Raw genomic sequence first — 57,671 nt, 5'->3', positions numbered from 1 at the left:
CCGGCGGCCGCTCGCGGCCCGACCGGGTCTCGCCGGCGCGTCTGGTCGCGTATGACGTCCTCGCGGCGGTCCGCGACTCCGACGCGTACGCGAACCTGCTGCTGCCGACCCGCATCGACCGGGCGAGGCTGAGCCAGGCGGATGCCGCGCTCGCGACCGAGCTGACCTACGGCACGCTGCGGCTCCTGGGCCGGTACGACGCGATCATCGGCCTCGCTGCGGCCCGCGACGTCGCGGCGATCGATCCGCCCGTGCTCGATGTCCTCCGGCTCGGCGCCCACCAGCTGCTCGCCACGCGCGTGCCCACCCACGCGGCCGTGAACGAGTCGGTGGCGCTCGCGCGTCGGGTCGCACCGCCCGCGGCGGGCTTCGTCAACGCCGTGCTGCGCACGGTCTCACGGCGCGAGCTCGACGACTGGCTCGCACTCGTCGCCGAGGAGGCCGGTCAGGGGGATGCCGCCCTGGCCGCCGTGCACTCGCATCCCGTGTGGGTGATCCGCGCGCTCCGGGGTGCGCTCGACCGCGAGGGTCGCGGCGACGAGCTCGTCGCGGCGCTCGAGGCCGACAACGCCTCGCCGCGCGTGAACCTGGCCGCCCTCCCGGGGCTCGCGGCGCACCCGGACGACCTCGGCGAGCCCGACCGGTACTCGCCCACGGGCCTCACCGCCGAGGCGCCGTTCGACCTCGTCGCGGCGAACGACGGGTTCGTGCGCGTCCAGGACGAGGGCTCGCAGCTCGCCGCGCTGGCGCTCAGCCGTGTCGCCCCGGTGCGGCCCGCCGAGCGCTGGCTCGACCTGTGCGCGGGTCCCGGCGGCAAGACGGCGCTGCTCGCCGCCGAGGCGCTCGCGGGCGGCGCCGCCCTGGTCGCCAACGAGGTCATCCCGGCGCGCGCCGAGCTCGTGCGGAAGGCCGTCGCACCGGTGCCGCTCGACGTCCCGGTCCACGTCGGCGACGGTCGCGAGCTCGACCCGGGCGCGCTCGGCGCGGAGGGCGGGTTCGACCGCATCCTGCTGGACGCGCCGTGCACCGGGCTCGGCGCACTACGACGACGTCCCGAGGCGCGCTGGCGCAAATCCCCGACGGATGTCGCCGAGCTCACCGAGCTGCAGGGCGAGCTGGCGGACGCCGCGTTCGCCGCACTCGCCCCCGGCGGCGTGCTCGCGTACGTCACCTGCTCGCCGCACACCGCGGAGACGCACGGCAGCCTCGGACGCGCGCTCGCGCGCTGGGGCGACGCCGCCGAGCCGATCGACACGGCCGCCGTCGTCCAAGCCGTGTCGCGGCATCCGCTCGACCTCGCCGGCGACGGCCGCACGGTGCAGCTGTGGCCGCACCGGCACGGCACCGACGCGATGTTCATCGCGCTCGTGCGCAAGCGCTGAACCGCTCGTCCCCGCCGATAGGGTTGCGGTCATGGCGACGCGCATCAACCCGAGCATCCTCGCTGCCGACTTCGCGAACCTCGAGCGCGAGCTCGGCCGGATCAGCACCGCCGACCTCGTGCACGTGGACATCATGGACAACCACTTCGTGCCGAACCTCACGTTCGGCCTGCCCATGGTGCAGCGGCTGCAGCAGGTCAGCCCGATCCCGCTCGACGTGCACCTCATGATCGACGACCCCGACCGGTGGGCGGCAGGCTACGCGGAGGCGGGTGCCGCGTCCGTCACGTTCCACGCCGAGGCGGTGAACGAGCCGGTCGCGCTCGCCCGCCACCTCCGGCAGATCGGCGCGCGTGCCGGCATCGCCCTGAAGCCCGGCACGGATGCCGCGCCCTACCTCGACCTCCTGCCCGAGTTCGACCAGGTCCTCGTCATGACCGTCGAGCCCGGCTTCGGCGGGCAGTCGTTCATCACCGAGACGATGCCGAAGCTCCGCCGCGTCGCGGACGCGGTGGCGGCGGCCGGCCTCGACGTGTGGCTGCAGGTCGACGGCGGCATCACGGTCGACACGATCGGCATCGCGGCCGAGTCGGGCGCCGACACGTTCGTCGCGGGGTCGGCGGTGTTCCGCGGTGTGCCCGAGGAGCGGATCGCCGACCTGCGCGCCGCGGTCTCGTCACACCGCCACGAGCGTGCCGGGGACCCCGCTAGTCTGGACGGGTGAAGACCTTCGACGACCTCTTCGTCGAGCTCCAGGACACCGCCCGCACCCGCCCCGAGGGCAGCGGCACCGTTCGTCAGCTCGACGCCGGCGTGCACGCCATCGGCAAGAAGATCGTCGAGGAGGCGGCCGAGGTCTGGATGGCCGCCGAATACCAGAGCGACGACGAGACCGCCGAGGAGATCTCGCAGCTGCTGTACCACCTGCAGGTGCTGATGCTCGCCAAGGGCCTCGAGCCCGCCGACGTGTACCGACATCTCTGATCGCGCCATGACCGCCGATCAGTTCCGTCGACACGAAAGCCAGGGAATGCTCCGAATCGCCGTGCCCAACAAGGGCTCGCTCTCCGAGACCGCCGCGCAGATGCTCTTCGAGGCCGGATACACCGGCCGGAGGGACTCGCGTGAACTCGTGGTCGCCGACCCCCGCAACGGGGTCGAGTTCTTCTACCTCCGACCGCGCGACATCGCGACCTACGTCGGGTCGGGTGCGCTCGACGTCGGCATCACCGGTCGCGACCTCCTGCTCGACTCGGGCAGCGAGGCGACCGAGATCGCGCCGCTCGGCTTCGGCGACTCGACGTTCCGGTTCGCCGGTCCGCCCGGCGAGCACGCCGACCTGGCCGACCTCGAGGGCGTCCGCGTCGCGACGAGCTACCCGGGCCTCGTGGGCGACTTCCTGGCCCGTCGCGGCGTGACGGCGAAGCTCGTCAAGCTCGACGGGGCGGTCGAGTCCGCCGTGCGACTCGGCGTGGCCGACGCCGTGGCCGACGTCGTGTCGACCGGCTCGACGCTCCGGACGGCGGGCCTCGAGATCTTCGGCCCGGTGATCCTCGAATCCGAGGCCGTGCTCATCGGCTCGGGTGTCGAGAAGCCGGGCACGCAGACCCTGGTGCGGCGCCTGCAGGGCGTGCTCGTCGCCCGCCAGTACGTGCTCGTCGACTACGACGTGCCCGTCGCGCAACTCGAGGCGGCCACCGCCGCCGCACCCGGGTTCGAGTCGCCCACGGTCTCCCCGCTGCACGATCCCGAGTGGGTCGCGGTGCGCGTCATGATCCCGCGCGTCGAGACGAACCACGTCATGGACGCCCTGTACGAGCTGGGCGCGCGCGCGATCCTCGTGAGCGCGATCCACGCCGCGCGGTTGTAGGGGTCGGCGCATGTCCCTCGCCGTCCGAGTGATCCCGTGCCTCGACGTGGCTGCCGGCCGCGTCGTGAAGGGGGTCAACTTCCTGAACCTGCGCGACGCCGGCGACCCCGTGGAGCTGGCCGCTCGCTACGCCGAGCAGGGCGCCGACGAGCTGACCTTCCTCGACGTCACCGCGACGGTCGACGACCGCTCGACGACGTTCGACATGGTCCGCCGGGTCGCCGAGCAGGTCTTCATCCCGCTCACCGTCGGCGGGGGTGTGCGCTCGACCGAGGACGTCGCGCGCCTGCTCGGGCACGGCGCCGACAAGATCGGCGTCAACAGCGCGGCCATCGCGCGGCCCGAGCTGATCTCCGAGATCGCGGACCGCTTCGGCGCGCAGGTCTGCGTGCTCTCGCTCGACGTCAAGCGCTCCGACCGCACCGAGTCCGGGTTCGTCGTCACCACGCACGGCGGGCGGACCGAGACCGACCTCGACGCGCTCGAGTGGGCGCGGCGGGCGATCGAGCTCGGCGCGGGCGAGCTCCTGGTCAACTCCATCGACGCGGACGGGACCAAGCAGGGCTTCGACCTCGACCTGGTGCGCCGCATGCACGAGCTCTCGAGCGTGCCCGTCATCGCGTCGGGCGGCGCCGGCGCGCTCGGGCACTTCGCCCCGGCGATCGCGGCGGGCGCCGACGCCGTGCTCGCGGCATCCGTCTTCCACAACGGCGAGCTCACCATCGGCGAGGTCAAGCAGGCCCTCGCCGCCGACGGAAGGGTCGTGCGATGACGTACCGCGAGGACGAGGAGCTCGAGCGCGACGCCGAGGGCTGGACGCCCCACGCCACCGCCGTCGATCGCGCCGCGTTCGGTGCCGACGGGCTCCTGCCGGCCGTCATCCAGCAGTGGGACACGGGTGAGGTGCTCATGCTCGGCTGGATGGACCGCGAGGCCATGCGCCGCACCCTCACCGAGGGCCGGGTCACGTTCTGGTCCCGCTCGCGTCAGGAGTACTGGCGCAAGGGCGACACATCGGGCCACGTGCAGTACGTCCGCTCCGCCGCGCTCGACTGCGATGCCGACGCACTGCTCGTGAAGGTCGAGCAGGTGGGCGTCGCCTGCCACACCGGTACCCGCTCGTGCTGGGACGGCGACCCGCTCCCGGTCGTGGTCGGCGCTCCTGGCGCCGCCGCCGAGACCAGCGCCGAGACCACCGCCGAACACCCGGGAGGAGAGCCACGATGACGGCCGCCCGCACTGCCACGACCCGCTTCGACGACTTCACCGCGTTGCTGCCGGGTCGCCGCGTCGTGCCCGTCGTCCGCGAGCTCTTCGCCGACGGCGAGACGCCGGTCGGCATCTACCGCAAGCTCGCCGGCGGCCGCCCCGGAACCTTCCTGCTCGAATCGGCCGAGCAGGGCGGGATCTGGTCGCGCTACTCCTTCGTGGGCGCGGCGTCGCACGGCGTGCTGACCGACCGCGACGGCCGGGTCGAGTGGCTCGACTACGGCATGTCCCGCGAACGCGCGCTCGGCGAGGCGTCCGGCGACCTCGCCCCGCTCGCCGCGCTCGAGGCCCTCTACCTGAGGTGGCAGACCGAGGACGTGCCGGGCGCGCCGCCCCTCACCGGCGGCCTCGTCGGCTTCATCGGCTGGGAGGCGATCCGCCAGATCGAGCACCTGCCGAACCGGCCGCCGGCCGACTTCGAGGTGCCGGGGCAGGCGTTCGCGTTCGTCTCCGAGCTCGTGGTGATGGACCATCGGACGGGAACCGTCCAGCTGGTGGCATCCGTCCTGAACGACCGCGACGAGGCCGCGGAGTCGCTGTGGGCCGACGCGCAGGCGCGACTGGACCGCCTGCAGGCCGCGCTCGCCCTGCCCGCCGAGGCGCACCTCGCCGAGATCGACCTGTCGCGCGCGCCCGAGCCGAGGTACCGCACCGAGAAGGCCGACTTCCTCGCTGCGGTGGAGCGGTCGAAGGAGTACATCCGCGAGGGCGACGTCTTCCAGGTCGTGATCTCGCAGCGGTTCGAGCAGGATGCCACGGCGCACCCGATCGACGTCTACCGCGTGCTGCGCAGCCTCAACCCGAGCCCGTACATGTACCTGCTGCACCTCGAGGATGCCGCCGGCGAGCCGATCTGGATCGTGGGCTCCTCGCCCGAGGCGCTCGTCAAGGTCGAGGACGGTCGCGTCTATACGCACCCCATCGCCGGGTCGAAGCCGCGCGGCGCGACCCCGGAGGACGACGCCGACCTCGAGGCCGAGCTCGTCGCCGACCCGAAGGAGCAGGCCGAGCACCTCATGCTCGTCGACCTGGCCCGGAACGACCTCGCGAAGGTCTGCACGGCCGGCACGGTCGAGGTCACGGAGTTCATGCGCGTCGAGCGGTTCAGCCATATCATGCACCTCGTCTCGTCGGTCGAGGGCGACCTCGCGCCCGACGCGAACGCCGTCGACGTCTTCCGTGCGACCTTCCCCGCCGGCACGCTCTCGGGCGCGCCGAAGCCGCGCGCGCTCGAGATCATCGACGAGCTCGAGCCCGCGCAGCGCGGCGTCTACGGGGGAGTCGTCGGCTACTTCGGGTTCGGCGGCGACGCCGACCTCGCGATCGCCATCCGCACGGCGACGATCGTCGGCGGCGTGGCGCGAGTGCAGGCAGGCGGTGGCCTGGTGGCCGACTCGAACCCCGAGTCGGAGTACCAGGAGTCGGTGAACAAGGCGGCCGCACCGCTGCGCGCGGTCGCGGTCGCGAACGCCATGCGGCGCGTCGAGACGGCGTGAGCGTGCGCGGCCGACGGATGAAGCTGTCCGCGATCCTCGGCATCCTCGCCGGGTCGGGACTCGCGCTCCTGTCGTGGAGCCAGACCTGGTATTCGGCGACGCTGGTGGACGGCGCCGCGTCGGGTGCGGCGGCGACCCTCGAGGTCGCGGGGCAGGCCGCGTCGCCCGCGCTCTCCGCGCTCGCGCTGGCCGGGCTGGCCCTCGCCGGGGCGCTGACGATCGCTGGTCCCGTGATCCGGATCGTGCTCGGCCTGCTGGCGGCGCTGCTGGGCGGATGCATCGTGCTCGCCGCCTCGCTCGCGATCTCCGATCCCGTCGCCGCAGTCTCCTCCGCCGTGGCCGAGGCCACCGGCGTCGCCGGCGCCGAGTCGACCGCCGAGCTCGTCGACGAGGTCGTCGCATCGCCGTGGCCCGTCGTCGCGGTCGTCGGCGGCCTCCTCGTGCTGGCCGCCGGCCTCGCCGTGGTGCTCACGGCCCGGGCCTGGCCGACCTCGCGCCGGTACGGCGGCGGCGTGCGCGTCGCCTCCGACGACGGGGCGCCCGTCCCGGCATCGGACCGCGCCGTCGACGCGTGGGACGAGCTCAGCCGCGGTGACGACCCGACCGACAGCACGGACCTCGCGGACGCCGAGGGCCCTGCCGACGGCGACGACCCACCCGAAGCCACCCGCTAGACTCTTCCCCGACCCCGCACAGAAGGAGCACCATGAGCACTGAGCACGTTGACCCCGGCCACGGACACTCGCCCGCGGCCTGGACCGCCGTGGTGATCATGCTCGTCGCCTTCGCCATCGGCACCGTCGCCTTCTTCTTCGACGTGCAGTGGCTCGTGTGGGCGGCCGCCGTGCTGCTCGTCGTCGGCCTCGTCGTCGGGTGGGCGCTCGCCCGCGCCGGCTACGGCGTCGACGGCGACAAGGTCGCGCCCAAGGCGCACTGACGCGTGCTCGCCGAGCTCACCGCGAACGCCGTCGCCGACGCCGAGGCGCGCCGCGCCGACCGCCCCATGGCCGAGGTCGAGGCCGCGGCCCTCGCGCGCCCGGACGCGCTCGACGCGCTCGTCGCGCTGGCGCCCGCCGCGCACGTCAAGGTCATCGCCGAGATCAAGCGCTCGAGCCCCTCGCGTGGTTCGCTCGCGGCCATCGACGACCCGGCCGCGCTCGCCCGCACCTACGAACTCGGCGGCGCGAGCGCGATCAGCGTGCTCACCGAGGGCCGCCGCTTCGGCGGGTCGCTGGCCGACCTCGAGTCGGTGCGCGCGGCGGTCTCGCTGCCGGTGCTCCGCAAGGACTTCATCGCGACGGCCTACCAGGTGTTCGAGGCCCGCGCCGCGGGCGCCGACCTCGTGCTCCTCATCGTCGCCGCGCTCGACGACGCGACCCTCGCCGAACTGCACGGGCTCATCACCGAGCTCGGCATGACGGCGCTCGTCGAGACCCATTCCGCCGACGAGCTCGACCGTGCCGCACAGCTCGGCGCGAAGCTCATCGGCGTGAACGCCCGAGACCTCACGACCTTCGAGCTCGACCGCGACCTGTTCGGCCGCATCGCCGACGGCTTCCCCGCGGGGGCGATCAAGGTGGCCGAGTCGGCGGTCCTGTCGCCGGCGGATGTCGCGCACTACCGTGCGGCCGGAGCCGACGCGGTCCTCGTGGGCGAGGCACTCGTCACGGGCGACCCCATCTCGAACCTCTCTGCATTCCTGGCGGTGTGACATGGCCCTTCGTGCCCAGACCGGTCCCTACTTCGGCGAGTTCGGCGGGCGGTTCGTGCCCGAATCGCTCATCGCGGCGCTCGACGAGCTCTCCGAGGCCTACACGCTCGCGAAGCTCGACCCGGCGTTCGGCGAGGAGCTCACCGAACTCGGCCGCAGCTACACCGGGCGTCCCTCGATCATCACGGAGGTGCCCCGCTTCGCCGAGCACGCCGGCGGAGCCCGCGTCATCCTCAAGCGGGAAGACCTCAACCACACGGGTTCGCACAAGATCAACAACGTGCTCGGGCAGGCGCTGCTCACCAGGCGCATCGGCAAGCGGCGCGTCATCGCCGAGACCGGCGCCGGCCAGCACGGGGTCGCGACCGCGACGGCGGCGGCCCTCTTCGGCCTCGACTGCACGATCTACATGGGCGAGGTCGACACCGAGCGGCAGGCGCTGAACGTCGCTCGGATGCGCCTGCTCGGCGCCGAGGTCGTCGCCGTCAAGACCGGCTCGCGCACCCTCAAGGACGCGATCAACGACGCGATGCGCGACTGGGTCACGAACGTCGAGACGACGAACTACATCTTCGGCACGGTCGCCGGACCCCACCCGTTCCCCGAGATGGTCCGCGACTTCCAGAAGATCATCGGCGAGGAGGCGCGCCGGCAGGTCCTCGACCTGACCGGATCGCTCCCGACCGCCGTCGCCGCATGCGTCGGCGGCGGATCGAACGCGATCGGCATCTTCCACGCGTTCCTCGACGACACCGACGTCGCCCTCTACGGCTTCGAGGCGGGCGGCGAGGGCGTCGAGACGCCGCGTCACGCCGCGACCATCTCGAAGGGCCGACCCGGTGTCCTGCACGGCGCGCGCAGCTTCCTCCTGCAGGACGAAGACGGCCAGACCATCGAGTCGCACTCGATCTCGGCCGGCCTCGACTACCCGGGCGTCGGGCCCGAGCATTCGTGGCTCGCAGCGCTCGGCCGCGCCACCTACCGCGCGGTGACGGACGACGCTGCCATGCAGGCCCTCCGTCTGCTCACGCGCACCGAGGGCATCATCCCGGCGATCGAGTCCGCCCACGCCCTCGCGGGTGCGCTCGAGCTCGGCACCGAGCTCGGACGCGACGCGACGATCCTCGTGAACCTCTCCGGCCGCGGCGACAAGGACATGGACACCGCCGCCCGCTACTTCGGCCTGTACGAAGGAGGCGACGAGTGAGGAACGCGGGGCCGGTCATCGCTCGGCGCAACGAGGAGGCGGCCGGCGCACTCATCGGCTACCTTCCCGTCGGCTTCCCGACGCTCGACGAGAGCGTCGAGGCGGCCGTGGCGCTCGTGGAGAACGGCGTCGACGTGCTCGAGCTCGGCCTGCCGTACTCCGATCCGGTCATGGACGGCACCGTCATCCAGGCGGCGACGCAGCAGGCCCTCGCGAACGGCTTCCGGCTCGCGCACGGATTCGAGTCGGTGCGCCGCGTCACCGAGCGCGTCGACGCCCCGGTCCTGCTCATGACGTACTGGAACCCCGTCGTGCAGTACGGCGTCGACCGCTTCGCCGACGACCTGGCGGCGGCCGGGGGAGCGGGCCTCATCACGCCCGACCTGATCCCCGACGAGGCCGCCGACTGGATCGCGGCATCCGACCGCACCGGGCTCGACCGCGTCTTCCTCGCCGCGCCGACCTCGACCGACGCCCGGCTCCGCTCCACGATCGACGCGAGTCGCGGGTTCGTCTACGCGGTCTCCACCATGGGCATCACCGGCGCACGCAGCGACGTGGACCGTGCGGCCCGCGGGCTGGTCGAACGGCTCGGCGCCGCGGGTTCGCCCGCCAGCTGCGTGGGCGTCGGCATCTCCACCGCGGCACAGGTGGCGGAGGTCCTCGAGTACGCAGATGGCGCCATCGTCGGATCCGCGCTCGTGAAGGCCTTGGCAGACGGCGGCGTCGACGCCGTCGGCGCGCTCGCGGCGGAACTCGCGCGCGGCACCGTCCGACAGTGAAGTAGTCTCGACGAGGCCGCCCCGACGGCGCGCCCCGCAGCAACGACGAAAGGCAGAGCCCGGCGTGATCGCACCGCTCAGCATCCCGAGCCCCGACCCCGAGTGGCGCACGCTCGAGATCCCCGTCTTCGGGCTGACGCTCAACATCCAGATGTACGCCCTCTGCATCCTCGCGGGCATCGTCCTGGCCACGATCATCACCTCGCGCCGCCTCACCAAGCGCGGCGCCGAGCCCGGGATCGTGCTCGACGTCGTGCTCTGGGCCGTTCCGCTCGGCATCATCGGCGCGCGGCTCTATCACGTGCTCACCCACCCCGACGACTACTTCGCCGGCCAGGAGTGGTGGACGGTCTTCGCGATCTGGGAGGGCGGCAACGCCATCTACGGCTCGCTCATCGGCGGCGCGGTCGGCGTCATCATCGCCTGCCGCCTCACCGGCCTGCGATTCTGGTCGTTCGCCGACGCCCTCGCGCCGGGCCTCCTCGTCGCGCAGGCCGTCGGGCGCCTCGGCAACTGGTTCAACGCCGAGCTCTTCGGCTGGCCCACCGACCTGCCCTGGGGGCTCGAGATCGCGTCCGACAATCCCGCCTTCCCGGCGGGCCTGGCGGAGGGCACGCTCTTCCACCCCACCTTCCTCTACGAGATCGTCTGGAACCTCCTCGGCGTCGCCGTGCTGCTCGGACTCGAGCGCGCGTTCCGCCTCCGCTGGGGCACGATGTTCGGCGCCTACCTCATCTGGTACGGCGCGGGCCGTGCGGTGTTCGAGACGATCCGAGTCGACCCGAGCGAGATGTTCCTCGGCATCCGGTCGAACGTCTGGGCCTCCTTCGCGGCGATCGTCATCGGCATCGTGATCATCGCCGTGCAGAGCCGCCGTCACACCGGCGTGGAGCCGAGCGTCTACCGCCCCGGGCGTGAATGGGTGCCCGCCGACGCTGAGGTAGACTCGGACGACACCGAGTCCGACTCCGACTCTCTCGACGATGGCGTCGAGGGCGAGAACGCACACGGCGAGCCGGCTGCCACAAGCTCGAGCCGCTCGGCCACCGAATAGGGGCCACGCCGAAAATCGCGTTCAGCACCGCTGCGCCGCACCTCGCGCCGCGAATCCTCCATCGTGGGCCGACGTCGTCCCTGTTGCCACCGAGATACCGAGGACGGTCCAACGTGTCGCTTCCCCTTCCCCACTCGAGGTTCGGTCTGACCCCGCCCGCCCAGGGCATGTACGACCCCGCCGCAGAGAAGGACGCCTGCGGTCTGGCCATGGTCGCGACCCTGCGCGGCACCGCCGGGCACGACATCATCACCGCGGCGCTCGACGCGCTGCGGAACCTCGAGCACCGCGGCGCGGTCGGGTCCGACGCGGGCACCGGCGACGGCGCGGGCATCATCACGCAGGTGCCCGACGCGTTCCTCCGCGAGGTCGTCGACTTCCCGCTGCCCGAGGCGGGGGCGTACGCGGTCGGCAACGCCTTCCTGCCCGTCGACCCCACCGCGCGGAGCCAGGTCAAGCAGCAGCTGCGCCGCATCGCGTCGGCCGAGGGCCTCGAGGTCATCGGATGGCGCGAGGTGCCCGTCCGTCCGGAGGAGCTCGGCACGCTCGCACGCGCCGCCATGCCCGTCGTGCAGCAGCTGTACGTGGCGAGCTCGGCGACCACTTCCGAGGGCGCGCACGTCACCGGGATCGCACTCGACCGCCTGACCTTCCGCCTCCGCAAGCGCGCGGAGCGCGAGCTCGAACTGTACTTCGCATCGCTCTCCAGCCGCACGCTCGTCTACAAGGGCATGGTCACGACCCTGCAGCTCGAGCCCTTCTACCCCGACCTCTCCGACGAGCGGTTCGCCTCGAAGCTCGCGCTCGTGCACTCGCGCTACTCGACCAACACGTTCCCGTCGTGGCCGCTCGCGCAGCCGTTCCGCATGATCGCTCACAACGGCGAGATCAACACGATCCAGGGCAATCGCAACTGGATGCGCGCACGCCAGTCGCAGCTCGAGTCCGAGGTGCTCGGCGACCTCGGCCCGGTGATGCCGATCGTCACGCCCGGCGCGAGCGACTCCGCCTCGTTCGACGAGGTCGTGGAGCTGCTCACCCTCGCCGGCCGCAGCCTCCCGCACGCGGTCATGATGATGGTCCCGGAGGCGTGGGAGAAGCAGGCCGAGATCGATCCCGAGCGGCGCGCGTTCTACGACTACCACTCGATGCTCATGGAGCCGTGGGACGGCCCGGCGGCGATCGTGTTCACCGACGGCACGCTCGTCGGCGCGACCCTCGACCGGAACGGGCTGCGCCCCGGTCGGTACCTCGTGACCGACGACGGCCTCGTGGTCCTCGCGAGCGAGATCGGGGTCATCGACCTGCCGCAGCGCCGCGTCGTCCGGAAGGGCCGGCTGCAGCCGGGCCGCATGTTCCTCGTCGACACGGAGGCCGGCCGCCTGATCGAGGACGACGAGATCAAGGCCGAGCTCTCGGCATCCGCCCCCTGGCAGGAGTGGCTCGACGAGGGCCGCATCCGCCTCGCGGACCTGCCCGAGCGCGAGCACATCGTCCACCCGCCGGCGTCGGTGAGCCGCCGCCAGCGCACCTTCGGCTACACCGAGGAGGAGGTCAGGATCCTCCTCGCGCCCATGGCGAAGGCCGGTCAGGAACCGCTCGGCGCGATGGGGTCCGACACGCCGATCGCGGTGCTGTCCGAGCGACCGAGGCTGCTCTTCGACTACTTCACGCAGCAGTTCGCGCAGGTCACCAACCCGCCGCTCGACTCGATCCGCGAGCAGGTCGTCACCTCGCTCTCGACCTCGCTCGGACCGGAGCGCAACCTGCTGACCGCCGGGCCGGAGCACGCCAGGCAGGTCTCGCTCGACTTCCCGGTCATCGACAACGACCAGCTTGCGAAGATCGTGCACATGACCGCGCCGTCGGGCGCCCGCGCGTCGCGCACCCTGCGCGGGCTGTACCGCGTCGACGAGGGCGACGCGGGCCTGCGGGCGCGACTCGACGAGCTCTGCCGCGAGGCCGACGAGGCGATCGAGGAGGGCGCGTCGTTCATCGTGCTGAGCGACCGCGACACGACGCAGGACCTCGCGCCCATCCCGTCGCTGCTCATGCTGTCGGCGGTGCACCACCACCTGATCCGCTCCGAGACCCGCATGAAGGTCGGTCTCGTCGTCGAGGCGGGAGACGTCCGCGAGGTGCACCACGTCGCGCTCCTCGTCGGCTACGGCGCGTCCGCGGTGAACCCCTACCTCGCGATGGAGACGTGCGAGGAGCTCGTGCGCTCGGGCGTCCTCACCGGCGTCACGCCCGAGCAGGCCGTCAGGAACGTCATCACCGCGCTCGGCAAGGGCGTGCTGAAGATCATGTCGAAGATGGGCATCTCGACCATCTCGTCGTACGCCGGCGCCCAGGCCTTCGAGGCCGTCGGGCTCTCGCAGGAGTTCATCGACGAGTACTTCACCGGCACGACCTCGAAGCTCGGCGGCGTCGGCATCGACGTCATCGCGGCCGAGAACCGGTCCCGCCACGCCGTGGCCTATCCGGCGGATGTCGCGGTGCGGGCGCACGAGCGCCTCCAGACCGGCGGCGAGTACCAGTGGCGCCGCGACGGCTCGCCGCACCTCTTCAACCCCGAGACGGTCTTCCGCCTGCAGCACTCGACGCGGAACCGCCGGTACGACGTGTTCCGCGAGTACACCGGCATGGTCGATTCGCAGGCCGAGCAGCTGATGACGCTGCGCGGCATGTTCGCGCTCCGCACCGGCGTCCGCGCGGCCGTGCCGATCGACGAGGTCGAGCCGATCGAGTCGATCGTCAAGCGCTTCTCGACCGGCGCGATGAGCTACGGCTCGATCTCGAAGGAGGCGCACGAGACCCTCGCCATCGCCATGAACCGTCTCGGCGCGAAGTCGAACACGGGCGAGGGCGGGGAGGACCTCGACCGCCTGCTCGACCCCGAGCGGCGGAGTGCGATCAAGCAGGTCGCGTCCGGCCGGTTCGGCGTCACGAGCATGTACCTGACGCACGCCGACGACATCCAGATCAAGCTCGCCCAGGGCGCGAAGCCCGGCGAGGGCGGGCAGCTGCCGCCGACGAAGGTCTACCCGTGGGTCGCCCGCACACGTCACGCGACCGCGGGCGTCGGGCTCATCTCGCCCCCTCCGCACCACGACATCTACTCGATCGAGGACCTCAAGCAGCTGATCTTCGACCTCAAGCGCGCCAACCCGGGCGCTCGGGTCCACGTCAAGCTCGTGAGCCAGTCGGGCATCGGCGCGGTCGCCGCGGGCACGGCGAAGGCCCTCGCCGACGTCATCCTCGTCTCTGGGCACGACGGCGGCACGGGCGCGAGCCCGCTCAACTCGCTGAAGCACGCGGGCACGCCGTGGGAGCTCGGTCTCGCAGAGACCCAGCAGACGCTCATGCTGAACGGCATGCGCGACCGCGTCGTGGTCCAGGTCGACGGCCAGCTGAAGACCGGCCGCGACGTCGTGATCGGCGCGCTGCTCGGCGCCGAGGAGTTCGGCTTCGCGACGGCACCGCTCGTCGTCGAGGGCTGCGTCATGATGCGCGTCTGCCACCTCGACACGTGCCCGGTCGGAGTGGCCACGCAGAACCCCGAGCTCCGCAAGCGCTTCACCGGCAAGCCCGAGTTCGTCGTGAACTTCTTCGAGTTCATCGCGCAGGAGGTGCGCGAGTACCTCGCCGAGCTCGGCTACCGCTCGCTCGACGAGATCATCGGCCGCCGCGAGCTCCTCGACGTCGAGCGGGCGGTCAGCCACTGGAAGGCCTCCGGTCTCGACCTCACCCCCGTGCTCGTCGGTCCGGACTTCTCCGGCTCCGAGCCCCGGCGCAACGGCCGGCCGCAGGACCACGAGCTCGACGAGCACTTCGACAACGAGCTCATCCGGCGCAGCGCCCTGGTCCTCGAGCAGGGCGGCCGCGTCGAGATCGACCTGCCGATCCGCAACACCGAGCGCGCCGTCGGCACGATGCTCGGCCACGAGGTCACCGTGCGCCACGGCGCCCAGGGCCTCCCGGAGGGCTCGATCGACGTGACGCTGACCGGCAGCGCCGGCCAGTCGTTCGGCGCGTTCCTCCCGGGCGGCATCCGGCTGCGGCTCGAGGGCGACTCGAACGACTACGTCGGCAAGGGCCTGTCCGGCGGCCAGATCATCGTGCGTCCCTCGCGCGAGGCCGGGTTCGTGGCCGAGCGCAACGTGATCGCCGGCAACGTGATCGGCTACGGCGCGACCCAGGGCAGCATGTTCATCCGCGGCATCGTGGGGGAACGGTTCCTGGTCCGGAACTCCGGGGCGACGGCCGTGGTCGAGGGCGTGGGCGACCACGCGCTCGAGTACATGACCGGCGGCCTCGCGGTCATCCTCGGCCCCACCGGACGGAACCTCGGCGCCGGCATGTCGGGCGGCACGGCCTACGTGCTCGACCTGCCCGAGGCGAAGGTCAACCGCGAGTCGCTCTCGAGCGGCGAGCTCGAGCTGCACGAGCTCGGCAGCGCCGATCGCGAGATCGTCCGCGACCTGCTCGAGCAGCACCTCGAGCACACGGACTCGGCGGTCGCCGCGACCCTCCTCGCCGAGGGGGATGCCGCGCTGGACCGCTTCACGAAGGTGCTGCCGCGCGACTACGCGGCGGTCCTCCGCACCCGGCAGAGCGCTGTCGACGAGGGACTCGACCCCGACGGCGACGTGGTGTGGAGCCGCATCCTGGAGGTGACCGGTGGCTGAGCGCGACACGCACGAGCGAACGGTTCCGATCGACTGCACGGAGGTGACGGGTGGCTGACCCGAAGGGCTTTCTGAAGGTCACCGAGCGGGAGCTTCCCAAGCGTCGCCCCGTACCGGTGCGCATCATGGACTGGAAGGAGGTCTACGAGCCGGGCGACTCCGCCCAGCTCCGCCGCCAGGCCGGTCGGTGCATGGACTGCGGCATCCCGTTCTGCCATCAGGGGTGCCCGCTCGGCAACCTGATCCCGGAGTGGAACGACCTGATGTGGCGCGGCGAGGGTCGCGCGGCGATCGAGCGCCTGCACGCGACGAACAACTTCCCGGAGTTCACCGGTCGCCTCTGCCCGGCGCCGTGCGAGTCCGCGTGCGTGCTCGGCATCAACCAACCGGCGGTCACGATCAAGCAGGTCGAGGTCTCGATCATCGACCAGGCGTTCGGCAGCGGCTGGGTGCAGCCGCAGCCCCCCGGCCGGCTCACCGGCAAGACCGTCGCGGTGGTCGGCTCCGGACCCGCAGGTCTCGCGGCCGCGCAGCAGCTCACCCGCGCCGGGCACACCGTCGCGGTGTACGAGCGCGACGACCGCATCGGCGGGCTCCTGCGCTACGGCATCCCCGACTTCAAGATGGAGAAGAAGCACATCGACGCGCGGCTCGCGCAGATGACGGCCGAGGGGACCCGCTTCCGCGCGGGCGTCGAGATCGGGGTCGACCTGGCGTGGGACGAGCTCCGCCGCCGGTACGACGCCGTCGTGGTCGCGACGGGCGCGCTCGTGCCGCGCGACCTGCCGATCCCGGGCCGCGACCTGCCGGGCGTCCACTTCGCCATGGAGTACCTCGCGCAGTCCAACCGCGTGATCGCGGGCGATGACGTCTTCGACCAGATCAGCGCAGAGGGCAAGCACGTCGTGGTCCTCGGCGGTGGTGACACCGGCGCCGACTGCATCGGCACCGCGCACCGCCAGGGCGCGCTGTCGGTCACGAACCTCGCCATCGGCAAGCAGCCGAGTGCGACCCGGAGCGCCGACCAGCCGTGGCCCATGCACCCGAACCTCTTCGAGGTGCAGAGCGCGCACGAGGAGGGCGGCCAGCGGCAGTACCTCGCCTCGACCGTCGAGTTCCTCGCGAACGACGCCGGCGAGGTCCGTGCCATCCGCGTCGCGGAGACGGAGTACCTCGACGGCCGCCGCGTCCCCAAGGCGGGAACCGAGCGGGAGATCCCCGCAGACCTCGTCCTGCTCGCACTCGGCTTCACCGGCCCCGAGACCGAGGCGGCGGGCGACCAGCTCGGCCTCCGCCCGACGGAACGCGGCAACTTCGCCCGCGAGGCGGACTACGCGACCGACGAACCCGGTGTGTTCGTCGCCGGCGACGCCGGTCGCGGGCAGTCGCTCATCGTCTGGGCCATCGCCGAGGGGCGGGCTGCGGCGGCATCCGTCGACCGGTACCTTGAAGGTGAGACGCAGCTGCCGAGCCCCATCCCCGCGACGGCGCGAGCCTTCGCCGTGTGACCGGCGCCGTCGGCGCCTGCAGACCCCGTATCCAGCGCTTCGGCGCGCAACCCCTGGAGCACACACCACATGAGAAGAGCGAAGATGGTCGCCACCCTCGGGCCGGCGACATCGAGCTACGAACAGATCCGCGCGATCATCGATGCCGGAGTCGACGTGGCCCGCATGAACCTCAGCCACGGCAGCTACGACGTGCACGAGGGCGTCTACCAGAACGTCCGGAAGGCGTCGAACGACTCGGGCCGCGCGGTGGCCGTGCTCGTGGACCTCCAGGGGCCGAAGATCCGCCTCGGCAAGTTCGCCGACGGCCCGCACGAACTCGCCGAGGGCGACGTCTTCAAGATCACCACCGAGGACATCCTCGGCACGAAGGAGATCGTCGGAACCACGTTCAAGGGCCTGCCCCACGACGTCGAGACCGGCGACCACCTCCTGATCGACGACGGCAAGGTCCGCGTCGAGGTCCTCGACACCGACGGCACCGTGGTGACGACGAAGGTCGTCGTCGCGGGCCCGGTCTCCAACAACAAGGGCATCAACCTTCCCGGCGTCGCGGTGAACGTCCCGGCACTGTCGGAGAAGGACGAGGCCGACCTCCGGTGGGCGCTGAAGCTCGGCGCCGACATCATCGCGCTCTCGTTCGTCCGGAACGCGGCCGACATCGACCGCGTGCACCAGATCATGGCCGAGGAGGGCCGCCGGCTCCCGGTGATCGCCAAGATCGAGAAGCCGCAGGCCGTGGAGGCGCTCGAGGAGATCATCGAGGCCTTCGACGCCATCATGGTCGCGCGCGGCGATCTCGGCGTCGAACTGCCGCTCGAGGCGGTGCCGATCGTGCAGAAGCGCGCGATCGAGATCGCGCGCCGGCTCGCCAAGCCGGTCATCGTCGCGACCCAGATGCTCGAGTCGATGACGCACTCACCGGTGCCGACCCGCGCCGAGACCTCCGATGTCGCGAACGCGATCCTCGACGGTGCCGATGCGGTCATGCTCTCCGGCGAGACCAGCGTGGGCGAGTACCCGGTGCAGACCGTCAAGACCATGGCCCGGATCATCGAGTCGACCGAGAAGCACGGCCTCGACCGGATCCCGCCGCTCGGCACGAAGCCGCGCACGCAGGCCGGCGCGATCACGCTCGCGGCGGTCGAGGTCGCGGACTTCGTCGAGGCCAAGTTCCTCTGCGTGTTCACCGAGACGGGCGAGTCGGTCCGCCGGATGAGCCGCATCCGCTCGGTGATCCCGATCCTCGCCTTCACGCCCGACCCGGCGATCCGTCGCCGCATGGCCCTGAACTGGGGCGTCGAGTCGTTCGTGGTGGACCGCGTGACGCACACCGACCAGATGGTCGGACAGGTCGACGAGGTGCTCGCCAAGACCGGCAAGGCAGCCATCGGCGAGAAGGTCGTCATCATCTCGGGTTCGCCTCCCGGCATCCCAGGGACCACCAACGACGTGCGCGTGCACATCGTCGGCGAGGTGCTCTAGCACCTGCCGGATGGGCCCGGTCGTCCGACCCGGACGGCCGGGCCTTCGGCGTGCGCGGACGGCGACGAGCGCAGCGTCCGATCGAAGTGGTGCCGGTGGTGGGGGTCGAACCCACACGCCCTCTCGGGCAAAGCATTTTGAGTGCTCCGCGTCTGCCATTCCGCCACACCGGCCTCAGGGCCCCGGCCAGAATACCGTAGGCTTTTCAGCGTGACAGACACCGAAGACACCCAGCCTGCCCCGCGTCGCGTCGTCGTCGCGGAGGACGAGTCGCTCATCCGCCTCGACATCGTCGAGATCCTGCGCGACAACGGCTACGAGGTGGTCGGCGAGGCCGGCGACGGCGAGACCGCCGTCCAGCTCGCGACCGAGCTGCGACCCGACCTGGTCATCATGGACGTGAAGATGCCCCAGCTGGACGGCATCTCGGCGGCGGAGCGACTCTCGAAGGGCCACATCGCCCCGGTCGTGCTCCTCACCGCGTTCAGCCAGCGGGAGCTCGTCGAGCGTGCGAGCGAGGCGGGCGCCCTGGCGTACGTCGTCAAGCCGTTCACCCCCAACGACCTGCTGCCCGCGATCGAGATCGCCTTGGCGCGGCACGCGCAGATCATCGCGCTCGAGGCCGAGGTCGGCGACCTCGTCGAGCGGTTCGAGACGCGCAAGCTGGTAGACCGCGCGAAGGGCCTGCTGAACGAGAAGATGGGCCTCACCGAGCCCGAGGCGTTCCGCTGGATCCAGAAGGCCTCGATGGACCGCCGCCTGACGATGAAGGACGTCTCGCAGGCCATCATCGAGCAGCTCGCCCCCAAGAAGTAGGTCCTCCGGCCCTAGGCGGGTGCCGTCACGCGGGGGAGTGTGTGGTGTATCCCGGGCCATGACGGCCCGGTTCCATTCGGAACAATGGGGTGCCCGCATGCTGCACGACGTCACGTCCAAGCTGGTCAGCCGGTTCGAGGAGGTCCGCCTCGGCGATGCCCCGACCGTGGGCGGCAAGGGGGCGAACCTCGGGGAGATGACCTCCGCGGGCCTGCCCATCCCGCGCGGGTTCGTGGTGACCGCCGAGTCCTATCTCCGGGCGGTCGCCGAAGCCGGCGTCCGCCAGGACCTGCTCGAGCGGTTCCGCGCGGCCGCACGCGAGGTGGACGACCCCGACACCCTCGCGTCGGCGGCGGCGTCCCTGCGGGAGACCGTGGCCGCCATACCCGTACCGGGAGACGTGCGCGAGGCGATCCTCGAGGAGTACCACCGGCTGGGCGAGGGGCTGCCCGTGGCGGTTCGCTCGTCCGCCACGTCGGAGGATGCCGAAGGCACCTCGTTCGCCGGGATGCACGACACGTACAACAATGTCGTCGGCGACGACGACGTGATCCGTCGGGTCCGCGACTGCTGGGCCTCGCTGTACGGCGACCGCGTCATCTCGTACCGGGCGAGCCAGCGGATGGACGAGGAACCGGAGCTCGCCGTCGTCGTCCAGACCCAGGTCGCGTCCGATCGATCCGGCGTGATGTTCACCGTCGATCCGTCGACCGGCGCGCGCGACCGGTTGGTCATCGAGGCCGCGCTCGGACTCGGGGAGGTCGTCGTGTCCGGTGCGGTCGAGCCCGACACGTACATTGTCGCGAAGGACGGACCCCGTCTCGTCTCGGTGAGGGTCGGGCGCCAGACGCACCGACTGGTGCCAGGCGCGGGCGGCACGGTGGAGCGCGAGGGGCTCGAGCCCGGAGAAGCGGACGCGCGCGTGCTCACCGACGACGAGGTGCTCGAGGTCGCCGAGCTCGGCCTCCGCGTCGAGGCGCACTACGGCGAGCCGCAGGACACGGAGTGGGCCTACTCGGGCGGGCGCCTCTGGATGCTGCAGTCGCGACCGGTCACGACCCTCGGTGGCGGCCCCGCGCCGGCGACGACCGGAGCGGGTGCGCCGCCCGACGGCATCGCGGCCCCGGGAACCGTGCTGCTCCGCGGCCTCGCGGCAGCTCCGGGGAGGGTCTCCGGACGTGTCCGGATCCTCCAGGGGCCGGAGGAGGGCGGCCAGTTGCAGGCCGCGGAGATCCTCGTCGCGCCGATGACCAATCCCGACTGGGTGCCGACGATGCGGCGGGCCGCCGCCGTCGTCACCGACGGCGGCGGCATGACCTGCCATGCGGCGATCGTGGCGCGAGAGCTCGGCGTGCCCGCCGTGGTCGGCGCGCGATCGGCGACGACGGTGCTGCGCGACGGCGAGCTCGTGACCGTCGACGGCGCGAAGGGCGAGATCATCGAGGGGGCGGATGCCGCACCGTCCGCCGCACCCACGGCCGCCGCCGTCGTCGACGCGTCCGGTCCGTCGGCGGCACCCCCGTCGCCGCTCGCGACGAAGCTCTACGTGAACCTCGCGATCGCCGAACGGGCGACGGAGGTCGCGGCGCTCGACGTCGACGGCGTCGGCCTGCTTCGCGCGGAGTTCATGATCACGGATGCGCTCGGCGGACTGCACCCGCGCGAGATGCTCGCGAGGGGCCTGCGAGAGGAGTTCCTCCGGCGCATGGCCGGGTCGCTCCTGCAGGTCACGCGCGCGTTCGGCGGCCGGCCCGTCGTCTACCGCACGATCGACTTCCGCAGCAACGAGTTCCGCGGGCTCGAGGGCGGCGACCGGTTCGAGCCCCAGGAGAACAACCCGATGATCGGGTATCGCGGCGCGTACCGCTACGTCAGGGAGCCGGAACTGTTCCAGCTCGAGCTGGAGCTGCTCGCCCGCGTCCGCGAGGAGACGCCGAACCTGCACGTCATGCTGCCGTTCGTCCGGACCCGGTGGGAGCTGGAGGCGTGCCTCGAGCTCATCGATGCGAGTCCGCTCGGCCGACAGCGCGGGCTCCGGCGCTGGGTGATGGCCGAGGTGCCGTCGATCGTGTACCGGATCCCCGAGTACGCCGCGATGGGCATCGACGGGGTCTCGATCGGGTCGAACGACCTCACGCAGCTGATGCTCGGCGTCGATCGCGACTCGGAGATCTGCGCCGAGCTGTTCGACGAGTCCGACGCGGCCGTGCTCGACGCCATCGAGCGCATCGTGGGCGCGTGCCGGGCTGCGGGCATCACCTCGTCGCTCTGCGGTCAGGCGCCATCGAACGATCCGGCCTTCGCGGAGCACCTGGTGCGCTTCGGCATCGATTCGATCTCGGTGAACCCGGATGCCGCGGAGCGCACGCGTCGCGTCGTCGCGGCCGCCGAGCGGCGCATCCTGGTGGAGTCGGCGAGACGCTCGATGCAGCACTGACCGTCGCCGCCCGCGGTCGCGGGACCGATCCGGTGTCCGGGGCCGCTTGTAGTCTTGACGGGTGCCCGACCCCACCCCCGTGAAGCCCACCCTGCTCGTCGTCGACGGCCACTCGCTGGCCTACCGCGCGTTCTACGCCCTGCCCGTCGACAGCTTCAGCACCCGCGACGGCCAGCACACGAACGCCATCCACGGCTTCCTGTCGATGCTGCTCATGCTCCTGCGCAACGAGAAGCCGACCCACCTGGCGGTCGCCTTCGACACCTCCCGGCAGTCCTTCCGGACGCGCGAGTACACCGAGTACAAGGCGAATCGCAGCGAGACGCCGTCGGAGTTCAAGGGTCAGATCGGCCTGCTGAAGGATGCGCTGCGGGCCATGCGGATCACGGTGCTGGAGAAGGAGGACTACGAGGCCGACGACATCCTCGCGACGCTCGCGACGCGCGGTGCGGCCGAGGGCTACGACGTGCTCGTCGTCTCCGGCGACCGCGACACGATCCAGCTCGTCGACGACGACATCACGCTGCTCTACCCGAACGTGCAGGGCGTGTCGCAGCTCAAGCGCTACGACGCCGACGCGGTGCTCGAGCGCTACGGCGTGCGACCCGAGCAGTACCCCGAGGTGGCCGCGCTCGTCGGCGAGACGAGCGACAACCTCCCCGGCATCACGAAGGTCGGCGAGAAGACCGCGGTGAAGTGGCTCGGGCTCTACGGCAGCCTCGACGGCATCCTCGAGCACATCGACGAGATCAAGGGCGTCGTCGGGGACAACCTGCGCCGCGAGCGCGAGAACGCGATCCGCAACCGTCGCCTCAACCGGCTCGTGCGCGACCTCGAGCTCGAGGTCGAGCTCGGCGACCTCGCCGCGCAGCCCATGGATGAGGCGGCGGTGCGCGAGCTGTTCGACCGTCTCGAGTTCAAGACGCTGCTCGAGCGAGTCACCAAGATGGCGGCCGAGTCGAACGGACTGACGGCCGACGGCACCGCAGCGCTCTCCGCCGAGGCCGAGCCCGCGGCCACCGCGCCGGTCGCCCGGTCGCTCCGCGGCGAGGAGCTCGCCGGCTGGCTCGCGCGCGTCGCGGCAGCCGAGCCCGCGGGGCTCGGGCTCAGCCTCGAGATCCTGGACGGCCGCGTGATCGGCGCCGGCGTGGCGGGCACGACCGAGAGCGTCCGCGTCGACTGGGTCGCGGGGTCACCCGATCTCGCACCGTTCGAGTCGTGGCTCGCGAGCGACGCGCCCAAGGTCATGACCGACGCCAAGCCTCAGCTCAAGGCGCTGCGCCGATCGGGCCTCGCCTTCGACGGGCTCGTCGTCGACACGCTCATCGCCGGCTGGCTCATCCGCCCGAGCCTCGCCGAGAAGGACCTGGTCGACCTCGTCTCCCGGTACCTCGGCGAGACCATCCCCATGGCCGACCCGTCGCAACTCGTGCCCGACGCCGACAGCACCGCCGGTGCACCCGAGTTCGCGTGGTACACGCTGCGCGTCGCACCCCACGTGCTGGCGGCCCTCTCCGAGGGATCGCGGCGCGTGCTCGCCGACATCGAGATCCCGATCGTCGGGGTCCTCGCCGAGATGGAGCTCCGCGGCGTGACCGTCGAGCACGCGCGTCTCACCGAGATCTCTGCGCTGCTCGGCGAACGCGCGGCATCCCTCGCCGAAGCGGCCTACGCCGAGATCGGCCGGGAGGTCAACCTGGGGTCGCCGAAGCAGCTCCAAGAGGTGCTGTTCGACCAGCTCGGCATGCCGAAGACGCGCGCGACCAAGACCGGCTACTCGACCGACGCGGGCGCCCTCGCCGACCTGCAGGAGACGAATCCGCACCCCTTCCTCGGGCTTCTGCTCGAGCACCGCGACGCCACCAAGCTCCGCCAGATCGTCGAGACGCTCGACAAGTCCATCCAGTCCGACGGTCGCGTGCACACGAGCTACGTGCAGGTCGGCACCACGACCGGTCGCATCTCGTCGACCGATCCGAACCTGCAGAACATCCCCGTCCGCACCGAGGAGGGGCGCCGCATCCGCGCCGCATTCACGTACGGCGCCGAGTACGCCGAACTGCTCACCGCCGACTACTCGCAGATCGAGATGCGCATCATGGCGCACCTCTCGGAGGACCCGGGCCTGATCGAGGCGTTCCACTCCGGCGAGGACCTCCACCGCTTCGTCGGAGCCCGGATCTTCGACGTGGACCCTGCCGACGTCACGCCGCTCATGCGCACGAAGGTCAAGGCCATGTCCTACGGCCTGGCATACGGCCTCAGCGCGTTCGGCCTCTCCAAGCAGCTGCGCATCGACCGCGCCGAGGCGACGCAGCTCATGAAGGACTATTTCGAGCGCTTCGGCGCCGTGCGCGACTACCTCCGCGGCGTCGTGGCGCAGGCGAAGCTCGACGGCTACACCGAGACGATCTTCGGCCGGCGCCGTCCCTTCCCCGACCTCAACAGCCCGAACCGGGTGCTCCGCGAGAACGCCGAACGTGCCGCGTTGAACGCCCCGATCCAGGGGTCGGCGGCCGACATCATGAAGTTCGCGATGATCGGGGTCGAGCGCGAGCTCCAGGCGCGTGAGCTGCGCTCGCGGATGCTCATGCAGGTGCATGACGAGCTCATCTTCGAGGTCGCCGAGGGCGAGGGCGACGAGCTCGAGGCGCTCGTCCACGACCGGATGTCGAATGCCGCCGACCTGCTCGTGCCGCTCGACGTCCAGGTGGGGCGCGGGCGCGACTGGGAGGACGCCGCGCACTGAACCGCCGCGGTCGTCCGTCCCGCGGTGGGCGCCGCCCGGCAGCGCCCACCGCGCGCGGCGCCGTGCACGATCCGGCCCGTCGCCCGCGGAAGCGAGGGCGACTCGCGGCTTCGCGGACGCGGCATCCGCTCGTCTAGGCTCGCGGTCATGGCCATCGCAGACCGCACTCCCACCGACGTCGACCGCATCGCCGAGGAGTGGGTCGACACGATCGTCGAGCTGAACCCGACGGTCGGCACGTATCTCGGCCGTACCGACCAGGACCACCGGCTGCCCGACTTCTCGCCCGACGGGCACGAGGCGCGCATCGAGGCGGCGCGGGCTGCGCGCGCCGCGCTCGGTGCGGCCAGCGCCACCGACGACGTCGACCGGATCACGGTGGCCGACCTCGACGGCGAGCTGGGCCTCGATCTCGAGGCGGATGCCGCCGGCCTGCAGCTGCGCGACCTGAACGTGATCGCGAGCCCGGCCCAGGAGGTCCGCGAGGTGTTCGACCTCATGCCGACGGCCGACGAGGAGGACTGGGCGCGCATCGCGAGCCGGCTGGCTGCGGTCCCCGCCGCGATCGACGGGTACGTGGCGAGCCTCCGACTGGGGATCGAGCGCGGCATCGTCCCGGCGGTGCGCCAGGTGCACGAGGTCGCCGTCCAGGCGCGTCGGCACGCTCGTCCCGACGGGTTCTTCGCCTCGTTCGTCGGGGGTGCCGGCGAGGTCGCAGGCGAGGCGCTGCGGCACGATCTCGACGCGGGCGCCGCGGCCGCGGCATCCGCCTACGGGCGCCTCGCCGAGTTCCTCGACGGCGAGCTCGCGCCGCGCGCGGGCGAGCGGGACGCGGTCGGCAGGGAGATCTACGCGCTCCGTTCACGGCACTTCCTCGGTGCGGTCGTCGACCTCGACGAGACCTACGAGTGGGGCGTCGAGGAACTCGCGCGGATGGTGGCGGAGCAGGAGGCGGTCGCGAACGAGGTCCTGCCCGGCGCGAGCGTCGAGGAGGCCGTGGCGCACCTCGAGGCCGACCCGGCGCGCAAGCTCGTCGGCACGGACGCGCTGCAGCGGTGGATGCAGGAGACGAGCGACCGCGCCGTCGCCGAACTCGGGGCGACCCAGTTCGACATCCCGGAGGAGATCCGCACGCTCGAGTGCCGCATCGCGCCCACGCAGGAGGGCGGGATCTACTACACCGGGCCGAGCGACGACTTCACCCGTCCGGGCCGGATGTGGTGGTCGGTGCCGGAGGGCGTGACCGAGTTCGACGCCTGGCGCGAGAAGACGACGGTGTACCACGAGGGCGTCCCGGGCCATCACCTGCAGATCGGCCAGGCCGTCGCCAATCGCCGGCAGCTCAACACGTGGCGTCGGCAGCTCGCCGGCACGTCCGGTCACGCGGAGGGCTGGGCGCTGTACGCCGAGCGCCTCATGCAGGAGCTCGGCTATCTCGACGATCCGGCCGACCGGCTCGGGATGCTCGACGGGCAGCGGATGCGTGCCGCGCGGGTCGTGCTCGACATCGGCGTCCACCTCGGCAAGCCGCGCCCGGACGGCGATGGCACGTGGACGGGGGAGTACGCGTTCGACTTCATGGGTCGGAACGTCAACATGCCGGCGGAGTTCGTACGCTTCGAGGTGCACCGCTACCTCGGCTGGCCCGGCCAGGCGCCGTCCTACAAGGTCGGCCAGCGGATCTGGGAGCAGCTGCGAGCGGACGTGCAGCGTCGCGAGGGGGCCGGGTTCGACGTCCGCTCGTTCCACCGTCGGGCGCTGTCGCTCGGCGGAGTCGGCCTGGACACGCTCCGTGGAGCGATGGCGGCGTGACCCGCGGCGTGCGCGACACGCCCGGGTTGCTGATCGCGACGGCGAGCCGCTAGGATGGAGCGTCACTCGTGTGACGATCCTGTCCGCCTGCCCGTCGCGGACCAACCAAAGACACCGTTCTTCCCGCGTCGGGCCCGATACTGTCCATTCGGAGCATCCACTACATGACAACCGCAACGACCAAGGCGCCCAAGCAGGTCGCGATCAACGACATCGGATCTGCTGACGATTTCCTCGCCGCGGTCGAGAAGACGCTCAAGTTCTTCAACGACGGCGACCTGATCGAGGGCACCGTCGTGAAGATCGACCGCGACGAGGTCCTCCTCGACGTCGGCTACAAGACCGAGGGTGTCATCCCCTCCCGCGAACTTTCCATCAAGCACGACGTCGACCCCAGCGAGGTCGTCGAGGTCGGCGACTCCGTCGAGGCCCTCGTTCTCCAGAAGGAGGACAAGGAAGGCCGCCTGATCCTGTCGAAGAAGCGCGCGCAGTACGAGCGCGCGTGGGGCGACGTGGAGAAGATCAAGGAGAACGACGGCGTCGTCACCGGCTCGGTCATCGAGGTCGTCAAGGGCGGCCTCATCGTCGACATCGGCCTCCGCGGCTTCCTGCCCGCGTCGCTCATCGAGCTGCGTCGGGTCCGCGACCTCACGCCGTACCTCGGCCAGGAGATCGAGGCGAAGATCCTCGAGCTCGACAAGAACCGAAACAACGTGGTCCTGTCGCGTCGCGCGCTCCTCGAGCAGACCCAGTCGGAGTCGCGCTCGACCTTCCTGCAGAACCTGCACCCGGGCCAGATCCGCAAGGGCGTCATCTCGTCGATCGTCAACTTCGGTGCGTTCGTCGACCTCGGTGGCGTCGACGGTCTCGTCCACGTCTCGGAGCTCTCGTGGAAGCACATCGAGCACGCGTCCGAGGTCGTCGAGGTCGGCCAGGAGGTCACCGTCGAGGTGCTCTCCGTCGAGCTCGACCGCGAGCGCGTCTCGCTGTCGCTCAAGGCCACCCAGGAGGACCCGTGGCAGGTCTTCGCGCGCACGCACGCGATCGGCCAGGTCACCCCGGGCAAGGTCACGAAGCTCGTCCCGTTCGGCGCGTTCGTCCGCGTCGCGGACGGCATCGAGGGCCTCGTGCACATCTCGGAGCTGTCGGGCCGTCACGTCGAGCTCGCCGAGCAGGTCGTGTCGGTCGGCGAGGAGGTCTTCGTCAAGGTCATCGACATCGACCTCGAGCGTCGCCGCATCTCGCTCTCGCTCAAGCAGGCGAACGACGGCGTCGACCCCGAGGGCACCGAGTTCGACCCGGCGCTCTACGGCATGCTCACCGAGTACGACGAGCAGGGCAACTACAAGTACCCGGAGGGCTTCGACCCCGAGACCAACGAGTGGCGCGAGGGCTTCGAGGCCCAGCGCGAGAAGTGGGAGCAGGAGTACGCTGCGGCCCAGGCTCGCTGGGAGGCGCACAAGAAGCAGGTCGCCGCGTCGCTCGCGGCCCAGGCTTCGGACGACTCGTTCTCGTCGGGCGCGTCGTCGTTCTCGAGCGAGTCGGCCGGCGCGGGCACCCTCGCCGACGACGCCTCGCTGGCGGCGCTGCGCGAGAAGCTCTCGAGCAACTAGTCACGACGTGCAGCCCTCGCGCTGCACGAACGGCACGCGGAAGGCCGGTCCCCTCGGGGGGCCGGCCTTCCGGCGTTCGGGTGGAGCGTTCCGCACCCGTAGAGTGGACATCGTGTATCTGATCGGCCTCACCGGCGGCATCGCGTCGGGCAAGTCCACCGTCGCGCGCCGCCTCGTCGAGCACGGCGCCATCCACCTCGACGCCGACCAGCTCGCCCGTCGCGTGGTCGAGCCGGGCTCGGCGTGCCTGGCGGCCATCGTCGACGCCTTCGGCGACGACGTGCTGCGGTCCGACGGCACACTCGACCGGCAGCGACTCGGCGGACTCGTATTCCATGACGACCAGGCGCGCGCGCGGCTGAACGCGATCGTCCACCCCGCGGTGCGCGAGCTGTCGGGCCGACTCATCGCGAAGGCCGAGCAGGAGAATCCGGATGCGGTCGTCGTGTACGACGTGCCCCTCCTCGTCGAGGCCCAGGTCGACCACCCGTTCGACCTCGTCGTCGTGACGAGCGCGCCGAAGCGCACCCAGGTCAAGCGACTCGTCGAGGAGCGGGGCGTCGATCCCATCCAGGCCGAGGCCCGCGTCGACGCGCAGGCGAGCGACGAGGAGCGTCGCGCCGTGGCCGACGTCGTCATCGATACGGGCGGCACCCTCGCGCACACCATGAGCCAGGCCGATGCGCTCTGGGTCGACATCGAGCGCGCGCGGAAGGCGAAGCGCGCCTGACCGGACGGCGCGCGGCCGCACGGCCTCCCGGCTCCGACGGATGGCGCGAGTACGCCCTCGGCGTACCCGGCGGGCGTGTCGGTGGGCCGACCTAGACTCGAATCCATGCAGTCGACCCGTTCCGTGCGCCCATTCGAGGTCGTCAGCGAGTACGCCCCGAGCGGCGACCAGCCGCAGGCGATCGCCGATCTGGCGGCCCGCATCAACGCCGGCGAGACCGACGTGGTGCTGCTCGGCGCGACCGGCACCGGCAAGTCCGCGACGACGGCCTGGCTCATCGAACAGGTCCAGCGGCCCACGCTCGTCCTCGCGCACAACAAGACCCTCGCCGCCCAGCTCGCGAACGAGTTCCGCGAGCTCATGCCGAACAACGCGGTCGAGTACTTCGTGTCGTACTACGACTACTACCAGCCCGAGGCGTACGTCCCGCAGACCGACACCTTCATCGAGAAGGACTCCTCGATCAACGCCGAGGTCGAGCGGTTGCGGCACTCGACGACCAACTCGCTGCTCAGCCGGCGCGACGTCGTCGTGGTCTCCACGGTCTCGTGCATCTACGGCCTGGGCACGCCCGAGGAGTACCTCAGCGCGATGATGCCGCTCCAGGTCGGCCAGCGCGTCGACCGCGACTGGCTGATCCGCAAGTTCGTGTCGATGCAGTACCAGCGCAACGACGTCGACTTCTCGCGGGGCACCTTCCGGGTGCGGGGCGACACGATCGAGATCATCCCGGTCTACGAGGAGCACGCGATCCGGATCGAGATGTTCGGCGACGAGATCGAGGCGCTGCACAGCCTGCACCCGCTGACCGGCACGGTCGTGGCCAAGCTCGATGTTGTGCCCGTGTTCCCGGCCTCGCACTACGTCGCGAGCGTCGACGTGATGCAACGCGCGATCGGCACGATCCGCGACGAGCTCGACGAGCGGCTGCGGGAGCTCGAGCGAGAGGGCAAGCTGCTCGAGGCCCAGCGGCTGCGCATGCGCACGACCTTCGACCTCGAGATGATGGAGCAGATCGGCTTCTGCTCGGGCATCGAGAACTACTCGCGCCACATCGACGGTCGCGCGCCGGGCGAGGCGCCGCACTGCCTCCTCGACTACTTCCCCGACGACTACCTCGTCGTGATCGACGAGTCGCACGTCACGGTTCCGCAGATCGGCGCGATGTACGAGGGCGACGCCTCCCGCAAGCGCACGCTCGTCGAGCACGGCTTCCGCCTGCCGAGCGCGCTCGACAACCGGCCGCTCAAGTGGGACGAGTTCAAGGACCGCGTCGGACAGACGGTGTACCTCTCCGCGACGCCGGGCAGGTACGAGATGGGCATCGCCGACGGCGTGGTCGAGCAGATCATCCGCCCGACCGGTCTCGTCGATCCCGAGATCGTCGTGAAGCCCACGAAGGGCCAGATCGACGACCTCCTCGAGGAGATCCGCGCGCGCGCCGAGCGCGACGAGCGCGTGCTCGTCACGACCCTCACGAAGCGGATGGCGGAGGAGCTCACCGATTTCCTCACCGAGGCCGGCGTGCGGGTGCGGTACCTGCACTCCGACGTCGACACGCTGCGGCGCGTCGAACTCCTGACGGAGCTCAGAGCCGGCGTCTACGACGTCCTCGTCGGCATCAACCTGCTGCGCGAGGGCCTCGACCTGCCCGAGGTGTCGCTCGTGGCGATCCTCGACGCCGACAAGGAGGGGTTCCTGCGCTCCTCGACGTCGCTGATCCAGACCATCGGTCGCGCCGCCCGCAACGTCTCCGGGCAGGTCCACATGTACGCCGACGTGATGACCGACTCCATGCAGCTCGCGATCGAGGAGACGAACCGGCGTCGCGACAGGCAGCTCGAGTACAACCGGGTGAACGGCATCGATCCCACGCCGCTCCGGAAGCGGATCGCCGACATCACCGACGTGCTGGCTCGCGAGGAGGCCGACACGGCGCGGCTCCTCGCCGGCCGCGAGGGCCGGAAGACCTCGCCGGTCCCGATGAAGCGCGACGGCATCGCGGCGGCCGGCGCGAACGACCTCGAGGAACTGATCCGCGACCTCAACGACCAGATGCTCGAGGCCGCGGGCGAACTGAAGTTCGAGCTCGCCGCGCGCCTGCGCGACGAGGTGTCCGAGCTCAAGCGCGAGCTGCGGCAGATGGAGAAGGCGGGCCACCTGGGCTGACGACGACGCGAGCCGCGAGGCATCCGACTGGGAATCGAACGTGTGTTCGCTCTCGGCAGGTGCGATCGCGGGAGGAGTGTCGGAGGCCGTTCGTAGACTCGTAGGGTGCCAGTTTCACGCCTCGATGCCCATTCGCGCCTGAGTGTCCGCGGGGCACGCGTCCACAACCTGCGCGACGTCGATGTCGAGATCCCGCGCGATGCGATGGTGGTCTTCACGGGCCTCTCCGGCTCGGGCAAGTCCTCGCTCGCGTTCGACACGATCTTCGCCGAGGGGCAGCGCCGCTACGTCGAGTCCCTCTCGGCGTACGCCCGGCAGTTCCTCGGGCAGGTCGACCGACCCGACGTCGACTTCATCGAGGGGCTGAGCCCCGCGGTCTCGATCGACCAGAAGTCGACGAACCGCAATCCGCGCTCGACCGTCGGCACGATCACCGAGATCTACGACTACATGCGCCTCCTCTGGGCGCGCATCGGCGTGCCGCACTGCCCGGTGTGCGGCGAGCGGATCCAGCGGCAGACGGTCCAGCAGATCGCCGACCGACTGATGGAACTGGAGGCGGGCACGCGGTTCCAGGTGCTCAGCCCCGTCGTCTCGCAGAAGAAGGGCGAGTTCGTCGACCTGTTCCGCGAGCTCTCCGGGCAGGGCTACTCGCGTGCCGTGGTCGACGGCGAGCTCATCCGCCTCGATGACGCGCCCAAGCTGAAGAAGCAGGTCAAGCACGACATCTCGGTCGTGATCGACCGGCTCGTGGCATCCGACGACATCCTCGGCCGGCTGACCGACTCGCTCGAGACCGCCCTCCGCCTGACCGACGGCGTCGTGCAGGTCAACTACGTCGACCGCGAGGGGGATGCCGCATGGCAGACCTTCTCCGAGAAGCTGAGCTGCCCGAACCAGCACCCGATCGCGCTCACCGAGATCGAGCCGCGGACCTTCTCGTTCAACGCGCCGTTCGGCGCGTGCCCCGAGTGCTCGGGGCTCGGCACGCGCATGTCGGTCGATGAGGAGCTGCTGCTCGGCGACCCGGCGATGAGCATCGCCGAGGGCGTCATCCTGCCCTGGACCTCGCAGGGCAAGAGCCTCTACAACTACTACGAGAAGCTCCTCGACGGGCTCGCGCGCGACCTCGGGTTCTCGCTCGACACCCCGTGGGAGGAGCTCGACGTCGACGCCCGCCATGCGGTGCTGCGCGGCGACAACTTCGAGGTGCGCGTCCGGTGGCGCAACCGCTACGGGCGCGAGATGAGCTACACCTCCGGCTTCGAGGGCGTCGTGCCCTACATCGAGCGGCAGTACCTCCAGGCCGAGACCGACGTGCAGCGCGCGCGATGGGCCGAGTACCTCCGCGAGATCCCGTGCCCGGTCTGCAGCGGCGACCGGCTGAAGCCCGAGGTGCTCGCCGTCCTCATCCACGACGCGTCGATCGCCGACGTCTGCCGGCTGAGCCTCACCGACGCGCGCTCCTTCATGGACCGGCTCGAGCTCACCGATCGCGAGCAGGCCATCGCCGCGCAGGTGCTGCGCGAGATCAAGCTCCGGCTCGACTTCCTCATCCGCGTCGGGCTCAGCTACCTGGACCTCGCGCGCGCGGCGGGCACGCTCTCGGGCGGCGAGGCGCAGCGCATCCGCCTCGCGACGCAGATCGGGTCGGGCCTGACCGGCGTGCTCTACGTGCTCGACGAGCCGAGCATCGGCCTGCACCAGCGCGACAACCGCCGGCTCATCGACACGCTCGTCGCGCTCCGCGACCTCGGCAACACGCTCATCGTCGTCGAGCACGACGAGGACACGATCCGGACGGCGGACTGGATCGTCGACATCGGGCCGGGCGCCGGCGTGCACGGCGGCACGGTCGTGCACAGCGGCAGCTACGCCGACCTGATGAAGAACACCGAGTCGCTGACGGGCGACTACCTCGCCGGTCGGCGCGAGATCGCGATCCCGGCCACCAGGCGGCCGGTCGACGCCGAGCGGGTGATCCGCGTCGAGGGCGCCCAGGCGAACAACCTGCGCGGGGTCGACGTCGAGTTCCCGCTCGGCACGTTCACCGCCGTCACCGGCGTGAGCGGGTCGGGCAAGTCCTCGCTCGTGAACGACATCCTGTACCGGGTGCTCGCCAACCGGCTGAACGGGGCGCGCAAGGTGCCGGGCAAGCACCGCCGCGTGGCGGGGCTCGACCACCTCGACAAGGTGGTCCACGTCGACCAGGCGCCGATCGGGCGCACGCCACGGTCCAACCCGGCGACGTACACCGGCGTGTTCGACCGCATCCGCACGCTCTTCTCCGAGACGGCGGAGGCGAAGGCCCGCGGGTACCTGCCGGGCCGGTTCAGCTTCAACGTCAAGGGCGGTCGCTGCGAGGCGTGCTCCGGCGACGGCACGATCAAGATCGAGATGAACTTCCTGCCCGACGTCTACGTGGCGTGCGAGGTGTGCGGCGGGCAGCGCTACAACCGCGAGACGCTGCAGGTGCACTACAAGGGCAAGAACATCGCCGAGGTGCTCGAGATGCCCATCAGCGAGGCGGCGGAGTTCTTCGAGCCGATCTCCGCGATCCACCGCTACCTCAAGACCCTCGTCGACGTCGGCCTCGGGTACGTCCAGCTCGGCCAGAGTGCGACCACCCTCTCCGGCGGCGAGGCGCAGCGCGTGAAGCTCGCGACCGAACTGCAGCGGCGCTCGAACGGGAGGAGCGTGTACGTGCTCGACGAGCCGACGACCGGCCTGCACTTCGAGGACGTGCGGAAGCTGCTGAAGGTGCTCGGCAAGCTCGTCGACAAGGGCAACACCGTGATCGTGATCGAACACAGCCTCGACGTCATCAAGTCGGCGGACTGGATCATCGACCTGGGTCCCGAGGGCGGTTCGGGCGGCGGCCAGGTCGTCGCCACAGGCACCCCCGAGCAGGTCGCCGAGGTGCACGAGAGCCACACGGGGTACTTCCTGCGCGAGATCTTCGAGGCCGCCGCCGGCCCGGCGGTCGCCGCCAGCTGAGCATGGCGAACACCGTCCCGTACCGTCCGCGGCCGGGGGAGATCCCGACCGATCCTGGCGTCTACCGGTTCCGCGACGCCGACCGGCGCGTGCTCTACGTCGGCAAGGCGATGAATCTCCGTGCGCGGCTGTCGAACTACTTCGCCCCGCTGCACACGCTGCACGAGCGCACGCGCCGGATGGTCACGACTGCCGCCTCCGTCGAGTGGACGGTCGTCGCCAACGACATCGAGGCGCTGCAGCTCGAGTACACGTGGATCAAGGAGTTCGATCCGCCCTTCAACGTGAAGTACCGCGACGACAAGTCGTACCCGTACCTCGCGGTCACGTTGGCCGACGAGGCGCCGCGCGCCATCGTGACGCGCCGGCGCGGCATCCCCGGCGCGAAGTACTTCGGCCCGTACCCGAAGGTGTGGGCGGTGAACGAGACGCTCGACCTGCTCTTGAAGCTCTTCCCGATCCGCACCTGCAAGGACTCCGACTACAAGCGGGCGATCCAGACCGGCAAGCCCTGCTTCGCCGGCCAGATCGGGCGATGCTTCGGGCCGTGCTCGGGCCGGGTCACGATGGCCGAGCACCGGGCGAACGTCGACCGGTTCGTCGCGTTCATGCAGAACCAGGACCGCCGCATCATCACCGACCTCACGCAGCAGATGCGCGCGGCCGCGGCGGTGCAGGACTACGAGACCGCCGCGCGCCGGCGCGATGAACTCCAGGCCGCCGAGTCGTTCTTCGAGAAGAGCGCGGTGGTGCTCCGCGACCACGTGGACGTGGACGTCTTCGGCGTCGACCACGACGAGCTGGCGGCGGCCGTGCACCTCTTCATCGTGCGCGGCGGCCGGATCCGCGGGGTTCGATCGTGGACCGTCGACACCGAGCTCGACATGTCGCTCGGCGACCTCGTCGACTCGGTCGTCCAGAACGCATACGGCGACGACATCCGCCCGCCGGCCGAGGTCGTCGTACCGGCCCTGCCCGACGACGCCGAAGCGCTCGAGGGCTGGCTCGCGGCGCTCGGCGGCCGGAAGGTGCGGCTCCGCGCCGCGCGGCGCGGCGACAAGGCGGCGCTGCTCGAGACGGCGACGCAGAACGCGCGGCAGACGCTCGTCCTCTACAAGACCCGGCGCAGCGCCGACTTCACGGCGCGCTCGCGCGCCCTCGAGGACATCCAGGAGGCACTCGGGATGGCCGACGCCCCGCTCCGGATCGAGTGCTTCGACGTGTCGCACCTGAGCGGCACCAACGTCGTCGCCTCGATGGTCGTCTTCGAGGACGGACTGCCGCGGAAGGACGAGTACCGGCGGTTCACGATCCCGAGCACGACCGACGACACGGACTCCATCCACCAGGTGCTCACTCGCCGGCTGGCGTACCTCGGGTCGACCGCGAACAGCGACGATGAGGCGGATGCCGCGCCCGCCTCGGCCAGGGACGGCGACGCCGAGCACGCCACGGTGGATTCCGCGGCCGGGTCCGGGGGCGAGGTCGTCGCACCCTCGCGTCGTGCGAAGTTCGCGTATCGGCCGAACCTGCTCGTGGTCGACGGCGGCCGACCGCAGGTCGCCGCGGCCGAGCGGGCACTGCGGGAGTCCGGTGTCGAGGGCGTCTACCTCTGCGGCATCGCGAAGCGGCTCGAGGAGATCTGGACTCCCGACTCGGACTTCCCCGTGATCCTGCCGCGCAACAGCGACGCGCTGTTCCTGTTCCAGCGCGTCCGCGACGAGGCGCACCGATTCGCCATCACCCACCAGCGGCAGCGTCGCAAGCGCGACATCACGACGATCCTGTCCGAGGTGCCCGGCCTCGGTCCGGCGCGCGTCAAGGCCCTGCTCAAGCACTTCGGTTCGGTCGCGCGACTCCGTCAGGCCGACGAGGCCGCCATCGCCGAGGTGCCCGGTATCGGCCCCGCCCTCGCGTCGGCCATCCGCACCCACCTGGAGGGAACGAGCCGCGCCGCCGCAGACTAGGCTGGACCACCGGGGGAAGCAGGAAGGGAGCGCCGAGCGAGATGACCGACGGCGATCGCCAGGAGATGCTCATCGTCACCGGGATGTCGGGGGCGGGGCGCTCCACCGTCGCAGACGCGCTCGAGGACCTGGGCTGGTACGTCGTCGACAACCTCCCTCCGCAGATGCTGCGACCACTCGTCGAGCTCGCCCAGCGCGCCGGTGCGTCTCTGCCGCGGATCGCGGCCGTGGTCGACATCCGCGGGGGCACCTTCTTCTCCGAGCTGCAGGAGATGGTGGAGTCGCTCCGCGACAAGGTCGACGTCCGCGTCGTCTTCCTCGATGCCAACGACGCGGTGCTGGTGCGCCGCTTCGAGTCGGTGCGCCGGCCGCATCCGCTGCAGCGCGACGGGACCCTGCTCGACGGGATCACCGCGGAGCGCCGTCGTCTCGCCGAGGTGCGGGAGTCGAGCGACATCATCGTCGACAGCTCCGACCTCAACATCCACCAGCTCGCGACGCTGGTGACCGACACCTTCGCCGAGGCCGATCGCGCGGGCCTGCGCGTCACGGTGCAGAGCTTCGGGTTCAAGTACGGACTGCCGCCCGACGCCGACATGGTCGTCGATGCGCGATTCCTCCCGAACCCGTTCTGGGAGCCGGCGCTCCGCGCGCACACCGGCGAGGACGCCGAGGTCTCCGACTACGTGCTCGAGCAGCCGGGAGCACGCGAGTTCCTCGATGCCTACGTCGCGGCGCTGCGGCCGGTACTCGAGGGCTACCAGCGCGAGAACAAGCGGCACGCGACCATCGCGCTCGGCTGCACGGGCGGCAAGCACCGCTCCGTCGCCCTGGTCCGCGAGCTCGCCGCTCGCCTGAGATCGATCCCCGGACTCGCGGTGAGCATCAAGCACCGCGATCTCGGACGGGAATGAACCGGCGCCGACGGCGCCACCGCACGACAGAGAGGACGACCACGTGGCCCTGACCGCTGAGGTGAAAGAGGAGCTGGCGAAGGTCGAGGTGGCACGGACCTCGGTCCGTGCCGCGGAGCTGGCCTCCGTGCTCCGATTCGCCGGGGGACTCCACATCATCTCGGGCCGGATCGCGATCGAGGCCGAGCTCGACGCCCCCTCGATCGCACGCCGGGTCACGCGTGACCTGGGGGAGCTGTACGGCGTGCGCCCCGACGTGTCCGTGATCTCCGCATCCGGCCTGCGGCGCACCAACCAGTACCTGGTGCGCGTGCTCGACGGGGGCGAGACGCTCGCACGCCAGACCGGGCTCCTCGATGCGCGGCGCCGCCCGGTCCGCGGGCTCCCGAACAAGCTCACGACCGGCTCCCGGGACGAGGTGGCCGCCGTCTGGCGCGGGGCGTTCCTCGCCCACGGCAGCCTGACCGACCCGGGCCGATCGGCGGCGCTCGAGGTGACCTGCCCCGGCGGCGAGACAGCGATGGCGCTCGTCGGCGCGGCGGGCCGACTGGGCGTGTCGGCCAAGGCCCGCGAGGTCCGCGGCGTGCACCGGGTCGTCATCCGCGACGGCGAGGCGATCAGCACGATGCTCGCGCTCATGGGCGCCGACGAGACCGTCCGGAACTGGGAGGAGCTCCGGCAGCGCCGCGAGGTGCGCGCGACCGCGAACCGGCTCGTCAACTTCGACGACGCCAACCTCCGCCGCTCCGCGCAGGCCGCGGTGGCCGCGTGCGCGCGGGTCGAGCGCGCCATGGAGATCCTCGGCGACGAGATCCCCGACCACCTGAAGTACGCCGGCGAACTGCGGCTCGCCCACCGCGACGCGAGCCTCGACGAGCTCGGCCACCACGCCGACCCGCCGCTGACGAAGGATGCGGTCGCCGGACGCATCCGCCGACTGCTCGCGATGGCCGACAAGCGCGCCGTCGAACTCGGCGTCCCCGGCACGGAAGCGAACCTCCCGGCCGACCTCGACGACGTCTGAACGACGCCCGAACGGCGCGAGAACCCCGTCAACCCCCGTCATACGGCCCGGCCCCGGGCATAGGATCGAGAACGCCGCGGTCACCGGGCAGACGTCCGGTTCACCCGGCTGCTGACAAGGAGAAGCAATGGCTGACTACATCCTCCCTGACCTCGCGTACGACTACTCGGCGCTCGAGCCGTCGATCAGCGGCACGATCATGGAGTTGCACCACTCGAAGCACCACCAGGCCTACGTGACGGGGGCGAACACGGCGCTCGCGCAGCTCGCCGAGGCGCGCGACTCCGACAACCTGGCCAACGTGAACAAGCTCGAGAAGGACCTCGCGTTCAACCTCGGCGGACACGTCAACCACTCGATCTTCTGGACGAACATGTCGCCCGACGGCGGCGACAAGCCGACGGGCGAGCTCGCCTCGGCGATCGACGACCACTTCGGCTCGTTCGAGAAGTTCCAGGCGCACTTCACCGCGACCGCCCTCGGCGTGCAGGGCTCCGGCTGGGCCGTGCTCGCGTGGGACTCGATCGGTCAGCGCCTGATCATCGTCCAGTTCTTCGACCAGCAGGCGAACCTCCCGGCCGGGATCGTGCCGCTCCTGATGCTCGACGTCTGGGAGCACGCGTACTACCTGGACTACAGGAACGTCCGCGCCGATTACGTGAAGGCGTTCTGGAACATCGTGAGCTGGGAGAACGTCCAGCAGCGCCTCCAGGCGGCCACTGAGAAGACCTCAGGCCTGCTGCTACTGTCATAGCGGACGGTGTCCCCGGGCACTGTCCGGGGACACCGCCGTCCGGTCAGATCCACCTCGAAAGCGCGCTCGCGCCCTCACAACAGGGGAGATTTCCTGTGTCTGTAAAGATCGGCATCAACGGCTTCGGCCGTATCGGCCGCAACTACTTCCGAGCCGCCCTGGCCCAGGGCGCCGACCTCGAGATCGTCGCCGTCAACGACCTCACCGACAACAAGACCCTCGCGCACCTGCTGAAGTACGACTCGATCACGGGTCGTCTCGACGCGTCGGTCGAGTACGACGACGAGCACCTCATCGTCGACGGCAAGTCGATCCGGGCGTTCGCCGAGCGCGACCCCGCGAACCTGCCGTGGGGCGATCTCGGCGTCGACATCGTCATCGAGTCGACCGGTTTCTTCACCAAGGCCGCGGATGCGAGGAAGCACCTCGACGCCGGCGCGAAGAAGGTGCTCATCTCGGCGCCCGCCACCGACGAGGACGCCACGTTCGTGATGGGCGTCAACGAGGACTCGTACGACGCCGCGTCGCACCACATCATCTCCAACGCGTCGTGCACCACGAACTGCCTCGCTCCGCTCGCCAAGGTGTTCAACGACGAGTTCGGCATCGAGCGCGGCCTGATGACGACGGTCCACGCCTACACGGCGGACCAGAACCTCCAGGACGGCCCGCACAAGGACCTCCGCCGCGCCCGCGCCGCGGCGATCAACATCGTGCCGACCTCGACCGGTGCGGCCAAGGCGATCGGCCTCGTCCTGCCCGAGCTCGTCGGCAAGCTCGACGGCTTCGCACTGCGCGTGCCCGTCCCCACCGGCTCGATCACCGACCTCACGGTCACCGCCTCGCGCCCCGTGACGGTCGACGAGGTGAAGGCCGCGTACAAGAAGGCCGCCGAGGGGCCCATGAAGGGCATCCTCAAGTACACCGAGGACCCGATCGTCTCGAGCGACATCACGACCGACCCGCACTCGTCGATCTTCGACGCCGGGCTCACGCGCGTGATCGGCGACCAGGTCAAGCTGTCGGCGTGGTACGACAACGAGTGGGGCTACTCGAACCGGCTCGTCGACCTCACCGAGTACGTGGCCGAGCGGCTCTGAGGCGCGACGACGTGACCCTGCGAACCATCGATTCCCTGGGTCCGCTCGCCGGCACGCGAGTCGTCGTCCGCTGCGACCTCAACGTCCCCCTGAAGGACGGGGTCATCACGGACGACGGACGCGTGCGCGCGTCGGTCCCCACGCTCACCGCGCTCGTCGAACAGGGTGCCAAGGTGATCGTGATCTCCCACCTGGGCCGCCCCGAGGGCGCGCCCGACCCGAAGTACAGCCTCGAGCCGGTGGCTGCGCGCCTCGGCGAACTGCTCGACGCCCCGGTCGCCTTCGCGGCCGACACGGTCGGTGAGGATGCCGCGGCCAAGGTCGCCGCACTCGGCGACGGCGAGGTCCTCGTGCTCGAGAACCTCCGCTTCAACCCCGGCGAGACGAGCAAGAACGAGGCCGAGCGGACCGCATTCGCGGGCCAGTTGGCGGAGTTCGCCGACTCGGTCGTCTCCGACGGCTTCGGCGTCGTCCACCGCAAGCAGGCGAGCGTCTACGAACTCGAGCAGTTGCGCCCGAGCGCCGCCGGCCTCCTGATCGCGAACGAGCTCGACGTCCTCGACCGCCTCACCGAGAAGCCCGAGCGCCCCTACGTGGTGGTGCTCGGCGGCTCGAAGGTGTCGGACAAGCTCGGCGTCATCGAGCACCTCCTCCCGCGGGTCGATGCGCTGCTCGTCGGCGGCGGCATGCTGTTCACGTTCCTCGCCGCGCAGGGGCACAAGGTGGGCTCGAGCCTCCTCGAGGCCGACCAGATCGACACCGTGAAGGGCTACCTCGCGGATGCCGCGGAGCGGGGCGTCGACATCGTGCTGCCCACCGACGTGGTCGTCGCGGCGTCGTTCTCGGCGGACGCCGAACACCAGGTCACGGCGGCGGACGCGATCGAACAGACCCCGTTCGGGGCCTCCGGCCTCGGCCTCGACATCGGCCCCGACACGGCCGCCGCGTTCGCCGACCGCGTCCGCGCTGCGAAGACCGTGTTCTGGAACGGCCCGATGGGCGTGTTCGAACTCGCGCCGTTCGCCGACGGCACGCGCACCGTGGCATCCGCCCTCACCGAGGTCGACGGGCTCAGCGTCGTCGGCGGCGGCGACTCGGCAGCCGCGGTGCGCCAGCTCGGCTTCGAAGAGTCCGCGTTCGGGCACATCTCGACGGGCGGCGGCGCGAGCCTGGAATTCCTCGAAGGCAAGAAACTCCCCGGACTGGAGGTCCTCGGATGGCAGTGACCCGCACCCCGTTCATCGCGGGCAACTGGAAGATGAACCTCGACCACCTGCAGGCCATCGCCTTCGTGCAGAAGCTCGCATGGAACCTCTCCGACGCGAAGCACGACTTCGCCGACGCCGAGGTCGCGGTGTTCCCGCCGTTCACCGACCTGCGCTCGGTGCAGACGCTCGTGTCGGCCGACGACCTGCCGGTGAAGTACGGCGCGCAGGACCTGTCGCAGCACGACTCGGGGGCCTACACCGGCGAGGTCTCGGGCGCGTTCCTGTCGAAGCTCGACTGCGCCTACGTCATCATCGGGCACTCGGAGCGTCGCACCCTGCACGCCGAGACCGACGACGTCGTTCACGCGAAGGTCGTCGCGGCGCACCGCCACGGGCTGGTCCCGGTGCTGTGCGTCGGGGAGACCGCGGAGGATCTGGAGCAGCACGGCGCGAGCGCCGTGCCGGTCGCGCAGCTCCGCGCCGCTCTGGAGGGCGTGGACGTGTCCAAGGGGCTGGTCGTCGCGTACGAGCCGGTCTGGGCGATCGGGTCGGGTCAGGCGGCCACGCCCGAGCAGGCGCAGCAGGTCGCCGCGGCGCTCCGCGCCGTGCTGGCCGAGGTCGTGGGCACCGAGCTCGCCGCGTCGACGCGGATCCTCTACGGCGGTTCGGTGAAGGCGGCGAACATCGCCGCATTCATGCGCGAGCCCGACGTCGACGGTGCGCTCGTCGGCGGTGCGAGCCTGGACCTCGACGAGTTCTCGAGCATCGTCCGCTTCAAGAAGCACGTCGGAGCCTGACCGACAGGCAGCCGACACCACCGCCGCGCCGTCCGGCCGCGCCCCAGCGGGCGTCGGCCGGACGACGCTGCGGCTATACTCGACAGGCGGCATCGACAACCCCGGTCATGCCCGGAAAGGTTTCACCGTGGAGATTCTCCAGGTCGTCCTGCAGGTGCTGCTCGGCCTCACGAGCATCCTGCTCACGCTCCTGATCCTGCTGCACAAGGGCCGCGGCGGCGGGCTGTCCGACATGTTCGGCGGCGGCGTCACCTCGAACCTCGGTGCGTCCGGGGTCGCGGAGCGCAACCTGAACCGCATCACGATCATCCTCGGACTCGTGTGGGTGACGTGCATCGTCGTGCTCGGACTCATCACGAAGTTCGACGCCGGAATCTGACGGAGGAGACGTGGTTTCTGGAAACAGCGCGATCCGCGGTTCGCGGGTCGGTTCGGGACCGATGGGCGAGCAGGACCGGGGCTTCCACGCCGAGCGCATCGCCGTCAGCTACTGGGACGCCCAGGGCAACGAGACCGTCCGCCACTTCGCGGCGAACGTGCCCGAGGAGGAGATCCCGGATGTGATCGACAGCCCCTCGACCGGGCTCCCGGCGGGTCGCGACAAGGACAACCCGCCTGCCGTGGCGAAGCTCGAGCCGTACAAGACCCACCTCGCGTACGTGAAGGAGCGTCGCAGCGAGGAGGAGGCCGCCGCGCTCCTCGAGGAGGCGCTGCAGCAGCTTCGCGCACGCCGCGGCACCGCCGCCGCCGACGACTGATCCACGCGAGACGAACGAAGGGCCGCCCGATCGGGCGGCCCTTCGTCGTTGCGGCGCCGTCGCGCCGGTGGAGCGGTTGCGGCTCAGTAATCGCGCGCGATGAGGGCGTCGGGCACTTCCGCTGCGGCGTCCTGGTCGACGAAGAACACCGTCCGTCGACGACCCTTGATACCCGCGACGGGCACTTCGTCGCGGCTCGCGCCGGCCAGCGCGAGGCCCAGTGCCGACGCCTTGTCGGCGCCGGCGAGCACGAGCCAGACCCGCTGCGCCGCGTTGATGACCGGGCGGGTGAGGCTGAGGCGCTCGGGCGGCGGCTTCGGCGACTCGCGGACCGGGATGACGGACCGGTCCACGACCTGGATGCCGGAGCGGTGCGGGAACAGCGAGGCGATGTGACCGTCGGGTCCGACGCCGAGGAACACGATGTCGAAGACCGGGTGCGGGAGCCCCTCCGCGCCGTGCGCCGCGAGCTCGGTCGCGTACGCGTCGGCGGCCTCGTCCAACGAGAGCCCGGCGTCGGAGGCCGGGAACGGATGGACGTGCGCCTCGGGCAGGCCGAGTGCGTCCAGGAGCGCCTCCCGCGACTGCCGGTCGTTCCGGTCCTCGTGTCCCTCGGGCACCCAACGCTCATCGCCCCACCAGAAATGCACGCGCTGCCAGTCGACCGACTTCCGCGCGGGCGACTCGCGGACGGCGTCGAGCACGGCCGCGCCCATCGATCCGCCGGTGAGCACGACGTGGATGGTCTCCTGCACGTCGAGGAGGTCGAGCACCTTGGTGACGAAGCGAGCGGCGACCGCCCCGGCGAGGGTGTCCTTGTCGGGGTGGACGAGTACGCGTCGCTCGTTCGTCATGCGGTCGCTCCTTCGCGGTCGGGGGTCCGATGGTCGGGGAGCAGACCGACTCCCCGCGTGATCACCTCACCGTACAGTTCGTCGGGATCGAGGCGCCGCAGTTCGTCGGCGAGGCAGTCGCGAAGGCTCCGACGGGGGAGTGCGACGTCGTGCACCGGCTGGCCGGGCTGGCGGAGCGTCGCGACCCCGGGCACGTCGCGGACGAGCTCGATGGTGCCGGTCGATCGGCCGAGGTACACGCCGCGGATGCCGTGCGAGCCGTGCTCCAGTCCGGTGAGCGCGCAGTTCGTCGACGCGCCGAGCTGCATCGACAGCCACGCGGCGAGCAGGGTCGTCGACGGCGAGTCGATCGAGCCGGTGACCTGCACGGTCTGCACCGCCTCATAGGGCGGCTGGTCGAGCACCGCGGCCAGCTGCGCCCGCCAGAGCGTGAGCCGGGTCCACGCGAAGTCGGCGTCGCCGGGCCGGTAGCTGCGTGCGAGCGCGTCGAGCGCGGCCTGCGGGTCGGGCTGCGCCGAGGCGTCCGTGATGCGGCGCTGGGCGATCCGGCCGAGCGGCGAGTCGCCGGGGATCTCGGGCGCGGCCCCCGGCCACCACGTGACGACGGGGGCGTCCGGCAGGAGCAGGCCCATGACGAGGCCCTGCTCGTCCTGCGCGGCGTCGCCGCTCGCGCGGAGGATGACGACCTCGCTCGCGCCCGCGTCGCCGCCGACGCGGATCTCCGCGTCGAGCCGGCTCACGCCCGCGTCGCCCTCGTGCTCCGTGGAGACCACGATGACGCGCATCGGGTGCTCGCGGGACGCGTCGTTCGCGGCCTCGATCGCCTCCTCCTCGGCATCGTGCGTCGTCGCGATGACGAGCGTGAGCACGCGGCCGAGGGCGACGACGCCGCCCTCCTCGCGGATCTTGACGAGCGTCTTCGAGACCTGGCTCGTGGTCGTGTCGGGCAGTTCGACGATCATGGCCGCCTCCAGGTGCGTCCGTCGCGGGCGAGGAGCTCGTCGGCCGACGACGGGCCCCACGAACCGGGCTTGTACTGCTCGGGCCGGCCCTGGGTGGCCCAGAACTCCTCGATGGGGTCGAGGATCTTCCAGGACAGCTCGACCTCCTCCTGTCGGGGGAAGAGGGGCGGGTCGCCGAGCAGGACATCGAGGATGAGCCGCTCGTACGCCTCGGGGCTGGCCTCGGTGAACGCGTGGCCGTACCCGAAGTCCATGGTGACGTCGCGGACCTGCATGCCGGCGCCCGGCACCTTGGAACCGAAGCGGATCGTCACGCCCTCGTCGGGCTGCACGCGGATCACGAGCGCGTTCTGGCCGAGCTGCGAGGTCTGGCTGTCGGCGAAGACCTGCTGCGGTGCCCGCTTGAAGACGACCGCGATCTCGGTCACGCGTCGGCCGAGGCGCTTGCCCGCGCGCAGGTAGAACGGCACCCCCGCCCACCGGCGCGTGCCGATGAGCAGCTTCATGGCGGCGTACGTCTCGGTCGTCGAGTCGGCCTTCATGCCGTCCTCGTCGAGGAAGCCGGTCACCTTCTCGCCGCCCTGCCAGCCGCCCGAGTACTGCCCCCGGGCGGTCGCCGTCGCCAGGTCGGACGGCAGGCGCACCGCGCGCAGGATCTTCTCCTTCTCGGCGCGGAGGTCGGCCGCGTCGAACGAGATCGGCTCCTCCATCGCGGTGAGCGCGAGCAGTTGCAGCAGGTGGTTCTGGATGACGTCCCGCGCCGCGCCGATGCCGTCGTAGTAGCCGGCACGGCCCCCGACGCCGATGTCCTCCGCCATCGTGATCTGCACGTGGTCGACGAAGTTGGCGTTCCAGATGGGCTCGTAGAGCTGGTTGGCGAACCGCAAAGCGAGGATGTTCTGGACCGTCTCCTTGCCGAGGTAGTGATCGATGCGGAACACCGAGTCGGGCGGGAAGACCGAGGCCACCACGTCGTTCAGCTCGATCGCGGTCTTCAGGTCGGACCCGAACGGCTTCTCGATGACGACGCGACGCCACTGGTCGCCCTTCTGCTCCGTGAGGCCCGAGCGCTTGAGCTGCTCGGTCACCTGCGGGAAGGACTTCGGGGGGATCGACAGGTAGAACGCGTGGTTGCCCATCGTGCCCCGCTCGCGGTCGAGGTCCTCGACGGTCCGTCGCAGGCGCGTGAACGCCTCGTCGTCGTCGAAGGTCCCCTGCACGAATCGGATGCCGCGTGCGAGCTGCTTCCACACGTCCTCGCGGAACTCGGTGCGGGCGTACTGCTTCACCGAGTCGTGCACGACGCGGGCGAAGTCCTGGTCCTCCCAGTCGCGCCGCGCGAAACCCACCAGCGCGAAGCCCGGCGGCAGCAGCCCCCGGTTCGCGAGGTCGTAGACCGCGGGCATGAGCTTCTTGCGGGAGAGGTCGCCGGTCACGCCGAAGATGATGAGGCTCGACGGGCCGGCGATCCGGTTCAGGCGGTAGTCCTTGGGCGAACGCAACGGATTGTGCGTCGCCGTGATCTCGACCGGATGCATGTGCGCTCCAGGCTCAGCCGACGGCATCACGCGGCGACCGCAGGTCGGCGCTCGGATCGGACAGGGTCGAGGCGACGGCCGGCCGGCCGCGCTCGGCGGGCGCGCACGCGTCCCAGCCGAACGCAGCGCCGCTCACGGAGATGCGGTCGTTCACCGAGCCGCCTCCAGGGCGCCGCGCACGGTGTCGAGCAGCTCGTTCCAGGACACGACGAACTTGTCGACGCCCTCGCGCTCGAGGAGCTCGGTGACGTCGTCGTAGTCGACGCCGACCTTCGCGAGCGCGTCGAGGACGCGGCCGGCCTCGGCGAACGCGCCGGTGACCGTGTCGCCCTCGATCACGCCGTGGTCGAAGGTGGCCTCGAGGGTCTTCTCGGGCATCGTGTTGACGACGCCGTGCGCGACGAGCTCGGTCACGTAGAGGGTGTCGGGCAGGGCCGGGTCCTTCACGCCGGTGGACGCCCAGAGCGGACGCTGACGGTTGGCACCGGCGTCGAGCAGCGCCACCGCGCGGGGCGCGGCGAACTGCTGCAGGTACAGCTCGTACGCGAGGCGCGCATTGGCGACGCCGGCGCGGCTCTTCAGCGCGAGCGCCTCGGGCGAGCCGATCGCCTCGAGCCGCTTGTCGATCTCGGTGTCGACACGAGAGACGAAGAACGACGCGACGGAGTGGATCGTCGACAGGTCGATGCCTGCGGTCTTCGCCTGCTCCAGGCCCGCGAGGTACGCGTCGATGACCTCTCGGTACCGGTCGAGGCTGAAGATCAGGGTGACGTTCACGCTGATGCCCGCGCCGATCGCGGCGGTGATCGCCGGGAGGCCGGCCTTCGTGGCGGGGATCTTGATCATGACGTTGGGCCGGTCGACCTTCTCCCAGAGGCGGTGCGCCTCCGCGATGGTCGCGTCGGTGTCGTTCGCGAGATCGGGGGAGACCTCGATCGACACGCGGCCGTCGTAGCCGTCGGTGCGGTCGTAGACCGGGCGGAAATGGTCGGCGGCGTCGCGCACGTCGTCGGTGGTGATCTCGAAGACGGCGCGGTCGACATCAGCGCCGTCCGTCGCGAGCGCTGCGACCTGGTCGCGGTAGGCGTCGCCGTTCGCGAGCGCGCCGGCGAAGATCGTCGGGTTCGTGGTCACGCCGACGACGTCGCGCTCGGCGATGAGCCGCTCGAGGCCGCCCGAGGCGATGCGCTCGCGCGAGAGATCGTCGAGCCAGATGCTGACGCCGGCCTTCGACAGGGCGGCGGTGGGGGTGTTGGTGCTCATGAGTGGTCTCCTTCGTGCTCGGCCTCAGGCGGAGGCGAGCGATTCCTTCGCGGCGGCGACGACGTGCTCCGACGTGATGCCGAACTCGCGGAACAGGGTCTTGTAGTCGGCGGAGGCGCCGAAGTGCTCGATGGACACGGCGCGGCCGCGCGTGCCGAGGTACCGGTACCAGGTGAGCGCGAGGCCCGCCTCGACGCTGACGCGCGCGGTGACCGAGGACGGCAGCACGGACTCGCGGTACGCGGCATCCTGCTCCTCGAACCACTCCAGGCTCGGCGCGGACACGACCCGCGCCTGCACGCCCTCCGCGGCGAGCGCCTCGCGTGCGGCGAGCGCGACCTGCACCTCGGAGCCCGTGCCGATCAGGATGACCTCCGGTTCGCCGGAGGCCGCCTCCGCGAGCACGTACGCACCCCTGGCGACGTTCGACGCCGAGGCGAGCGTGTCACCGGATGCCGCGCCCTCGCCGCGCTCGAACACGGGGATGTTCTGGCGCGTCAGCGCGATGCCCGCGGGGCCGCCGCGGCGCTTCAGGATCTCGAGCCACGCGTACGCGGTCTCGTTCGCGTCGGCCGGGCGCACCACCGAGAGGTTCGGGATGGCGCGGAGCGCGGACAGCTGCTCGATCGGCTGGTGCGTCGGGCCGTCCTCGCCGAGGGCGACGGAGTCGTGCGTCCAGACGAAGATCGACGGGATGCCCATGAGCGCCGCGAGGCGCACCGCGGGCCGCATGTAGTCGCTGAAGATCAGGAAGGTGCCACCGAACGCGCGGGTCCGGCCGTGCAGGACGATGCCGTTCAGGATCGCGCCCATCGCGTGCTCGCGGATGCCGAAGTGCAGCACGCGGCCCTGCGGGTTGCCGGGGAACTCCTCGGTCGAGTGCTCGACCGGGACGAACGACGGCGCGCCGTTGATCGTGGTCAGGTTCGACTCGGCGAGGTCGGCGGAACCGCCCCACAGCTCGGGCAGCTCGGCCGCGAGCGCGTTGATGACCTTGCCGGACGCGGCGCGCGTCGAGACGTCCTTGCCGGCCTCGAACACGGGCAGCACGTCCTCCAGGCCGTCCGGCAGCTCGCCGGCCTCGAGGCGGTCGAGCAGTGCCTTGCGCTCGGGGTTCGCGGCGGCCCACGCCTCGAACGCGGCATCCCAGCCCTGCTTGGCCTCGGCCGCGCGGTCGCGGGCGTTTCCGCGGGTGTGCTCGATGACCTCGTCGGCCACGGCGAAGTGACGCTCGGGGTCGAACCCGAGGATCTCCTTCGTCGCGGCGAGCTCGTCGGCGCCGAGCGCCGAGCCGTGGATCTTGCCGGTGTTCTGCTTGTTCGGGGCGGGCCACCCGATGATCGTCTTCAGGATGATGATCGACGGCTTGCCGGTCTCCGCCTTGGCGGCCTCGATCGCGTCGTGCAGCTCCGCGACATCCTCGACGTACTCGCCGGACTTCTTCCAGTCGACGGTCTGCACGTGCCATCCGTAGGCCTCGTAGCGCTTGGCGACGTCCTCGGTGAAGGCGATGTCGGTGTCGTCCTCGATCGAGATCTGGTTCGAGTCGTAGATCACGACGAGGTTGCCGAGCTGCTGGTGGCCGGCGAGCGAGGAGGCCTCGCTCGTCACGCCCTCCTCGAGGTCGCCGTCGCTCGCGATGACGTACACGTGGTGGTCGAACGGGCTCTCGCCCGCCGGGGTCTCCGGGTCGAACAGGCCGCGCTCGTAGCGCGAGGCGTACGCGAAGCCGACCGCGGAAGCCAGGCCCTGGCCCAGCGGTCCGGTGGTGATCTCGACGCCGGCGGTGTGGCCGTACTCGGGGTGGCCGGGGGTCTTCGAGCCCCACGTGCGCAGCGCCTGCAGGTCGGACAGCTCGAGGCCGTCGCCGGCGAGGTAGAGCTGGACGTACTGCGTCAGCGAGCTGTGGCCCGCCGACAGGATGAAGCGGTCACGCCCCAGCCAGTCGTGGTCGGCCGGGTCGCGGCGCATCACCTTCTGGAAGAGCAGGTACGCGACGGGCGCGAGGCTCATCGCCGTTCCGGGGTGGCCGTTGCCGACCTTCTCCACGGCGTCGGCGGCGAGCACGCGCGTGGTGTCGACCGCGCGATCGTCGATGGGGTCCCAGTGCAGAGTTGCCACGGGTTGGGGTTCCTTCCGGTCGTGACGGCGTCGGGGAGCCTCTCCATTCAGCTCCCGGACCCGCCGGGGAAACGCGACGGCGCGGTGGAGCCCGGGACCGATCCGGTCATGCGTCAGGTGGAGTTGCACGTCGAATCCGCGCCTCCGGGCGCGCTGGCTTCAGTATATGGAGTCGCCCTCACTCTGTGACGGGGCTTGACGCGTCCGTCCGGCGTCCGCCGTATGGCCTAGAATCGAACGGGTTGCGCGCGCCCCGCCACCTCGGCGCGCGCCCGGAAGAGGGATTCATGCAGGCCGCGCCGACCATCCGTGACGTTCGACGGACGACGAACGTGCGACGGAAGGTCGCCGCCTACTTCGCCCTCACCAAGCCCCGCGTGATCGAGCTGCTCCTCGTCGTGACGGCGCCGACCATGATCCTCGCGTCGAACGGACTGCCCGACGTCTGGCTCCTCATCGCCACGCTCGTCGGCGGGGCGATGAGCGCGGGTTCCGCGGGCGCCTTCAACTGCTACATCGACCGCGACATCGACCGTGTCATGAAGCGGACGAAGGGTCGGCCGCTCGTCACCGGCGAACTCACCGACCGCGAGGCGCTCGTCTTCGCCTACGCGCTCGGCATCGCCTCGATCGTCTGGCTGGGCGTGTTCGCGAACTGGGTCGCCGCGGCACTCTCGCTGCTCGCGATCCTGCTCTACGTGGTCTTCTACAGCCTGATCCTCAAGCGCCGCACCGCGCAGAACATCGTCTGGGGCGGCGTCGCCGGCTGCATGCCGGTCCTCATCGGCTGGGCGGCCGTGACCGGCAGCCTCGACTGGGCGCCGTTCATCCTGTTCCTGATCATCTTCCTCTGGACCCCGCCCCACTACTGGCCGCTGTCGATGAAGTACAAGGACGACTACGCCGCCGCCGGCGTGCCCATGCTCGCCGTCGTCCGCGGTCGCGCGCAGGTCGGCCTGCAGGTCATCCTCTACGCGTACGCGACGGTCGCCGCCTCGCTGCTGCTCATCCCGGTCGCGGGCATGGGGCTGCTCTACTCGAGTGTCGCCGTCGTCACGGGCGTCTGGTTCGTGGCCGAGTGCCACCGCCTCTACAACCTCGCGATCCGCGGCCAGGAGGTCTCGCCGATGCGCGTGTTCCACGGCTCGATCGTGTACCTCTCGCTGCTCTTCCTCGCGGTCGGCATCGACCCGCTGCTTCCGTTCTAGGCCGCCGCGCCGCGTGCGTCCCCCCGGCGCGCGCAGCGCGCCCGGAGGCTCCACCCCTTCGCCTCCGAGCGCCTGCCGACCGCGAGGTCAGCGCTGTTCCGGGATGTGGGACGGGGCGGGGACTCCGGCGCCGGTGAGGTCGTCGCAGCGGACGAACTGGGTGCCGACCCGCTCGAGCGGGCACGCGCGGTCGTCGGACTGACCGGCGATGACGCTGATCGCCGGCTCCGGGGCGGGCTCCGGCCGTGCGACCGCAGGAGCGGCGGCGATGGCCGTGAGCAGGGCGGACGCCGAGGCGATGAGCGCCGACGTGGCGAGGGCGGTGCTGGTGCGCATGGTGCGGTTCCTTCCGGGATGGTGCCGACGTCGTGCCGGCACCCACGACGATGCGCGGGAGCGGGCCGCGCGGAATCGGTCGCACCACCTGAGATGGACGACGAAAGTCCTGATTCTCGGGTCGGCCGATGCCAGACTGGTCGGGTGGTCGTGCCAGCCTCGACCGCCGGGCCGCAGCTGATCGGTCGCGAGCGGGAGCTCGACATCCTGAAGGGACTCCTCGACCTGGCCTGGGGCGAGGAGGCGCAGACCCTCGTCGTCTCGGGCGACCCGGGCGTCGGCAAGACGGCCCTCGTCCGACGGGCGTGCGCGGACCGCGCGTCATCGGGGACGATCCTCAGCGGTGCGTGTCTTCCGCTCGCCTCGATGTCGATCCCGTTCCTGCCGATCCGGGATGCGCTGCGGTCGGATCCCGATCGTGCGGCGGCACTCGACATGCCGACCGACGGGCGGGAGCGCGACTTCGTGGTGCGATTCGACGCCTGGCTCGACGAACGCTGCAGCGAGCGTCCGGTCGCCCTCATGATCGACGACGTCCAGTGGGCCGACCGCAGCACCCTCGACACGCTCATGTACGCGATCGCAGGTCCGCCCTCGCGTCGCCTCGTGATCGTCGTGACACTGAGGGCCGGAGAGGTCGGTCTCGGCCACCCGCTGCAGCGATGGCTCGCCGACATCCGCAGGATGCCCCGGACCTCGGAGTTGCACCTCGCGGCGCTCGATCGTTCGGCGACCGGTGGGCAGATCGCGGCGCTGCTCGGCGGCCCGCCGCACCAGACGCTGATCGACGACGTGTACGCCCACACGCGCGGCAACCCCTACTTCACGCGGCTGCTGGTGACCGGACTCGACCCGGGAGCGCGCGGGATACCGGGCTCGCTTCCGGCGGACCTGAGCTCCGCGGTCCATCTGTCCTGGCTTCGCGTGTCCGATTCGAGCCGACGGCTCGCCAAGGTCCTGGCGATCGGCGGGCGCGCGATGCGCGCCGACGAGCTCGCGCGCGTCGTCGGGGGCGCGACGGATGCCGCGACCGTCCGACCCTCGCTCGAGGAGGCGCTCGACGCCGGCATCCTCGACCGGCTCGACGACGGGTCGTTCTGGTTCCACCATCCTCTGGGGGCCGAGGTGCTCGCGTCGACCCTCGATGAGGACGAGCGACGCGCCTGGCATCGGCGCTTCGCCGACGACATCCTCGCGACCGCGGGCAGCGCACCGCTCCGACCCGAGATCGCCGTCGCCCTCGCCGACCACCGGTATGCCGCCGGTCAGCAGCGTGAAGCGTTCGATGCGGCGCTCGCGGCGGCGGAGGCCGCGGGCGACGTGGCGGCACACGCGGAACAGCTGCGGCTGCTGACCCGCGCTGCGGAGCTCCGCGAACGCGTCGAGGGTCATGCCGAGACGGTGGAGTCTCTGCTGAACCGGATCCGCGCCGTCGCCGCCGAGGTCGGCGCGATCCGTGAGGAACTCGACGCGGTCGAGTCGTTGATCGCGCTCACCGATCCGCGGCTGCGACCACTCGTCGCGGCCGAGCTCGTCGTGCGACGGGTCCACCTCAGATTCCTGATGGGAGCGTCGTTCATCGATCTCGGGGAACTGCGTGCGGCTGAGCGCCTCGCCGACGCGGACCCGACGAGCTCGGTGCACGCACTCGCACTCGCCGAGCTCGCGCACGCCGAGCTGTGGGCTGGGGAAGACGGCGCGTCGGATCATGCGGCCCGCGCGGTCGGGATCGCGCGCGCCTCGGGGGACCCGCGCGCACTCGCGTTCGCCCTGACGGCCGTGGTGATGGATGCAGTCTTCGCCGACGACTCGTCGAGGGTGGCCGGGATCGCGGACGAAGCCGTCGAGGCCGGACTCGTCTCAGGTGACTGGTTCGCGTACATCCACGCCGTGCTCTGGCAGGACAACGCGACGCTCGACTGGGCGACCGAGCAATGCGTCGCCCACATCCGCGAACATCGGCGCGTGCTCGAGACGGCGGGCGGCCCGCACGCATACCGCGCGTGGCTGTCTGCGATCGAGGCGTCGAACTGGGTCGTGATCGGGCGTCCGCGGGAGGCGCGGGAGGCGTTGCGCGTCGCGCTCGGCTCGGACCCCGGGCCGTTCGTCGACGTCCACGCCCGTCTCGCCGCGGCACTGCTCGCCGTGCGCGAGGGGCGCCAGTCCGATGCCGAGAGTCACCTGCTGCGGGTGGATGAGTTGATGAGCGACGGGTCGGCGTTCCATGCGCTCGAGTACGACGCGGTCCGGGCCGAGGTGCGCCTCGGCGCCGGCGATCCGGGCTCGGCGTACGACGCCGCGATGACCGGGGCGACGGCGCCGGGGAGCCTGCCCACGATGTGCGAGTGGCTCATGCCGCTCGCCGCTCGAGCGCTCGCGGATCTCATCGAGCAGGCGCGGGATCGCGACGAGTCCACCCACGAGCCGCTCGAGCGGATGGATGAGCTCGAGCATCGTTTCCCGAGGGTGCTCAAGGACGTGGGGCAGCTCACGCCGGCATGGGCAGGTCAGCTCGACGCGCTGCAGGCGCTCTACGACGCCGAGCGTCGACGCGCCCGCGGCGCTGCCGACGAGGCTGACGCCTGGGTCGCGTCGGCCGAGTTGCTGGCGACCTGCGGCTTCGCGTGGGAGGAGGCCTACGCCCGCTGGCGAGGCGCCGAGGCGATGCTCGGCAGCGCTGGGCGGCGTGGGAGCGGCGTGGAGATGCTGCGGCGCGCCCTCGAACTCGCCCGACCGCTCGGCGCGAAGCCCATCGAGACGGAGCTGCGCGACCTCGCGCGCCGGGCGAGGATCCCGATCGACGAGGCACGGCCGGTCGAGGGCAGCGCCGGTGGTCCGCTCGAGAAGCTCACCGAGCGCGAACGCGAGGTCCTCGCGCTGATCGCCGTCGGTCGCACCTACTCCGAGATCGCGCGGACGCTCATGATCAGCGAGAAGACCGTGAGCACGCACGTGTCGCATCTGCTCGACAAGACGGGAACGACCAACCGGGTCGAGCTGGCGCGCCTCGTCCACCGGGTCTCCGCGGACACGGAAGGCGCCTGACAGGGGAGGCGACGTGGCGGCGGAGTCCTCCGGCCCGCACGACGGTCAGCGTGCGGACGCCGCCATGTCCGCGGCCTCGGGCGAGGCATCCGTCGCCACCGGCCGCGTGAGCTTCAGCAGCACGACGGTCATCGCCGCAGCGGTGAGCGCGGCGAGGACCATGTGCACGCCCACGGCGAGCGGGGGGAGGCCGTTCCGCGCCTGGTAGAGCCCGACGGCGATCTGCACGAGCTCGACGGCGAGCAGGGCCAGGGTCCATCGTGCGACGGGAAGGCGGAGCCGGGTCGCGGCGACCGCGAGGACCGCGGTCAGCGCGAACAGGGCGTAGCCGGGCCAGGCGTGCACGTGCTCGAGGAGCTCGGCGTTGAAGCCGGTCCGGCCGGCGTCGGCATCGCCCGAGTGCGGACCCGACGCGGTCGTGAGCACGCCGAAGGCGATGGAGATCGCGAGCACGACGGTCGTGGCGTGAGCGAGGCTCGCGAACCACCGCGGGGCGGCCGGTTCGCGGGGTCCGGGCGTGGTCGAGAGGCGCACGAGGTAGGCGGCGGTGACGCACACGAGCAGCAGCGAGGCGACGTAGTGGAAGCCGACGATGAACGGGTTGAGGCCGGTCCACACCGTGATGCCGCCGACGATCGCCTGCGCGACGATGCCGAGGAGCACCACGACGGCGAGCGTCCAGAGGTCGCGCCGCTCGCGGCGGAGACGCCAGATCGAGAGCAGCACCAGCAGGGCGACGATGCCGACGACACCGGTCATCAGGCGGTTGCCGAACTCGATCACGCCGTGGATGCCCATCTCGGGCGTCGTGACGAGCGAGTCGGCGGTGCAGAGCGGCCAGGTCGGGCAACCGAGGCCGGAGCCGGTGAGCCGGACGGCGCCGCCGGTGGCGATGATGATCGTCTGCGCGAGGAAGGAGAGCCAGGCGGCGACGCGGACGCGGCGATCGATGCGGTCGGGCAGCCACGCGATGAAGCGGTTCACGCTCGTCGTTTCCTGATCCGGATCGCGGTGGGAGGGCGCTGGGAGTCGGGCCCTCGGACCGGTCGACCCTGTAGACTTGATTGGTTGATGCGGTTCCGCGCGCAGGTGCGGCGCGGTGCATCACCATTGTAGGTTCGCGACGACGCCACCCGCACATCACCCCACGACCGAACCGGCACCTCGACCGGAAGGCCGCGGGTGGGCCGGACTGATAGCCGGTACGCGGGAGGAGAAGAGGGAGAGCATGACGGACGTACTCATCGACCGCCCCGAGTTGGAGGGGCTCGGCACGTACGAGTTCGGCTGGTCCGACTCCGACGTCGCCGGCGCATCCGCTCGCCGCGGCCTGTCGCCCGAGGTGGTGGCCGACATCTCGCGCCTCAAGGACGAGCCCGAGTGGATGCTGCAGCGGCGCATGCGCGGCCTGCAGCTCTTCGACCGGAAGCCCATGCCGTCCTGGGGTGCCGACCTGTCGGACATCGACTTCGAGAACATCAAGTACTTCGTCCGGTCCACCGAGAAGCAGGCGCAGACCTGGGAGGACCTCCCCGAGGACATCCGCAACACCTACGAGCGCCTCGGCATCCCCGAGGCCGAGCGCCAGCGGCTCGTGGCGGGCGTCGCCGCGCAGTACGAGTCGGAGGTCGTCTACCACCAGATCCGCGAGGACCTCGAGGAGCAGGGTGTCATCTTCCTCGACACCGACACCGCCCTGAGGGAGCACCCCGAGATCTTCGAGGAGTACTTCGGCACGGTCATCCCCGCCGGTGACAACAAGTTCGCCGCGCTGAACACGGCCGTCTGGTCGGGCGGTTCGTTCGTCTACGTCCCGAAGGGCGTGCACGTCGAGATCCCGCTGCAGGCCTACTTCCGGATCAACACCGAGAACATGGGCCAGTTCGAGCGGACGCTCATCATCGCCGACGAGGACAGCTACGTCCACTACATCGAGGGCTGCACCGCCCCGATCTACAAGTCGGACTCGCTCCACTCGGCCGTCGTCGAGATCATCGTGAAGAAGAACGCGCGCGTGCGCTACACGACGATCCAGAACTGGTCGAACAACGTCTACAACCTCGTCACCAAGCGCGCCGTCGCGCACGAGGGCGCCACCATGGAGTGGGTCGACGGCAACATCGGCTCGAAGGTCACGATGAAGTACCCGTCCATCTTCCTCATGGGCGAGCACGCAAAGGGCGAGACCCTCTCGGTCGCCTTCGCCGGCCCGGGCCAGCACCAGGACGCCGGCGCGAAGATGATCCACATGGCGCCGTACACGCAGTCGTCGATCGTCTCGAAGTCGATCGCCCGCGGCGGCGGCCGTGCGGGCTACCGCGGCGAGGTGCGGGTGGATGCCAATGCGCACCACTCCGCGAACACCGTGCGCTGCGACGCGCTCCTGGTCGACACCATCTCGCGCTCCGACACGTACCCGGCGATCGACATCCGCGTCGACGACGTCCAGCTCGGCCATGAGGCGACGGTCTCGAAGGTCAGCGAGGAGCAGCTCTTCTACCTCATGTCGCGGGGCCTGCCCGAAGACGAGGCGATGGCGATGATCGTGCGCGGCTTCATCGAGCCGATCGCGCGCGAGCTGCCCATGGAGTACGCGATGGAACTCAACAAGCTCATCGAGATGGGCATGGAAGGATCGGTCGGCTAACCGATGAGCACCGCGATGCAGAGCACCGCCCTGCCCACCCCCGAGCAGCACGGCATCCGTGCGCACTCCGACGGCCCGATCGTGCCCGTCCAGACCCGCTCCGAGCGGTTCCGGTCCACCGATGTCGGCGAGTTCGCCCCGGTGACGGGTCGCGAGCACGAGTGGAAGTACTCGCCGGTCGCCGCGTTCGCCGACCTCACCTCCGGTGAACTCGACGGTTCGCGCGTCCAGGTCGAGTCGACGGATGCCGCGGGCGTCACCCTCTCCTGGATCCCGCGCGACGACGCACGCGTCGGCCGCGCCGGAACGCCGGAGGAGCGCGCGTCGGCGAACGCCTGGTCGAGCTTCGGCGAAGCGCTCCTCGTGGCGGTCGACGGCGAGGAGGCGAAGACCGTCACCGTGACGCGCTCGGGTCTCGGCACGAGCCCGCGCGCCGCGCACACGATCATCGAGGCCGCGCCGAACAGCCGCGCGCTCGTCGTCCTCCGCGGCACGGGCGACGCCCGGCTCACCGAGAACGTCGAGGTCGTCGTCGGCGAGGGCGCGAACCTGACGGTCGTGTCCCTGCAGGAGTGGACGGACGAGTCGGTCCACCTCGCGAGCCACTTCGCGCGCATCGGCCGAGACGCCAAGCTCAAGCACATCGTCGTCTCGCTCGGCGGCAAGGTCGTCCGGGTGAACCCCTCGACGCACCTGGCCGAGCAGGGCGGCGACGTCGAGGCACTCGGGCTCTACTTCTCCGACGCCGGGCAGCACCTCGAGCAGCAGGTGTTCGTGCACCACGACGCCCCGCACACCCGATCGCGCGTCACCTACAAGGGTGCGCTGCAGGGCGAGGGCGCGCGGAGCGTCTGGATCGGCGACGTGCTCATCGGCAACGCCGCGACGGGCACCGACAGCTACGAGCAGAACCGCAACCTCGTCCTCACCGACGGCACCCGCGCCGACTCGGTCCCCAACCTCGAGATCGAGACCGGCGACATCGAGGGCGCCGGCCATGCGTCGGCGACCGGCCGGTTCGACGACGAGCAGCTGTTCTACCTGCAGGCGCGAGGCATCCCGGAGGAGGAGGCGCGGCGACTGGTCGTCCGCGGCTTCCTCGCCGAGGTCGTGCAGCAGATCGGCGACGCCGAACTCGAGGAGCGTCTCATCCGGGCGCTCGAAGCGGAACTCCAGGGGAGCTGACGTGGCATCCACTCGCGTGTGCGGGGTCGACGACCTCGCCGTCAATGAGGCGCAGAAGTTCGTCGTCGACGGCGTCCCGATCGCCGTCGTGAAGGATTCGGCCGGCGACATCTTCGCGATCGGCGACACCTGCACCCACGGCGACATCTCGCTCTCCGAGGGGTTCGTCGAGGACGACACGCTCGAGTGCTGGGCCCACGGCTCGAAGTTCT

46 protein-coding genes and 1 tRNA gene (2 of these 47 running past the window's edge) are annotated in these 57,671 nt (G+C 70.9%); 38 read left to right on the top strand and 9 right to left on the bottom strand.

Features of this window, described 5'->3' with window-relative positions; genetic code table 11:
• The 16 genes from ACULK2_RS09935 to pyk form a co-directional block, all read left to right on the top strand.
• Positions 1-1,382: the 3' portion of an RsmB/NOP family class I SAM-dependent RNA methyltransferase gene (locus tag ACULK2_RS09935; protein ID WP_445967094.1), read on the top strand. 91 nt of this gene lie to the left of the window's left edge; the window shows 1,382 of its 1,473 coding nt (coding positions 92-1,473); its start codon lies off the left edge, out of view; the stop codon is at positions 1,380-1,382.
• Positions 1,383-1,413: 31 nt separating this feature from the next.
• Positions 1,414-2,106 carry a ribulose-phosphate 3-epimerase gene (gene rpe / locus ACULK2_RS09930; protein ID WP_445967093.1) on the top strand — a complete coding sequence of 231 codons (693 nt, stop codon included), beginning with the start codon at positions 1,414-1,416 and terminating at the stop codon, positions 2,104-2,106.
• On the top strand, positions 2,103-2,366 hold the full coding sequence (locus tag ACULK2_RS09925; protein ID WP_445967092.1) for a phosphoribosyl-ATP diphosphatase: 264 nt from the start codon (positions 2,103-2,105) through the stop codon (positions 2,364-2,366). Before rpe ends, ACULK2_RS09925 begins: the two co-directional genes overlap by 4 nt.
• Positions 2,367-2,412: 46 nt before the next feature.
• A complete protein-coding gene (gene hisG, locus ACULK2_RS09920; RefSeq protein ID WP_445967091.1) occupies positions 2,413-3,252 on the top strand; it encodes an ATP phosphoribosyltransferase in 840 nt (279 codons plus the stop codon).
• A gap of 10 nt (positions 3,253-3,262) precedes the next feature.
• Positions 3,263-4,024, top strand: a complete 762-nt coding sequence (gene hisF, locus ACULK2_RS09915; RefSeq protein WP_445967090.1) for an imidazole glycerol phosphate synthase subunit HisF — start codon at positions 3,263-3,265, stop codon at positions 4,022-4,024.
• The gene (hisI, locus tag ACULK2_RS09910; RefSeq protein WP_445967089.1) at positions 4,021-4,479 is read left to right on the top strand and encodes a phosphoribosyl-AMP cyclohydrolase; all 459 of its coding nucleotides are present in this window, start codon (positions 4,021-4,023) and stop codon (positions 4,477-4,479) included. Before hisF ends, hisI begins: the two co-directional genes overlap by 4 nt.
• Entirely contained in the window at positions 4,476-6,017 is a 1,542-nt protein-coding gene (locus ACULK2_RS09905; RefSeq protein ID WP_445967088.1) for an anthranilate synthase component I, read from the top strand. The genes hisI and ACULK2_RS09905 overlap by 4 nt, the downstream gene beginning before the upstream one ends.
• A gap of 17 nt (positions 6,018-6,034) precedes the next feature.
• Complete coding sequence (locus ACULK2_RS09900; RefSeq protein ID WP_445967087.1) at positions 6,035-6,691, top strand: Trp biosynthesis-associated membrane protein; 657 nt, start codon at positions 6,035-6,037, stop codon at positions 6,689-6,691.
• Positions 6,692-6,723: 32 nt separating this feature from the next.
• Entirely contained in the window at positions 6,724-6,954 is a 231-nt protein-coding gene (locus tag ACULK2_RS09895; protein ID WP_445967086.1) for a DUF6704 family protein, read from the top strand.
• 3 nt (positions 6,955-6,957) lie between these two features.
• Positions 6,958-7,728 (top strand): indole-3-glycerol phosphate synthase TrpC, encoded by a 771-nt coding sequence (gene trpC / locus ACULK2_RS09890; RefSeq protein ID WP_445967085.1) that lies wholly within the window; start codon positions 6,958-6,960, stop codon positions 7,726-7,728.
• A 1-nt stretch (position 7,729) separates the two neighbouring features.
• Positions 7,730-8,935 carry a tryptophan synthase subunit beta gene (gene trpB, locus ACULK2_RS09885; protein WP_445967084.1) on the top strand — a complete coding sequence of 402 codons (1,206 nt, stop codon included), beginning with the start codon at positions 7,730-7,732 and terminating at the stop codon, positions 8,933-8,935.
• Positions 8,932-9,717: a tryptophan synthase subunit alpha gene (trpA, locus tag ACULK2_RS09880; RefSeq protein WP_445967083.1), complete on the top strand. Its 786-nt coding sequence runs from the start codon at positions 8,932-8,934 to the stop codon at positions 9,715-9,717. Before trpB ends, trpA begins: the two co-directional genes overlap by 4 nt.
• Before the next feature lie 64 nt (positions 9,718-9,781).
• Positions 9,782-10,771: a prolipoprotein diacylglyceryl transferase gene (lgt, locus tag ACULK2_RS09875; RefSeq protein ID WP_445967082.1), complete on the top strand. Its 990-nt coding sequence runs from the start codon at positions 9,782-9,784 to the stop codon at positions 10,769-10,771.
• A 167-nt stretch (positions 10,772-10,938) separates the two neighbouring features.
• Positions 10,939-15,462, top strand: coding sequence for a glutamate synthase large subunit (gene gltB / locus ACULK2_RS09870; RefSeq protein ID WP_445967581.1), 4,524 nt, complete (start codon positions 10,939-10,941; stop codon positions 15,460-15,462).
• Between the two features lie 50 nt (positions 15,463-15,512).
• Positions 15,513-16,970: a glutamate synthase subunit beta gene (locus ACULK2_RS09865; protein ID WP_445967081.1), complete on the top strand. Its 1,458-nt coding sequence runs from the start codon at positions 15,513-15,515 to the stop codon at positions 16,968-16,970.
• Between the two features lie 69 nt (positions 16,971-17,039).
• On the top strand, positions 17,040-18,455 hold the full coding sequence (gene pyk / locus ACULK2_RS09860; RefSeq protein WP_445967080.1) for a pyruvate kinase: 1,416 nt from the start codon (positions 17,040-17,042) through the stop codon (positions 18,453-18,455).
• A gap of 87 nt (positions 18,456-18,542) precedes the next feature.
• On the opposite strand, the gene ACULK2_RS09855 is transcribed toward pyk, so the two are convergent.
• Positions 18,543-18,628, bottom strand: a tRNA-Leu gene (locus ACULK2_RS09855).
• A 37-nt stretch (positions 18,629-18,665) separates the two neighbouring features.
• On the opposite strand from ACULK2_RS09855, the gene ACULK2_RS09850 reads away from it, so the two are divergent.
• The 17 genes from ACULK2_RS09850 to ACULK2_RS09770 all read left to right on the top strand — a co-directional run bounded on the left by ACULK2_RS09850 (position 18,666) and on the right by ACULK2_RS09770 (position 42,300).
• Positions 18,666-19,271 carry an ANTAR domain-containing response regulator gene (locus tag ACULK2_RS09850; protein ID WP_376950762.1) on the top strand — a complete coding sequence of 202 codons (606 nt, stop codon included), beginning with the start codon at positions 18,666-18,668 and terminating at the stop codon, positions 19,269-19,271.
• A gap of 97 nt (positions 19,272-19,368) precedes the next feature.
• Positions 19,369-21,708 (top strand): phosphoenolpyruvate synthase, encoded by a 2,340-nt coding sequence (ppsA, locus tag ACULK2_RS09845; protein WP_445967079.1) that lies wholly within the window; start codon positions 19,369-19,371, stop codon positions 21,706-21,708.
• A gap of 61 nt (positions 21,709-21,769) precedes the next feature.
• Positions 21,770-24,457: a DNA polymerase I gene (gene polA, locus ACULK2_RS09840; RefSeq protein WP_445967078.1), complete on the top strand. Its 2,688-nt coding sequence runs from the start codon at positions 21,770-21,772 to the stop codon at positions 24,455-24,457.
• A 147-nt stretch (positions 24,458-24,604) separates the two neighbouring features.
• Positions 24,605-26,269 (top strand): DUF885 domain-containing protein, encoded by a 1,665-nt coding sequence (locus tag ACULK2_RS09835; protein ID WP_445967077.1) that lies wholly within the window; start codon positions 24,605-24,607, stop codon positions 26,267-26,269.
• Positions 26,270-26,433: 164 nt separating this feature from the next.
• On the top strand, positions 26,434-27,882 hold the full coding sequence (rpsA, locus tag ACULK2_RS09830) for a 30S ribosomal protein S1 (RefSeq protein ID WP_445967076.1): 1,449 nt from the start codon (positions 26,434-26,436) through the stop codon (positions 27,880-27,882).
• 112 nt (positions 27,883-27,994) lie between these two features.
• On the top strand, positions 27,995-28,612 hold the full coding sequence (gene coaE, locus ACULK2_RS09825) for a dephospho-CoA kinase (RefSeq protein ID WP_445967075.1): 618 nt from the start codon (positions 27,995-27,997) through the stop codon (positions 28,610-28,612).
• 105 nt (positions 28,613-28,717) lie between these two features.
• Entirely contained in the window at positions 28,718-30,781 is a 2,064-nt protein-coding gene (gene uvrB, locus ACULK2_RS09820) for an excinuclease ABC subunit UvrB (protein ID WP_445967074.1), read from the top strand.
• A 105-nt stretch (positions 30,782-30,886) separates the two neighbouring features.
• Positions 30,887-33,778, top strand: coding sequence for an excinuclease ABC subunit UvrA (gene uvrA, locus ACULK2_RS09815; protein ID WP_445967073.1), 2,892 nt, complete (start codon positions 30,887-30,889; stop codon positions 33,776-33,778).
• A 2-nt stretch (positions 33,779-33,780) separates the two neighbouring features.
• Complete coding sequence (gene uvrC, locus ACULK2_RS09810; protein ID WP_445967072.1) at positions 33,781-35,745, top strand: excinuclease ABC subunit UvrC; 1,965 nt, start codon at positions 33,781-33,783, stop codon at positions 35,743-35,745.
• Positions 35,746-35,786: 41 nt separating this feature from the next.
• Positions 35,787-36,659 carry an RNase adapter RapZ gene (rapZ, locus tag ACULK2_RS09805; RefSeq protein ID WP_445967071.1) on the top strand — a complete coding sequence of 291 codons (873 nt, stop codon included), beginning with the start codon at positions 35,787-35,789 and terminating at the stop codon, positions 36,657-36,659.
• Between the two features lie 43 nt (positions 36,660-36,702).
• Positions 36,703-37,683, top strand: coding sequence for a DNA-binding protein WhiA (gene whiA, locus ACULK2_RS09800; protein WP_445967070.1), 981 nt, complete (start codon positions 36,703-36,705; stop codon positions 37,681-37,683).
• 127 nt (positions 37,684-37,810) lie between these two features.
• Positions 37,811-38,437, top strand: coding sequence for a superoxide dismutase (locus ACULK2_RS09795; RefSeq protein ID WP_445967069.1), 627 nt, complete (start codon positions 37,811-37,813; stop codon positions 38,435-38,437).
• 95 nt (positions 38,438-38,532) lie between these two features.
• Positions 38,533-39,537: a type I glyceraldehyde-3-phosphate dehydrogenase gene (gap, locus tag ACULK2_RS09790; protein ID WP_445967068.1), complete on the top strand. Its 1,005-nt coding sequence runs from the start codon at positions 38,533-38,535 to the stop codon at positions 39,535-39,537.
• An 11-nt stretch (positions 39,538-39,548) separates the two neighbouring features.
• Positions 39,549-40,763 (top strand): phosphoglycerate kinase, encoded by a 1,215-nt coding sequence (locus tag ACULK2_RS09785; protein ID WP_445967067.1) that lies wholly within the window; start codon positions 39,549-39,551, stop codon positions 40,761-40,763.
• Positions 40,754-41,542, top strand: coding sequence for a triose-phosphate isomerase (tpiA, locus tag ACULK2_RS09780; protein WP_445967066.1), 789 nt, complete (start codon positions 40,754-40,756; stop codon positions 41,540-41,542). Before ACULK2_RS09785 ends, tpiA begins: the two co-directional genes overlap by 10 nt.
• A gap of 127 nt (positions 41,543-41,669) precedes the next feature.
• The gene (secG, locus tag ACULK2_RS09775; RefSeq protein WP_067947350.1) at positions 41,670-41,921 is read left to right on the top strand and encodes a preprotein translocase subunit SecG; all 252 of its coding nucleotides are present in this window, start codon (positions 41,670-41,672) and stop codon (positions 41,919-41,921) included.
• A 61-nt stretch (positions 41,922-41,982) separates the two neighbouring features.
• On the top strand, positions 41,983-42,300 hold the full coding sequence (locus tag ACULK2_RS09770; protein ID WP_501044912.1) for an RNA polymerase-binding protein RbpA: 318 nt from the start codon (positions 41,983-41,985) through the stop codon (positions 42,298-42,300).
• Between the two features lie 83 nt (positions 42,301-42,383).
• On the opposite strand, the gene pgl is transcribed toward ACULK2_RS09770, so the two are convergent.
• Genes pgl through tkt form a run of 6 tightly spaced genes read right to left on the bottom strand, consistent with a single transcriptional unit; the run spans position 42,384 to position 49,038 of the window.
• Positions 42,384-43,154: a 6-phosphogluconolactonase gene (gene pgl / locus ACULK2_RS09765; protein WP_445967064.1), complete on the bottom strand. Its 771-nt coding sequence runs from the start codon at positions 43,152-43,154 to the stop codon at positions 42,384-42,386.
• Positions 43,151-44,116 (bottom strand): glucose-6-phosphate dehydrogenase assembly protein OpcA, encoded by a 966-nt coding sequence (locus ACULK2_RS09760; RefSeq protein ID WP_445967063.1) that lies wholly within the window; start codon positions 44,114-44,116, stop codon positions 43,151-43,153. Before ACULK2_RS09760 ends, pgl begins: the two co-directional genes overlap by 4 nt.
• Complete coding sequence (gene zwf, locus ACULK2_RS09755) at positions 44,113-45,654, bottom strand: glucose-6-phosphate dehydrogenase (protein WP_445967062.1); 1,542 nt, start codon at positions 45,652-45,654, stop codon at positions 44,113-44,115. Before zwf ends, ACULK2_RS09760 begins: the two co-directional genes overlap by 4 nt.
• Before the next feature lie 13 nt (positions 45,655-45,667).
• Positions 45,668-45,808 (bottom strand): hypothetical protein, encoded by a 141-nt coding sequence (locus ACULK2_RS09750; protein WP_445967061.1) that lies wholly within the window; start codon positions 45,806-45,808, stop codon positions 45,668-45,670.
• Positions 45,805-46,917 (bottom strand): transaldolase, encoded by a 1,113-nt coding sequence (tal, locus tag ACULK2_RS09745; protein ID WP_445967060.1) that lies wholly within the window; start codon positions 46,915-46,917, stop codon positions 45,805-45,807. Before tal ends, ACULK2_RS09750 begins: the two co-directional genes overlap by 4 nt.
• A gap of 24 nt (positions 46,918-46,941) precedes the next feature.
• Positions 46,942-49,038 carry a transketolase gene (gene tkt, locus ACULK2_RS09740; protein ID WP_445967059.1) on the bottom strand — a complete coding sequence of 699 codons (2,097 nt, stop codon included), beginning with the start codon at positions 49,036-49,038 and terminating at the stop codon, positions 46,942-46,944.
• A gap of 287 nt (positions 49,039-49,325) precedes the next feature.
• Between tkt and ACULK2_RS09735 the strand changes: the two genes are divergently transcribed.
• Positions 49,326-50,246, top strand: coding sequence for a heme o synthase (locus tag ACULK2_RS09735; RefSeq protein ID WP_445967580.1), 921 nt, complete (start codon positions 49,326-49,328; stop codon positions 50,244-50,246).
• Positions 50,247-50,333: 87 nt separating this feature from the next.
• On the opposite strand, the gene ACULK2_RS09730 is transcribed toward ACULK2_RS09735, so the two are convergent.
• Complete coding sequence (locus tag ACULK2_RS09730) at positions 50,334-50,582, bottom strand: hypothetical protein (protein WP_445967058.1); 249 nt, start codon at positions 50,580-50,582, stop codon at positions 50,334-50,336.
• Between the two features lie 144 nt (positions 50,583-50,726).
• On the opposite strand from ACULK2_RS09730, the gene ACULK2_RS09725 reads away from it, so the two are divergent.
• Entirely contained in the window at positions 50,727-53,627 is a 2,901-nt protein-coding gene (locus ACULK2_RS09725) for a helix-turn-helix transcriptional regulator (RefSeq protein ID WP_445967057.1), read from the top strand.
• A gap of 45 nt (positions 53,628-53,672) precedes the next feature.
• Here ACULK2_RS09725 and ACULK2_RS09720 read toward each other — a convergent pair whose 3' ends face one another.
• Positions 53,673-54,611: a COX15/CtaA family protein gene (locus ACULK2_RS09720; RefSeq protein WP_445967056.1), complete on the bottom strand. Its 939-nt coding sequence runs from the start codon at positions 54,609-54,611 to the stop codon at positions 53,673-53,675.
• A gap of 244 nt (positions 54,612-54,855) precedes the next feature.
• Between ACULK2_RS09720 and sufB the strand changes: the two genes are divergently transcribed.
• The 3 genes in view from sufB to ACULK2_RS09705 are tightly spaced (at most 15 nt apart) and all read left to right on the top strand, a layout consistent with a single transcriptional unit that may run on beyond the window.
• Complete coding sequence (gene sufB, locus ACULK2_RS09715) at positions 54,856-56,274, top strand: Fe-S cluster assembly protein SufB (protein WP_445967055.1); 1,419 nt, start codon at positions 54,856-54,858, stop codon at positions 56,272-56,274.
• Between the two features lie 15 nt (positions 56,275-56,289).
• On the top strand, positions 56,290-57,459 hold the full coding sequence (gene sufD, locus ACULK2_RS09710) for a Fe-S cluster assembly protein SufD (RefSeq protein WP_445967054.1): 1,170 nt from the start codon (positions 56,290-56,292) through the stop codon (positions 57,457-57,459).
• Between the two features lies 1 nt (position 57,460).
• Positions 57,461-57,671 carry the 5' portion of a non-heme iron oxygenase ferredoxin subunit gene (locus tag ACULK2_RS09705; RefSeq protein WP_353814149.1) on the top strand. It continues 116 nt past the right edge of the window, so only the first 211 of its 327 coding nucleotides appear in the window; it begins with the start codon at positions 57,461-57,463; its stop codon lies beyond the right edge, outside the window.

It is taken from the genome of Agromyces molybdatiresistens (genome assembly GCF_052748445.2).
Note: the sequence above shows the minus strand (reverse complement) of the source record. Positions and strands in the feature narration are given on the sequence as shown.

What these genes read in the sequence shown, in the direction of transcription:
- pyk (WP_445967080.1), top strand. Translation starts at nt 17,040, where the DNA reads ATGAGAAGAGCGAAGATGGTCGCCACCCTCGGGCCGGCGACATCGAGC.
- zwf (WP_445967062.1), bottom strand. Translation starts at nt 45,654, where the DNA reads ATGCATCCGGTCGAGATCACGGCGACGCACAATCCGTTGCGTTCGCCC.
- tal (WP_445967060.1), bottom strand. Translation starts at nt 46,917, where the DNA reads ATGAGCACCAACACCCCCACCGCCGCCCTGTCGAAGGCCGGCGTCAGC.
- ACULK2_RS09835 (WP_445967077.1), top strand. Translation starts at nt 24,605, where the DNA reads ATGGCCATCGCAGACCGCACTCCCACCGACGTCGACCGCATCGCCGAG.
- ppsA (WP_445967079.1), top strand. Translation starts at nt 19,369, where the DNA reads ATGCTGCACGACGTCACGTCCAAGCTGGTCAGCCGGTTCGAGGAGGTC.
- hisI (WP_445967089.1), top strand. Translation starts at nt 4,021, where the DNA reads ATGACGTACCGCGAGGACGAGGAGCTCGAGCGCGACGCCGAGGGCTGG.
- hisG (WP_445967091.1), top strand. Translation starts at nt 2,413, where the DNA reads ATGCTCCGAATCGCCGTGCCCAACAAGGGCTCGCTCTCCGAGACCGCC.
- ACULK2_RS09730 (WP_445967058.1), bottom strand. Translation starts at nt 50,582, where the DNA reads ATGCGCACCAGCACCGCCCTCGCCACGTCGGCGCTCATCGCCTCGGCG.
- trpB (WP_445967084.1), top strand. Translation starts at nt 7,730, where the DNA reads ATGGCCCTTCGTGCCCAGACCGGTCCCTACTTCGGCGAGTTCGGCGGG.
- tpiA (WP_445967066.1), top strand. Translation starts at nt 40,754, where the DNA reads ATGGCAGTGACCCGCACCCCGTTCATCGCGGGCAACTGGAAGATGAAC.
- ACULK2_RS09900 (WP_445967087.1), top strand. Translation starts at nt 6,035, where the DNA reads ATGAAGCTGTCCGCGATCCTCGGCATCCTCGCCGGGTCGGGACTCGCG.
- uvrC (WP_445967072.1), top strand. Translation starts at nt 33,781, where the DNA reads ATGGCGAACACCGTCCCGTACCGTCCGCGGCCGGGGGAGATCCCGACC.
- ACULK2_RS09905 (WP_445967088.1), top strand. Translation starts at nt 4,476, where the DNA reads ATGACGGCCGCCCGCACTGCCACGACCCGCTTCGACGACTTCACCGCG.
- ACULK2_RS09795 (WP_445967069.1), top strand. Translation starts at nt 37,811, where the DNA reads ATGGCTGACTACATCCTCCCTGACCTCGCGTACGACTACTCGGCGCTC.
- ACULK2_RS09760 (WP_445967063.1), bottom strand. Translation starts at nt 44,116, where the DNA reads ATGATCGTCGAACTGCCCGACACGACCACGAGCCAGGTCTCGAAGACG.
- sufD (WP_445967054.1), top strand. Translation starts at nt 56,290, where the DNA reads ATGCAGAGCACCGCCCTGCCCACCCCCGAGCAGCACGGCATCCGTGCG.
- pgl (WP_445967064.1), bottom strand. Translation starts at nt 43,154, where the DNA reads ATGACGAACGAGCGACGCGTACTCGTCCACCCCGACAAGGACACCCTC.
- rpsA (WP_445967076.1), top strand. Translation starts at nt 26,434, where the DNA reads ATGACAACCGCAACGACCAAGGCGCCCAAGCAGGTCGCGATCAACGAC.
- rpe (WP_445967093.1), top strand. Translation starts at nt 1,414, where the DNA reads ATGGCGACGCGCATCAACCCGAGCATCCTCGCTGCCGACTTCGCGAAC.
- sufB (WP_445967055.1), top strand. Translation starts at nt 54,856, where the DNA reads ATGACGGACGTACTCATCGACCGCCCCGAGTTGGAGGGGCTCGGCACG.
- hisF (WP_445967090.1), top strand. Translation starts at nt 3,263, where the DNA reads ATGTCCCTCGCCGTCCGAGTGATCCCGTGCCTCGACGTGGCTGCCGGC.
- gltB (WP_445967581.1), top strand. Translation starts at nt 10,939, where the DNA reads ATGTACGACCCCGCCGCAGAGAAGGACGCCTGCGGTCTGGCCATGGTC.
- ACULK2_RS09770 (WP_501044912.1), top strand. Translation starts at nt 41,983, where the DNA reads ATGGGCGAGCAGGACCGGGGCTTCCACGCCGAGCGCATCGCCGTCAGC.
- ACULK2_RS09735 (WP_445967580.1), top strand. Translation starts at nt 49,326, where the DNA reads ATGCAGGCCGCGCCGACCATCCGTGACGTTCGACGGACGACGAACGTG.
- uvrB (WP_445967074.1), top strand. Translation starts at nt 28,718, where the DNA reads ATGCAGTCGACCCGTTCCGTGCGCCCATTCGAGGTCGTCAGCGAGTAC.
- rapZ (WP_445967071.1), top strand. Translation starts at nt 35,787, where the DNA reads ATGACCGACGGCGATCGCCAGGAGATGCTCATCGTCACCGGGATGTCG.
- ACULK2_RS09895 (WP_445967086.1), top strand. Translation starts at nt 6,724, where the DNA reads ATGAGCACTGAGCACGTTGACCCCGGCCACGGACACTCGCCCGCGGCC.